Genomic DNA, 57,671 nt, shown 5'->3' with positions numbered 1-57,671 from the left:
CTAAGTTTTTACCGATATCGTGAACATCGCCTTTAACCGTGGCTAAAATCACTTTCCCTTTACCAGAATCGTTTTCTGATGCTTCCATATGCGGTTCTAAAAAGGCAACGGATGCTTTCATAACTTCCGCACTTTGGAGAACTTCGGCGACGATTAGCTGGTTATCATTAAATAAGCGCCCAACTTCTGCCATTCCATTCATTAATGGACCGTTAATAATATCCAATGGGTCATTATATTTGGTAAGCGCTTCTTGGAGGTCTGGTAGCAGTCCTTCTTTTGTTCCTTCTACAATATACATAGCTAAACGTTCTTCAAGGTTTAAATTTGATACTTCGATTTTTGATTCTTTCTTTTTATCACGATAAAAGTCTGTAAACATGCTTAGCGTCTCATCATTAGTCGTAAACAGGAGCGCATCTGCTAACTTAATTTCTGCTTCAGGAATAGACGCATAGCGCTCTAACTTTTCTGTGTTAACAATGGCATAGTCAAGGCCAGCTTGCGTACAGTGATAAAGGTATACAGCATTTAGCACTTCACGTCCAACAGGCGGCAAGCCAAACGATACGTTACTCACACCGAGAATGGTTTGACAGTCAGGCAATGCTTCTTTTATCATTTTAATTCCTTTTACCGTTTCTTCTGCAGAGCCAATATACTGTTCATCACCTGTACCAACAGGGAAAACAAGAGGATCGAAAATAATATCTTTAGGGTTGAATCCGTGTTTTTGAACTAGTAAATCGTGTGAGCGCTTTGCGATTTCAAGCTTTCGTTCAGCGGTAACTGCCATACCTTCTTCATCAATTGTACCCACGACAAGAGCAGCACCAAATTTTTTCACAAGTGGTAAAATGGCATCAAATCGCTCTTCACCATCTTCTAAGTTAATGGAATTAATAATTGCTTTCCCTTGTGAGTAGGTGAGAGCACGCTCAATTACGGCTTCATCGGTTGAATCGATAACAAGAGGCACTTTGACTTTCTTTACCACCTCTTGGATAAATAGCTCCATATCTTCAATTTCATCGCGATCTGGATCGGCTAAGCAGATATCAATCACGTGTGCACCATTTTTTACTTGAGCACGCGCGATTTCAGAAGCTTCTTCAATCTTTCCTTCTGCAATGAGACGTTTAAATTTACGTGAGCCAATAACGTTTGTACGTTCACCTACAAATAAAGGGCGCATCGAGTCGTCATAAATTAATGACTCAATTCCAGAAACTGCGTGGTTATGCTCAGTTCGGTCTAATGGACGAGGAGCGACGTCTTTCACCGCATCAGCTAACGCTTTAATGTGAGCAGGCGTAGTACCACAACAACCACCAACAAAATTTAGCCAACCTTTATCCGCAAAGCTTTTAATTTTTTGAGCAAGAAGTTCAGGTGATTCATGATAGTTACCTTCTTCATCTGGAAGACCAGCGTTTGGGTAGCAGCTAACAGCAGATGTTGCTAATTCAGATAAAGAGCGAATATGATCAGTCATAAATTCAGGACCTGTAGCACAGTTTAAGCCAACAGATAGGGGCTTGATATGCTCTAAAGATAGATAGAAAGATTCAATATCTTGGCCTGCCAGCGTTGTTCCCATTGGTTCGATTGTTCCTGAAATCATAATAGGCAGCTCTTTGTTTGCTGCTTCAAATGCAGCTGTAATTCCTAAGAAAGCTGCTTTTACGTTTAGCATATCCTGACATGTTTCCACAAGAAGGAGGTCAACGCCACCGTCTAGCAATCCACGAACCTGCTCTTCGTACGACTCAACGAGTTCTTGAAAAGTAATTCCACCCGTTACGGAAAGTGTTTTCGTTGTTGGGCCAATAGCTCCAGCTACAAACCTTGGCCATTCAGGCGTTGAAAACTTATCCCTTGCTGCAACGGCTAGTTTTACCGCTTCGATGTTTAGTTCGTAGGCAAGGTGGCCTAAATCGTACTCATCTAACACAATAGAAGTAGAACCAAACGTATTGGTCTCAATAATATCAGCACCTGCAGCGAAATATTCTTCATGAATACGCTGAATAACGTGAGGAGCTGTTCGTGTTAAATATTCATTACAACCATCGTATTCTTCGCCACCGAAATCATCAGCTGTTAAATTGGCGTCTTGAATCATTGTTCCCATTGCACCATCAATGACTAATATTCGCTTCTGTAATTGTTCTTGAATTAGTGAGGTCATTTAGTTCTTCCTTTCTGTCGTTACAAGTTGTTTATCGTTAATATAACGAGTTAAAATCTCAGTCATTTCGTAGCGCATAAATGGTGTAATCAAATAGATACCGTTAAATAATTCATATGCAGTATCGATTAAGTTTTTTGCGATTGCTAATCCTTCAATTTCACCTTTAATTCGATCTTCTCCAGTAGCATCCATGCGTGCTAAAATATCTTCCGACAATTTGATTCCCGGTACTTCATGATGAATAAAGCGAGCATTACGAGCACTTGTGAGAGGCATGATGCCGATATAAATTGGAGCATCTAAGTGCTTTGTTGCTTCGTAAACTTCTTCAATTTGTTTTGTTGAGTAAAGCGGCTGCGTAATAAAATAATGAGCACCGCATGAAATTTTCTTTTCAAGTCTGACAACTGCACGATCTAAATGTCGGACGTTTGGGTTAAATGCCGCTGCAATTGAAAAATTAGTTTTTTGTCCAAGCGGCTTTCCTGAATAAGATAACCCTTCATTAAATTGGGCAATTAAGCTAATTAAATCGAATGAAGAGACGTCATAAACGGACGTAGCTCCTGGGAAATCTCCAATCTTTGATGGATCTCCTGTAATGGCTAATACTTGATTAATGCCAAGCGTATGAAGCCCCATTAAGTGAGATTGAAGTCCAATTAAGTTACGATCACGACAAGTAATATGAACAAGTGGTCGAGCATCCGTTTGTTGCTGCATAAGGGATGCCATTGCTAAGTTGCTGACTCGAGGTGATGCAAGAGAATTATCTGCAAGTGTAACCGCATCAACACCAGCCTTATGAAGAGCTTTTGCACCCTCTAGAAATTTTGTTGGTCCAAGCTGCTTGGGTGGATCAAGCTCAACGATAATTGAGCGTCGCTCTTTCACAAGATCATGCAGGTGTGGTTCTTTTGTTTGCTCTTGCTCTTTGATTTCTACAAGTGGTCTAATCTTTACTGTTTTTTGCGTAATAGGCTTTTCATGCTTTAATGCTTGTGACATCGCTTGAACATGAGCCGGCGTAGTGCCGCAACAACCACCCACTAAACGAACGCCTTGATTGCGAAAAGCTTTTGCACTTTCAACGAAATAATCTTCGTTTGTAGCATACTCTACTTTTCCTTCTACGTAAGCTGGTAAGCTTGCGTTTGGATAAGCTGATAAGAAAGCACGATTTAAAAGCGGCACTTCTTCAAGGGATTGAATCATATGGGAAGGACCTAATCGACAGTTCAGGCCCACAACATCTGCACCTAAAGATTCTAATTCTTGAAATGCATCATAAAGGGATGCACCGTTTTGTAATACACCAATATCATGAAGTGAAACATGTGTAATAATCGGTTTTGATGTTTCTTTTCTAGCCAAAGATAATACGGTTTTTAACTCTTCAAAATCGTAGTATGTTTCAAATAACAATCCATCAACGCCTTCATTTAACAACCAAAAAAGCTGTTCGCGTATACTTCTCTTTACTTCTTCTGTTGAGATGGCGTTTTTTTGAAATGAGCGAATACCTCCTAATGTACCGACCACGTATGCGTCTTTCTTCGCAGCTTGCTTGGCAATCTGAACAGCTGCAACGTTAATATCTTTGACAGCGTCTTCTAAACCATATCGTGCAAGCTTTTGATAGTTAGCAGCATATGTGTTGGTTTGAATGACATCTGCACCCGCTTCTACATATGCACGATGAATGCGATGAATTTCTTCTTTCTTTGTGATGTTTAACTCTTCAAAGCAACTATCAATTCCATGTGAATACAGAAGGGTACCAGTTGCACCATCTCCTATTAAAATGCGTGATTGTAAATCTTCAAGTAACCCCATTTGAAAACCTCCTTAAACGTTCTATTTCATCTGTTATCAGTTGTATTCAAATAAAAAATGAATAAACAAGAAAAAGCCTTCTGTAAGAAGAAGGCTTGACTGCTTCTTCTTATCTTCCAAGCGATTTGCTTGCTGGATTTAGCACCATGTCATTTCGACTGGTTGCTGAGGTTTCAAAGGGCCAGTCCCTCCACCTCTCGTGATAAGAATCCATATATGAGTACTATTTTAGTTCATCATAATTAGTACAGAGTTGTATTTGTTCAAAAAACGAACGATAAAGATGAAATTTAATCTTATTATCTAATTTATCTGATTTTTTTATATTATACAAGACAATTTCGAAAATTTCATTAATAAATCATAAAAATCCCCACTTCAACTTGTAAGAAGTGGGGAAGGATACATTGAATTAATTTGTTAAGGTCTCCATGTTAAAAAAGAAGCTAGTATTAATCAACAGGTCGTCCTTTAGAAGCTTCTAAAATTTGGAACCACTGCATGCGGTTCATTTCTAAATCCAACGCGTCAATTGCAGCGTCAATTCGATTCATCTTTCCAGAGCCCACAATCGGCATAATAGTAGCTGGATGAGCCAGTAGCCAAGCATAGGCAACTTGATCTAATGATTTTGCACCAATTTCTTCGCCGATTTCGATTAGCTTGTTTCGTACGCGAATAGAGCGCTCATCTTCAGCGGTGAAGATGGATCCACCGCCTAGTGGTGACCAAGCCATCGGTGCTATCTTATGTTGCTGACATTGTTCAATTGTGCCTTCTTCAAAATGATTTAAATAAGTAGGCGAGATTTCAATTTGATTCGTAATGAGTGGAAAAGGTAAAAATGACTGGAGTAAGTCAAACTGTGAACGTTTAAAGTTGGATACTCCAAAGTAACGAACTTTTCCTTCTTCTTTAAGCTGGATAAACGCATCCGCAACTTCTTGTGGATTCATAAAAGGATCTGGACGGTGGATGAGTAAAACATCTACATAATCCGTATTTAAATTTTTGAGCGACTGATTGGCGCTGTTAATAATATGTTGTTTGCTTGTATCATAAAAATTAATTTTACGCTCTGGATATTTATCAGACGTTAGTTTAATGCCACATTTTGTAACAAGCTGCATGGATTCACGTAAAGAAGGTTTTTGCGCTAACGCTTGCCCAAATAAACCTTCACAGCTGTAGTCACCATAAATATCTGCGTGATCAAATGTAGTGATACCTTTCTCTAAGCATTGTTCAATGAGAGTTTGCGTATCGCTTGTTGATAAATTCCAATCGGCTAAACGCCATAACCCATGAATAATTCTTGAGAATTTTAAGTCTTCGGCTAATTGTACGTACTGCATATATTCACCCTTTTCAAAATGACTAGATAGTAAATTCGCTTTGATTATAACAGATAGATAAAGCGATTACATCTTTAAAGACTCGTCTTTTTTACTTTGTCCTCTCATATAGTTTAGTACAAGCTACTTTTCTGCGCGATAAAATCCGTTGGTATAAACAATAAAAGTGGTGGATTCAAAGAAAATGAGGTGGAGGACTTGACGAAATGGAAGCTGACGCTGCAAGTAGCTGCTACCTATATTGGCACTGTAGTAGGAGCAGGCTTTGCAACAGGGAAAGAAATTGTGCAATTTTTTACTCAATATGGCTCAATCGGTTTATTTGGGATTTTAATTAGTGGGCTGTTCTTTATTTGGTTAGGAGCAAAAATGATGCTCATTGCACAATCAATTGATGCAACGTCTTATCAAGCATTAAATACGCATTTATTCGGTTCGTTTATGGGGAAACTTATCAATGGCTTTACCGTTATTATTCTATTTGGAGTCACATCGGTTATGCTAGCAAGTACGGGAGCGATTGGAGCTGAGCAGCTTGGGCTTTGGCCTCAAGTAGGAATGCTCCTGACAATTGGGCTAGCATACATATCCGTTTCAAAAGGAATAAATGGTCTACTGCTTGTTAATTCGCTTGTAGTGCCCATGATGCTTGCTTTTTCAATCTTAATCTTTATTCCACACTTCCCACACTTTTCATTTTTACAAGTATCAACGGCTCATTTTCAAGGGGAGTGGAACTGGCTGATTAGCCCTTTTTTGTATGTAGCCCTTAATTTAGCACTAGCACAAGCTGTTCTTGTTCCTTTGGGGAGTGAAGTCAAAGATCGAAAAGTCATTAAAAACGGTGCAGTTTTAGGTGGTATCGGATTAACTTTTATGATGGTGGCTACGCATTTAGCTCTTTCGAACTTGCCATATGCATACCACTTGGATATTCCAATGAGTGAAGTCGTAAAACATATTGGTGTCTTCGTTAATTGGCTCTTTTTACTAGTAGTTTTTGGTGAGATTTTTACCACACTAATTGGAAATGTATTTGGAATTGCTAGACAAATCCAATCCATATTGCCAATTTCAAATCAGCGAGCATTTGTCTTTATCTTTGCGCTGTGTTTTCTCGTTGCACAGGTTGGATATGGAGAATTGTTGAAGGTTCTTTATCCAATATTTGGTTATATTGGATTAGGGCTTTTGGTTATGCTTTGTATTAAAAAAGAAAAAAGGTGACTCTGCAGGTAAATGAAAATGTGTTAAAAAGTGTGACAACTCTTGAAGCCTCTGTTATAATAAGGACAAATTCGACAGATAGTGTCGACATAAATATCCTTCGGGGTCGGGTGTAAGTCCCAACCGGCGGTGATAAGGCAATGCCTTTAAGCCCGTGACCCGTTTTCGAATTTTTCGATAACGGTGGATCTAGTTAAAATCTAGAGCCGACAGTAAAAGTCTGGATGGGAGAAGGATCAGGAGCACAGTGGATGTGTAGCGATTACATAAGCGTAATGGCTTTTTTAGAAAACCGTTATATCCAACTGCTTATTTAGCATGTCGCAAAGTGAGATGGCTATTAGTGCTATCTTATTTGTGGATGCTTTGTATACACTGATTCTAAAACAACCCCCTTGGACATTTGTTGAAGGGGGCTTTTTGCGTACATTGTATGGGGAAAGAAGGTGAAAGAATGTTTACAGGAATTATTGAAGAAATTGGTCAAGTGAAACAAATTAACAAAGGAAAAGAAGCAATTGTATTAACTATTGACGCAGGTGTTGTCTTACAGGACGTTTCGCTGGGAGACAGTATTGCAGTCAATGGTGTATGTCTGACAGTAACGTCATTCTCAGCTAATCGATTTACAGTTGATGTGATGCCAGAAACGATTAAAGCGAGTACGCTGCACTTGTTGACAGTGGGATCAAAGGTTAACTTAGAGCGAGCGATGAGTGCAAATGGACGGTTTGGTGGTCATTTTGTGAGCGGTCATGTTGATGGTATTGGCACAATTGTGAGTAAAGAGCGCAGAGGCAATGCGGTATATTACGAAATTAAGGTAGACCCTAGTCTTCGTCACTATATGATGTTAAAAGGCTCTGTTACTGTTGATGGGACAAGCTTAACGATATTTAACGTTACGGATCATTCTTTTACAATCTCTTTAATTCCACATACTGCTAAAGAAACGATTATTGGAAGAAAAGAACGAGGAGATGTTGTGAACATTGAATGTGATATGTTAGCAAAATATATTAAAGAAATGATGATGAAGCCTTCATCTGCTCCTGCACCGAAACCTTCCAGTATGCAAAGTTTACTTGAAAAGCATGGCTTTACAAATTAAAAGAGAGGTGAGAAACGTGTTTCATACAGTAGAAGAAGCAATTGATGATTTGAAAAAAGGTAAAGTTGTCATCGTATGTGACGATGAAGATCGAGAAAACGAAGGAGATTTTATTTCACTAGCTGAAACAGCGACTCCCGAAGTTGTTAACTTCATGGCAACGCATGGTCGAGGCTTGATTTGTACACCAATCACGGAAGAAGTAGCTGCTAAACTAGAGCTTAATCCTATGGTAACAACAAATACAGATATGCACGGTACCGCTTTTACTGTCAGTGTTGATCATGTATCAACGACAACAGGAATTAGTGCTCATGAGCGTTCTGCAACCATTCAAGCGTTAATTGATGATACAGCTAAGGCTGCAGATTTTCGTAGACCAGGTCACGTTTTTCCTTTAATTGCGAAAAAAGGAGGAGTGTTACGACGTGCAGGTCATACAGAAGCTGCCGTTGACTTGGCGCTTCTTGCTGGAGGTAAGCCAGCAGGTGTTATTTGTGAAATCATGAAAGAAGATGGCACTATGGCACGCGTAGCGGATCTTGCCGTTATTGCAGAGCAATTTGACTTAAAGATGATTACGATTAAAGATCTCATTGCATATCGTCGAAAGCATGATGAGCTTGTAAAACGCGAGGTGGCAATTCAATTACCAACTGCTTTTGGTAACTTTAAAGCAATTGGATATACAAATAAAATTGATAATAAAGAACATGTAGCTATTGTTAAAGGTGACATTAACCCTGAAGAACCTGTTCTTGTTCGCGTTCATTCTGAATGTTTAACTGGCGATATTTTTGGGTCAAAGCGATGCGATTGTGGACCTCAGCTTCATGCCGCACTGTCAAAAATTGAAGAAGAACAATCAGGAATTCTTCTGTATATGCGTCAAGAAGGAAGAGGAATTGGATTAATAAATAAATTAAAAGCATATGAACTGCAAGAGCAAGGATATGACACGGTTGAAGCTAATGAAAAACTAGGGTTTGCTGATGATCTTCGTGAATACGGAATCGGTGCGCAAATCTTAAAGGATTTAGGTGTGAAAAAGATGAGGCTTTTAACCAATAATCCGCGTAAAATTACCGGTTTAAAAGGTTATGACCTTGAGGTAGTTGAACGTCTTCCAATTGAAATGCCAAAGGAAGCAGAAAATGAGAAGTATTTAAATACAAAAGCCAAGAAACTTGGTCACTTACTACATTTTTAATTGTTTACACATAAAAACATAAAAAACCTAGGAGGAATAGAAAATGAGTCATGTATTTGAGGGGAATTTAGTTGGTACTGGATTAAAAGTTGCAATTGTAGTGGGGCGTTTTAATGAATTTATTACAAGCCGATTGTTAGGTGGAGCACAAGACGCGCTAAAACGTCATGGAGTAGCAGAAGAAGATGTGGATATTGCTTGGGTACCTGGCGCATATGAAATTCCACTAATTGCAAAAAAATTCGCAGAATCTAAAAAATATGATGCGGTAATTACGTTAGGAACAGTTATTCGCGGTGCAACACCACACTTTGATTATGTTTGTAACGAAGTGGCAAAAGGCGTTGCTTCACAAAGTTTACAAACGGGTGTACCAATTATCTTTGGTGTGCTAACGACAGAAACAATTGAACAAGCGATTGAACGTGCAGGAACAAAAGCTGGTAACAAAGGGTGGGAAGCAGCGGCTTCTGCTATCGAAATGGCGAATTTGTCTCGTTTGATTGAAGGGTAATAAAAGCGCTTGTTGCAGTCTAGAACTGTAACAAGCGTTTTTTTAACTATTTACAAATGTATAATTTACAGGAAAAGTTTTACCCTATATAGTAACTAGTTTACGTTAAGGGAGACTTTCATGCCTCATTATATACCGTTTTTAGTTTTGATTATCGCAAGTGTCCTGATCTTTGTGTTTACTCTATGGAATACAAAGGATAAAAAACTATTCATCTTGTTGTTCTTTATGATTGGTTTAGCGTACGTGTTGGAGTACTTTATTCTTGTACTATTTAAAAGCTATCAATATAATCCAAATTTTGTACATGAAACAGACCTTGATAATATTTTAGGGTCGTTGGTATCACAAGCCTTTGCATTTCCCGTTATCGCTGTTTTAATAGGAGCATACCAGCTCAAGTTTCGATATATTGTACTTATATCTTTTATCTTTATGGGAATTGAAGAGTTATTTCTCTCTTTAGGTGTTTATAAGCATTATTGGTGGAAAACGATTTACACAGGCATTTTTATGACAATTGGGTTTGTCATTGCAAAAACATGGTACGCGTGGCTGTCTAACCGATTTGAACGATGGATTCATATAGTAACCTTATTCTTTAGCTTATTAGCGATTAATACGACGCTCATGCTACTTTTAATCGCCATGTTTAAAACTCACTCTATACATGTGGGTTGGTTTAAATCTGAAACACGAGATGTACTTAGTTTTAACACGCTTTATGTATGGATTTTAACGGCTCTATATTCTTGGGGAGTTTTGAAGCGTTCTGTTATCATGCTCATCTGCTTTTTGCTTACTTTTCGAATAATTGATGTCGTTTTACTATACACAGGTATACTTATATTACCTGAATGGAATTCGTTATGGTTCTTTGTTCTATTAGATATAGTGGTTATTTTATTTACAGCTAAATATAACCAATTTATTATCCATGCATGTTATGGAACTGATTCAAAAAAATTCATTGCGTTTATAAGAAATAAGAACTAAGATAGTACGTACAATAAATTATTTTGAAGTTAGTATAAAAAAATGTAAGCTTTTGCTTATTAAACATTTAATGAAGGAAAAAATTTACTTTTTGTAAAGGAGGCTCTTTCGTTAAGCTATAAATGTCAAATGAAACAAAACAAAAGATTTGACGTTCTTTTGCCTGTTTTCGTACAATAAAACAACGTGTAATTGAAGTCAAGTAGGGGAGTGAAGGATTCGTGAGAGAGTCCTTTTTTGTAAAAAAGGTACTGAATAACAATGTTTTAATTGCTACACACAATGCATATAAAGAGGTTGTTCTAATTGGCAAAGGCATCGGTTTTAATAAAAAGAAAAGCGATGAAATAGATGCGGATGCTGTAGAAAAGATGTTTTTACTTAAAAGCGAAGAAGAGCAGGAACAATATAAGCAGCTTTTGTTACAAGTTGACGAAAATGTAATTGAGATGATGAATGATATTATTACGCATATTCAAGCTCGTGTATCTAAACCTTTAAATGAGCACATTCACATTGGACTGACAGATCATATTGCATTTGCTGTAAAGCGTTTTCAACAAGGCCTTGATTTGAAAAATCCTTTTTTAATTGAAACAAAAGCTCTTTATCCAAAAGAATTTGAAATTGCTGAAGAAGTTGTAGCAATGATTTATGAAAAAGTTGGAGTAAAGTTGCCAATAGGAGAAGTAGGATTTATTGCATTGCATATTCACAGCGCGTTAACAGAAAAAAACATCTTAGAAGTAAATCAAGATTCGCAGCTTATTCAAACGATTATTAACGTCATTGAAGAGTCGTTAAATCTAGACGTCAACAAAGAATCTGTTCATTATATGAGGCTAATTCGCCACTTGCATTTTGCAATTGATAGGGTGAAGACAGGTGAAGTCATCGAAGAACCAAAAAAAATTGCTTTACTATTGAAAGAGGAATATCCTCTATGTTACAATGTCTCATGGAAAGTGATTAAAATTATGCAACAAGCTCTACACTTACCAGTTTATGAAGCAGAAGCCGTTTATTTAACGATGCATCTGCAGCGACTTATGACAAAATCTGATTTATAAAATCATTTCATACGTGTTACTGATACGATCAGGCATGAGTGAGAAATGAAACGCATGAACAGGGATAGGTTTATCCTTTTGTTAGTGTTTCAATTTTCACCATGCCTTTTTTGTTGTAAGAAAGCGTAATCATGAACAAACTAATGAAATACTCAGTTGTTTTCAAGCAGCATCTTTTAGTTGAAAAGAAAGCGTTTGAACTGAATGTGTATCAAAACATTATCTTGTTGCACAATACAAATATAAAAAGGGGGTAAAACGCCATGTTTAAAAAGCTTTTTGGCGTCTTACAAAAAGTCGGAAAAGCACTTATGCTACCGGTTGCGATTTTACCGGCAGCAGGTATCTTACTTGGATTTGGTACTGCTTTTCAAAATGAAACATTACTTGAAAGATTACCGGCTTTAAATGCTGACTGGTTCCAGATGATTGCTCATGTTATGTCCAACGCTGGAGACATTATTTTTGGTAACTTACCTTTACTATTTGCTGTAGGGGTAGCAATTGGATTAGCTGGAGGGGAAGGCGTAGCCGGACTTGCAGCGATTGTTGGTTATTTAATTATGAACGTAACAATGGGTACAGTAAAAGGGCTGGATGGTTTAAAGCCAGTTGAATTTGCTAAGTTGTTAGAAGATCCGGCATATGCAAGTGTGTTAGGAATTCCAACGTTACAAACAGGTGTGTTTGGTGGTATTATAATTGGGGTGCTAGCAGCTGCTATGTACAACCGTTTCTTTAACATCGAACTGCCTCCATATTTAGGTTTCTTTGCTGGTAAGCGCTTTGTACCAATTGCAACAGCGGTATCATCAATTGTCATTGGTTTAATCATGGTAGCAGTATGGCCAATCATTCAAAATGCACTGAATGCATTCTCAAACAATATGATTGATGCGAACTTAACGCTATCAGCATTTATCTTCGGGGTTATTGAACGTTCACTAATTCCGTTTGGCTTACACCATATTTTCTATTCACCATTCTGGTATGAGTTTGGCTCTTATGTCAACCAAGCTGGTGAAGTATTCCGTGGAGACCAACGTATCTTCATGGCACAATTAGCAGATGGTGCTGAATTAACAGCAGGTACATTCCAAGTTGGTAAATATCCGTTCATGATGTTCGGTTTACCAGCAGCAGCGCTTGCTATTTATCACGAAGCTCGTCCTGAAAATAAGAAGTATGTAGCTGGTATCATGGGTTCGGCAGCATTAACATCATTCTTAACAGGTATTACAGAACCACTTGAGTTCTCATTCTTATTCGTAGCGCCAATTTTGTTTGCAATTCACGCAGTGTTTGCAGGTCTATCGTTTATGATCATGGAAATTTTAAATGTTAAAATTGGTATGACATTCTCCGGTGGGGTTATTGACTACATCCTATTCGGTGTGTTACAAAATAGAACAGATTGGTGGTTAGTAATCCCAGTTGGTCTTGTTCTAGCAGTTATTTACTACTTTGGTTTCCGTTTTGCGATTCGTAAGTTTAATTTAAACACACCAGGTCGTGAAGAAAAAGCGGACGATGCAGATGGTGATAAAGTTGAAGCGGGCGAATTACCACGCAATATCCTAGAAGCATTAGGTGGTCAACCAAATATTACGCACTTAGATGCATGTATTACTCGTTTACGTGTATCAGTTGACGATGTTAAGAGCGTTGATAAAGAGCGTTTGAAAAAACTAGGAGCTTCTGGTGTCCTAGAAGTAGGTAACAATATTCAAGCAATCTTTGGTCCTAAGTCTGATACGTTAAAGAGTCAGATTAAAGACATTATGGATGGAAAAACGCCTGTTGCACCAAAAGAACAGCCAAAAGCTGTAGAAGAAGCACCGAAAGCTGCGGTAAGCACAAACGGTGGAGACATTGTTTCACCAATTGAAGGAGAATTAGTTCCGCTATCAGAGGTACCGGACCAAGTATTCTCACAAAAATTAATGGGTGATGGTTTTGCGATTATTCCGAAAACGGGCACAGTAGTTGCGCCAGTGGATGGAAAGGTAGTAAACTTATTCCCGACGAAGCATGCTTTAGGAATTGAATCAACGACTGGGCAAGAAATTCTAATTCACTTTGGAATTGACACGGTTAACTTAAAAGGTGAAGGGTTTGATGCACTTGTTGCTCAAGGTGACGAAGTGAAGCAAGGCCAACCATTATTACAAGTTGACTTAGATTTTGTAAAATCAAATGCACCATCTACGATTACACCTGTCATCTTTACAAACTTACAAGCAGATGAGAAGGTAGAAATCTTAAAGCAAGGCGAAGTTTCACTGCAAGAACAAAATATTATTACTATTTCAAAGTAAAAAGGAGATTGATTTAACATGGCACAAAAAACATTTACAGTAACAGCAGACTCAGGAATTCACGCACGTCCAGCAACAACTTTAGTACAAGCAGCTAGCAAATTCGATTCTGATATCAACTTAGAGTTCAACGGTAAAACTGTAAACCTAAAATCAATCATGGGCGTTATGTCTTTAGGTATCCAAAAAGGAGCTACAATCACAATTTCTGCTGAAGGTTCAGACGAAGCTGATGCACTTGCAGCTCTTGAAGATACAATGAAAAAAGAAGGATTAGGCGAATAATGACAGTGGAAATTCAAGGCATTGCCGCTTCTAGCGGCATTGCTATTGCTAAAGCATTTCGTCTAGAAAATCCAGAATTAACCGTTGAAAAGAAATCCGTTTCAGACGTTGAAGCTGAAGTAGCTCGCTTAGAAGCAGCGCTTGCAACATCTCGATCAGAGCTTGAAGCGATTAAAGAACATGCGCGTAAAGAGCTTGGCGAAGATAAAGCTGAAATCTTTGCAGCACATTTATTAGTGTTAAGCGATCCGGAATTAATCAATCCGATTAAAGATAAAATTACAGGTGAAAGCGTGAATGCTGAAGTCGCACTAGACGAAGTTGCAGCGATGTTCATCAACATGTTTGAGTCAATGGACAATGAGTACATGAAAGAGCGTGCAGCAGATATTCGTGACGTAACAAAACGTGTACTAGCACATCTTTTAGGTGTAAACGTTTCAAACCCAAGCATGATTTCTGAGGAAGTTGTTATTATTGCAGAAGATTTAACGCCATCTGATACGGCTCAGTTAAATCGTAAATTTGTAAAAGGGTTTACAACTGACATTGGAGGCCGTACGTCTCACTCTGCAATCATGGCACGTTCAATGGAAATTCCAGCTGTTGTTGGAACAAAAACAGTTATGGAAGACATTGAAAACGGTACACTTGTAATCGTTGATGGTCTTGATGGAAACGTTATTGTTAACCCATCAGAAGAAACGGTTAAAGCGTATGAGAAAAAGGCAGAAGAATATGCAGCACAAAAAGCTGAGTGGGCAAAGCTTGTAAATGAAAAAACAGTTTCAGCTGATAACCACCACGTAGAACTTGCTGCTAATATTGGAACGCCTGAAGATGTTAAAGGTGTATTAGAAAACGGTGGTGAAGGCGTTGGTCTTTACCGTACGGAGTTCTTATACATGGGGCGTGAAGAGCTTCCAACAGAGGAAGAACAATTCACATCATACAAAACGGTATTAGAGCGTATGGAAGGCAAGCCTGTTGTTGTTCGTACTTTAGATATCGGTGGAGATAAAGAGCTTCCTTATCTGAACCTACCTAAAGAAATGAACCCATTCCTAGGTTTCCGTGCAATCCGTCTATGCTTAGAAATGCAAGATATGTTCCGCACGCAGCTTCGTGCGTTATTACGTGCTAGCGTATATGGAAACTTAAAAATCATGTTCCCAATGATTGCAACAGTTGACGAGTTCCGCCAAGCAAAAGCAATTCTATTAGAAGAAAAAGCAAAGCTTGAAGCAGAGGGCGTTAGCGTTTCTGATAGCATTGAAGTAGGTATGATGGTTGAAATTCCTTCTTCAGCAGTTATCGCAGATTTATTTGCAAAAGAAGTAGACTTCTTCTCAATTGGAACAAATGATTTAATTCAATACACGCTTGCTGCTGACCGCATGAATGAGCGCGTATCTTACTTATATCAACCTTATAACCCAGCAATCTTACGCTTAGTAAACATGGTTATTAAAGCGGCTCATAAAGAAGGCAAGTGGGTTGGTATGTGTGGAGAAATGGCTGGAGATGAAATCGCAATTCCAATTCTTTTAGGCTTAGGCTTAGATGAGTTCTCAATGAGCGCAACATCTATTTTAAAAGCACGTTCTCAAATCCGTCAGTTATCAAAAGCGGATATTGAACCACACTTAGATGAGATTTTATCAATGTCTTCTACTGAAGAAGTAATTGAATTTGTAAAATCAAAATTCCATATCTAAAAAAAAGATGCTCTAGTCACTAGAGCATCTTTTTTTAGATTAACAATGAATAACCAGGGGGGAAATACCTCAATGCTTCCTTCTCAAAAACAAATCATAACTTCTTCAACAGTATTAGGTGGTCAGAGTAAGTTTGTTCCATTACGCCACAGACACTCCTTCATTCCACTGTTTCTCTAAAAGTATCTTACAAACTAACAAAAATATCCGAGGAATCGACAGTTTTTAACGCGCGATGCCTCGGATAAATCATTGAGTGAAATACTTATGTTCCTTCTTTTTCTCAGAAGAGGAGTGGTAAGAAGATATTTGCAAACACAATCGTTAAAAGCGCTGCTACAATCATTCCTAAGCTGGAGAATGTACCTTCAATCTTACCAAACTCGAATGCACGAGCCGTGCCTGTACCGTGAGACGCAACTCCTAAAAGTAAGCCTTTAGCTAGTGAAGAATGAAGGGCAAGGTGTTTGATAAGGGTAGGCGCAATAAACGTTCCAATAATGCCTGACAGCACAACGAATAAAATTGTAATATTCGGATCTCCTCCAAGCGTTTCTGATACGTTAATAGCAATAGGAATAGTCACAGAACGTGGAATAATACTTTGAACAAGCGTAGCTTGCATATGAAAGAGGCCTGCTAAAACCATGGAAGATATCATTGCTACAAGAGTTCCAGTTGCTACGCTTACCGCAATTTCTATACGATGCTTTTTTAGAAGATGAAAATACTTATACATCGGCACAGCAAATGCTACCGTAGCGGGACCGAGCATGTAGCTAATAAAATCTGCTCCTTGCTTATACTGATCGTATGAACCATGTGAGAGTAATAAAAATAGGATGAGCAAGCAGGGAGCTAGTAAAATAGGCGAAACCAAAATGGTTTTATATTTCTTATAAAGCCATTTCGAAAGCGTGTAGACAACGAGCGTAAGTGGAAATGCTAAAGCTGTTAACCAAGTCATTCGTTTGACACCTCCTTGCGTTTAGAAATAGATTCAGCCATCATTCCAGTAAGCGCCATAACTACAATGGTACTTATCGTAATAATAATTAAAATTTGAAGTCCAAATGATTTAAGTACATCTCCATAATTCATTAGACCGACAACAGCTGGAATAAAGAAAAGTAATAGTTCACCGACAAGCAAATTACCTGCGCGCTCTACCCAATTTAATTTAATGATTTTTAAATGAAGCAACAGAAACAGCAATCCAAATCCAACAATGCTTCCTGGAATCGGAAGGTTTAACCATTGAGAAATCTGTTGACCAACAAAAAAGATTAATATGAAAAAAAGAACTTGAACAAATAATGTTAAAACCTTCACTATGATGTTCCTCCTTTAGCTTGTTCATAATAATAGAGCCGCCTAATTGGCGACTCTATTGAGGGGAAAAAGAAAGTATTTTTGGCTTATACCGATGAGGTATAAATTGAGAAGATGAATGCTACAAACATATCTTACCTAAATTTAGCTATAACGTGAAATATATAATAACTATAATTACTATGCCTTTTAACTATAGTTAAAGAGCATGAGAAAGCTAATATATGTCTAAACAAGGTGTATGGATGAGAGCGAGGAAATGCATATAAATAAAAAACTGATCTCATTTGATGTCGAGATCAGTTTTTTAAAAGCTGCATAGATTTTTTGAAATACTGGTGAATTTAAAAAATTGGCGACCTTTAATGATGCTATTCGTATTTAGGCCATTTGATTAATCTTTCTAACAGAATAGATATTAGGATACCCATTAATAATCCGTTGCTGATTAGTGGACGAATATAAAAGGGAATGCTTTTAAAAACTTGAGGTGACAAGTTCATCAACGATATCCCTATTAAAGCTGGAAGAGCAATTCGATAGATGGCTTTTGAATTAAATGTATATCCCTGTATACTTCGCAATGCCGTTCCAAAGAGTTGTAAATACGCTACGAATAATACAGCGTTTCCCACTGTTACCGGTAGAGTAGCAAAAAAAGAGCTTAAAGGAGGAATTAGTCCAAGTAAAGCAAAGAACCCTCCGCTGATGATAAATGGCCTCTTACTTAAAAGTTTTGTACTCTCTAAAAAACCAATAGTAGATGTAAAGGGTGCATAAGGAACAAGACCTACCACAGCACCTAGACAAGTAAAGAACCCAGTAATGGTAAAGGAAGAACGATATTGTTTGCTTTGTGCCTTTACTCCATGTAACTTTTCAGATGCTTTGAGTGATGCAATAGTATTAGTGGCGTTCATTATACCAGCTAAACAAGCAGTAATAACTATACCTATCTGTAGCTGAGGCTTTCCCCATGGAAAAAACGAAAAGTGGAATGTTGAAGAGTTAATAGAATAGCTGCTGGGAAATAACCATACATACAATACCCAGCCTACAATCATTCCTATTAAAATTGCAAAGTTACTGATAATTCCTTTTCCTTTAATACTAATGGAGCTTACTAGTATAACCAGTCCTATAGAGAAGAGACTTACAGGTATGTCAAGTGTCCCGTTTGGTTTTAATTCTAGCATTCCTTTAAAAAAGATTAAAATAAGCTGAATAGCTAGTAAAAATAAATATACGTTCATCACCATTGGTGTAAAGATTTTTTGAAGAAGCGGCACAAGATTCAGTGTCCCTATTAATATCGTTATTAAGCCAGCAAGAACAATTCCTAATGCAAGACTACCTCCAAGTTCTGTATATGTCATACCCACTGAAGGAGCAGAAGCACATAAGCTTAAGATAAGTCCCCACCACATACCTGAATGACCTTCTAATAAAGGATATCGGTGACCAATCAATCCTTGTACTATACAAGCAACCCCTGTGAAAAAGAATGAACAGCGGATAGTCATAATTATTTGATCAGAACTTAATTGAAACGCATCTCCAATTGATATTGGAACGACAACTGTATTCGCAAAAATAAAGAAAAACCATTGAACAGAAGCCAATATAGTTGTTGATGAAGATAATTTATTCACGCTTTCTCCTTCTTTCTATCGAACGAATAGGTCATTATCTACTTTATTGTAATTCTTAATTCTATTAATAATTTTAAAAAAAGAGTTACACACTAAGGAGCTTATTTTTTCGATTTTTAGCTTCTATTCGCTCTATAAAACTTAAAAAAACTTAATATAACTTATTATACATTAATTTGTATTGATTAAAAACTTATTATTACTTATAATGATTACTATCATCTACTAACAGATAAGTTTCCTTATCAAATAAAATAATAGGGTTAAAGTTATCTGAATAGTTAGTTTGTATAGAATTTTTTAATTTTTAAATCTTTTTTGATCTTAAGAAAGGGTGGATGCAAGAGTGGAGAAACAAGGCAAAGAATTTTCACGCAGGCGTTTTATTAGTCATGCTTCAAAAATTGGAGGAGCTTCAGCTGTTTTAGGGGTGTCTGGGGCGATGGGACTTTTTATGGACGGTAGCGGCGAATATGTAGAAGCTAAAAAGCCGGATAAAGAAAAGCCGCAGAAGAGTCCCAAAAAAGGTGATACCTTCATGCTATTAAATGTTCGCTTAGAAAGCGGATATGAGTACGAAAATGGATACATAGTAGCGACTCGTTCTGTCATACGTAACTTAGAAATAACAAAAGGAACGATATCAAAAATATTAGATCTTAAAGAATCCTATCGAAAAGACTTAGATTGTTATGATGCCAAAGGTCTTCTTTTACTTCCAGGGTTTAAAGATATGCATATTCACTTGGATAAAACTTTTTATGGAGGGCCATGGCGAGGAGCAGTACGCAGAAAAAATATTTTTGACATTATTGAAGCCGAAAAAACACTGCTTTTAGAGTTGCTGCCAACTGCTCAAGAAAGAGCAGAAAAGCTGATTGAACTGATTGCGGGCTTTGGCTCTACCTATGTTAGAAGTCACTGCAACGTAGACCCAACTGTAGGCCTTCGCAACCTTGAAGAGTTGCAAAAAGCTTTAGCGAATTATTCAGATAAAATTTCACATGAAATCGTTGCTTTTCCACAGCATGGACTTCTTCTTTCAGAATCTGAGTCGCTGATGCGTGAAGCAATGAAGTTAGGCGCTACTCATGTTGGAGGCCTAGATCCTACGCTAGTTGATGGAAATATGGAAAAATCTTTGCAGACAATGGTGCAGATTGCCGTTGATAGCAATGCAGGGATTGACATCCATCTGCATGAAGGTGGAGAAACAGGTATAAAATCAGTAAATCGCCTTGCGGATTTAACGGAAGAAGCAGGGCTTCAAGGAAAAGTAACAATTAGCCATGCTTTTTCACTTGCTTCACTAAGTGAAAGTCAAGCTCACGAAATGGCGAGTCGTTTAGCTTCTTTAGGAATTTCTATTGCTTCAACCATTCCAATCGGAAAAAACACTATGCCTATTCCAATCCTACAGCAACGAAATGTAAACGTAATGCTTGGGAATGACAGCATTATGGACCCATGGTCTTCTCTTGGAATTGGAGACACACTTGAGAAAGTGCATCTTGCCGCTGGTTTATATGGGTGGTCTTATGAAGAGCAGTTATCTCAAGCACTTTCACTTGCAACGGGAGGTATTACACCGTTGAATAAAGAAGGAAAGCAAGTTTGGCCGAAAGTAGGAGATGAAGCTTCAGTAGTGCTTGTTCCTGCAAGCTGTTCAGCAGAGGCTGTAGCACGCTTGCCGAAGCGCGCCGCTGTTCTTCATAAAGGTGTACTATCATCTGGTGAGCTTAGTTATAAAAAGAAATAGAATTGCGCTACGCGTGAGGGAGGGATAATATGCTTCAAAATATCGGAATGCCAGGTTTAGTTATTATTCTAGTTATTGCTCTTATTGTTTTTGGACCTTCAAAACTTCCTGAAATAGGAAAGGCTTTTGGATCAACTCTGCGTGAGTTTAAAAAATCTGCTCGAGATTTAGTAGGGGAAGACAACGAGAAAAAAGAGAAAGAAGTAAAGTAAAACAAAATGAAAGGAAGGTGTAGACGTATTGTCTTACACTTTCTTTTTTTACGGAGTGAGAGGAACATGCTTGAAAAACAAAACATGAGTTTAATTCAACACCTTGAAGAATTAAGAAAGAGAATTATTATTACTGTCATCTTTTTTATCATTTTTGTACTTGGAGCTTTTTTGTATGTTCAAGATATTTATCATCTTTTGGTAAGCGATTTACCTTTTAAGCTTGCTTTGTTAGGACCAACAGATATATTAATGGTTTATCTAACCATCGCTACAGTTGTGGCAATCACAGCTACGCTTCCATTTGCAGCTTACCAGCTATGGCTTTTTGTAAAGCCAGCATTAACAAAGAAAGAAAGAAAAATTGCTTTGGCGTATATACCCGCCTTATGCCTTTTGTTTTTGGGAGGAATTAGCTTCGGGTATTTTATTCTATCTCCCATGGTATTGACATTTTTAATGTCATTATCAGATGAAATGTTTGCGACTTTTTTTACTACGGAGAAATACTTCCGATTTTTGCTTCATATGACATTACCCTTTGGTTTCTTATTTGAATTGCCAGCCGTTATCATGTTTTTGACTAGCATAGGAGTTATTAACCCTCATCGCTTGCAAAAGTTTAGAAAATACGCTTATTTTTTATTGATTGTTGTGTCGATTATTATAACACCACCAGACTTTCTATCTGACATTCTTGTAACAATTCCACTTTTGCTTTTATATGAAGCAAGCATTACATTGTCTAAAATTATATATCGAAAAAAATTGAAAGTAGAAGAAGCGGACGATCACTCTGCACAGCTAGATTAAGGGTGAATTGTCACGCTTTATCCTTCTGTTGTAACAAGTTCAAGTAAAATATATAATTGGACTCATGAGGTGAAGTTATGTTACAAGATGAGCGATTAGAGGCTATTCTTTTGTATTTAGAAAAGCATGAACGAATTACGATAGAAACGATATGTGAAATAAATGCTGTATCGAAAGATACAGCACGCAGGTATTTGATTAAGCTAGAAGAGTTGGGGAAAGTGGTAAGAATAAGAGGAGGAGCTAAAAAACGATCCTACTCTAATGAACTATATGATTACAAAGAAAGGCTAAGTATGTCTTCAACGATTAAAGACAAAATCGGTGAATATGCGGCGTCTTTACTGAATGATGGAGAGAGCTTGATACTGGATGCTTCTACCACTGTACAGTTTGCTGCTAAACATATGAAAACCCATAGCCATACTATAATTACCAATTCGATAAATGTGGTAAACGAATTAGTGGGAAAAGAAAAGATTAAAGTAAATATATTGGGAGGAACCTTAAACTCTCAGCATCAAGCTATCTACGGATCAAAAGCTATTAAAGGTATTCAAGAATATAAGGTAGATAAGTGCATAATTGGTACTTGTGGAATTTCTGAAGAAGGCTTATCAACTTCAATAGAAGAAGAAGGACTTCTTCTTAAAGAAATGATTAGACGCTCTCAGCAAACGATTTTGCTAGCAGATTCAAGTAAATTTAATAAACTATTTTTTCAAAAAGTTTGTGAACTAGAATTAATTGACGTACTGATTACTAATGAAGATCTTCCACTAAATTTACAAAAAGAATTAAACAAATATTCAGTTGAAGTTATTAATGTGAATCAACATTTATAAGCTCTTATGTACCTGTTAATCTAAAAAAATCACTCTTTAAGAGTGATTTTTTTAGGTTAAGGATAAAGGTACCCCACTTTTTGAAATACAGTTTTCGCTATTCTAAATTAGCATGTTTACCGTACATTTTGTGCGTATCTAAGTCTTTCTTTTCCATAAACCTTAGAATAAGCGCATCGTAAAAAAGCAAGAGCGTTTGTTCAAATAGAGATCCCATCGGCTGAACAGTTTGATAGTCACTATTTGTTTGGTCTTTTTTTGCTCCAGGGAGCTTGATGGTAAAGTCAGCTAACATTCCAAGCGTTGATTCGGGAGAAATAGTTACAACGCTGACTTTGCCTCCAATTTCTTTTGCCTTTTCCGCGACTGGAATAAGCGTTTTTGTTTCACCAGAACCAGACCCTAAAATGAGCAGGTCATCTTTAGTAAATGTTGACGTAATGGTTTCACCGATAACATAAGCATCAATGCCCATGTGCATCATTCTCATGGCAAATGATTTTCCCATTAGACCTGAACGGCCGGAACCCGTCACGAAAACGCGCTTTGCTTCAATGATAGAATTAACAAGCTGCTCCGCTTCATTATCTGAAATGTGAACGGTAGTCTGCGTCAACTCGTCTACAATTTGACGTAAATGGCTGTTAATATTCACGGTTCGTGCCTCAGTTTGAAATAAGTTCTTTCATTTTAGCAGCTGTCGCTTTCTTATCATCTTGCCCTGTAATACCACCGCCGACAATAACGAGATCTGGTTGAACTTTCACGACCTCTGGTAACGTTTCTAATTTAATACCACCAGCAATTGCCGTCTTTGCATTTTTTACAACGCTCTTAATCGTTACTAAGTCTTCAAAGGAATTTTGCCCCACGGCTTGTAAATCGTAGCCAGTGTGAACACAAATATAATCAACGCCAAGCTCATCTAGTTCTTGAGCACGACTTTTAATATCTTTAATGCCAATCATATCGACAAGAATTTTTTTGTTTTGTTTTTTCGCTTCTTCCACGGCGCCTTTAATTGACATATCTTCAGCAACACCTAGAATTGTCACAATGTCAGCGCCAGCTTTTGATGCTTGCTGTACTTCGTAACCAGCAGCGTCCATAATTTTAAGATCAGCTAATACTTTTAAATTTGGAAATGCTTCTTTAACTTCTTTCACAGCGCGTAAACCCTCATTAATGACAACAGGTGTCCCGATTTCTACGATATCAATATGATCTTGGACTTCTTTAATAACTTCTTTTGCTTCAGGGATGTTTACCAAGTCTAATGCTAATTGTAATTCCATGCTTTCTCCACTCCTTAGAAATTCTATCTATTCACCGTTGTGTAACAAAGCAACAGGTGTAAAGGTAGTGTACCTGGTTTTATTTGTTGTTAAAAGTACGCACTTTTTACACAAATACTATGGAATTTGATAGTATACGGAAGTATACTTTTGGTGGCAACAATTATGTAACCGCTTTATTTAATTAAAAAAATAGAGATGATACCTAATGCATCATCTCTAACAAATTAGTTTATGACGTTTATTTATTGACTGCTGCACTGTTTTGTTGATTCACTAGTACAGTGTCCCGGTAGTTTTCTCCCCAGCTGTACATAGCTGTCAATATTGGCATCAGGCTTTGACCATGCTCAGTTAACGAATATTCAACCTTTGGAGGAACGACAGGGTATACCTCTCGATGGACGATTACATCGTCTTCTAGCTCTCGCAGCTGATTTGCCAGCATACGAGGGGTGATATCAGGAATTAAGGCTTTTAATTCACCAAACCGCTTTGTCCCTTCATGACCTAAGTGCCATAAAATGAGCATTTTCCACTTTCCGCCGATGATAGCAAGCGTTAATTCTTTTTCACAATTAAATTCTTTATTCAGCTGGCTCAATTGGTTCACCTCGTTTTTGATCCATTACGTAGTACCTTTTATTATACTTCTTGTATTTCTATTTTTTCAAAAATTTAGCTTACGGAACATGAGGTTATACGGTTTGTTTAATATGATCGATAAAAGCTTGAGTTGCGTATGAAATATAGCGATCTTGTTTTGTAATAAGAGCTAGTTCCCAAGGAATTCCGTTTTCTAATTCAATAACTTTAAGCTGTTCCAAATCAATTTTCTCACACAAAGAATACGGGAACAGCGCAATTCCTAAGTTAGCAGCAACCATCTCGCTAATAAAATCCCACTGTGAGCTTTTATAACCAATGGTAGGCTCAAAGCCGCTTTTTAAACATTCATTATAAACCATTTCATGCATAGTAAAGTCTTCGTGAAATGAAATAAAGGTTTCGTTTTTTAATTCTTGTAATGAAATGCTTTTATGGCGAGCAAGTGAGTGGTTTTTATGAACAATGAGCTGCAAAGTTTCTTTTGCTAAAGGGGTAAAAGAAAACATGTCCTCGTTTACTGGGAGTAGCACAACTCCCACGTCCACGTCCCCTTGTTCTACGATTTTCTCCATCTTTTTTGCTCCATACTCAATCATTTGAATTTGGACGTCAGGGTATTGCTCTCGAAATGATTTAATAATAGGTGGAAAGAACAATGTGCCAATAATAGGGGGGATGCCAATTTTTATGGTTCCTCGCTTTAAGTGCATTAAGTCATACAAAGAGTTTGATAAGTCACGTAGAGAAGCAATAATACTTTCAGCCTGTTCATACACAATTGTTCCGGCATCGGTTAATTCTACTTTTTTAAAGGAACGATCTAACAATGGGGTTCCAAGTTCTTCTTCTAAAGATTTCACCATCTTACTTAGTGAAGGTTGTGAGATATGTAAAGCTTCTGAAGCACGCGTGAAATTTTTATGCTTAGCAACCTCAGTAAAATAATGTAGATGACGTACATCCATGAAAGCATTCACTCCAATTAAAATTTGTTTTTAGGCTATGGAATATTGTAGCATCATATGCAGAAATTTTTAATGAGTAAAGTGGAAAATTCTCAGAAAAATTACTGCATATATATATTTACACCTTCTTTATTTTAGAGATATAATAAATGAATTGAAGGAACATATTTACTCTTTGAAATGAATTGGTAAGGTGGTTAGTAAGGTTGAGTAAAGCAGAAGGAATGAAAGATGTCGTTTATATAAATGGAAATGTAAATGAGAAGTGCTTTGTCACGCATGGCATTACGTTTAAAGAGTTCTATCAGTCATTACGTAGTCCTCTCACGAACCTTTTGTTATTAAAACATCAATTTGAAGATAGCGATTACCATTATTCTACTCATATGGACTATCTTGAAGAGGAACAGGTTTCTTTATTAGTCGACGACGATGTATCGGATTACGGTGATTTTTGTTGGATAGATGTAGATGATGTGTCTTCACTTGATTTATTGGAGCCACAAGATGTTGCTTCTCTCTTATATTTAGGGCATATGAAACAACCGTTACATTCACCCTTTATGAATAAATTAAGCAACCAGTTTGTTTATTTAGCTGGCGAAGATGGTTACTATAATAAAACGTATTACCGAGATATATATGATATCAAGCATATGATAAGCCGCGTTATTCCTTTGAAAGCATCTTCTTTGAAGCAAAAAGGTTTTGGGTTTCGACGAAAAAAATCTGAATATCCTGCTTTACCACTTGTATTAGCTAATACGCTTTTAATGTTGACGCAAGACGGATTGCTTTTTGATTTTGAACAGCAAGCTCAGTCACGTAAAGATTTGCATATTCCAGTCTATACAATTGGTCGATTCACGGATATGGAGGATATGTACAACGAGCGTTTTAATAATCAAGAAGAGAGTAAATTAAGGGCTTATTTGATTTTTAATAAAAAAGAAGCAGAATGGACGCTAGAAGAGGTACAGTAAAAGAGCATCGTAGAGGTGCTCTTTTTTGGGTTGAAATATTTGAGCAACCTCCAAATTTTATGATACTATTAAAAAGATTCAGATAGTTAATAGAAGGTGGGCGGTGTCAAAGTGGAATTACATTTAAAAGAGAAAACAGCCTTAGTTTTTGCAGCGAGTCAAGGTCTTGGTAAAGCGATCGCAACACAGCTTGCTAAAGAAGGTGCGAACGTTGTAATTGCGAGTCGTTCTGAAGACAAGCTTCAAAGCGTAGTAGATGAATTAAAGAAAATAGAATTACATAATGTGCAATACATCAAAGCGGACGTAGCGAGTTTACAGGATATTGAACAAGCCGTTCGGTTTACAAAAGAAACGTTCGGCACAATTGATATTTTAGTAAACAATGCGGGCGGACCTAAGGCAGGAAGCTTTTTAGAAATGACCGATGAAGACTGGTACACGGCCTTTGAAAATAATTTAATGAGCTTTATTCGAATGACTCGAACGGTAGTTCCTGTTATGAAGAAAAGCGGTGGGAAAATAATTAATATCGCTTCGTCTTCCATTAAAGAGCCAATACCTGGTCTTGTTTTGTCAAATACGTTTCGAACAGGAATTGTTGGTTTAACTAAAACGCTCGCTGAAGAGTTAGCAGCTTATGGTATTTTAATTAATACAGTTGCTCCAGGAAGGATTGCAACGGATCGAGTGGGAGAATTGGATTCAATTCGGGCTAACAAGTTAGGGATAACGAAAGAGGAAGTACAAACAAAAATGGAAAGTCAAATTGCTCTTGGGCGCTATGGGAACCCTGAGGAATTTGCCAAAGTCGTGACGTTTATTGCTTCAGGCGCAAATTCTTATATGACAGGGCAATCCTTTTTAGTAGATGGTGGGTTAGTGAAGTCCATTTAATAGAAAACACGCAAACGATGTGTTTGCGTGTTTTCTATTATTTATTAAATCCATGTTGTCACTTGGTCTAATGGTAAACGATCACTAGCATGAGCAGGTTTTGCAGCTTTACCAACAGAGATTAACATTACTGGGATGTAGCGGTCTTCAATTTTAAATTCTTCAACGAATTTTTGAGCATTAAAGCCTCCCATTGAGCATGTATCATAACCTTTTGCTTTTGCAGCTAGCATGAAAGTCATCGCAGCTAAAGAAGCGTTTGTGAATGCTGCATCACGTGCAAACGTTGCATTTTTATAAGCGCCATTAATTTGACCAGCTAAAATGTCTTTTACTTCCGCAGTCATATGACCAGCGTCAACTAATGGGTTATATACAGCGTCTGTGTTTTTGTTGGCTTCTAAATCACCTAAGACTGCAATAACTGCACCTGCTTCAACAATTTGCTTTTGATTGTATGCAATTGGAAGCAAGCGCTCTCTTGCAGCTTCGTCTGTAATAACAACAAAGTGCCAGTGCTGTAAGTTCCATGCAGAAGGGGATTTAACTGTTGTGTCTAGTAACTCGGTTAACTCTTCTTTACTTAATTTTACAGATGTATCATAGTGGCGAATCGATGTACGCTCGCTTACAACATCAAAAAAACCTTTAGACATATTAAAAACCTCCAATAAAATAAATATGAAAACAATGGAATCGATGCACATTCTATCCTGTTTATAGGATGTACGTCAAGATATATGCTTTAGTATGCCTAACGGGTTGTCATCACAAACATTGAACTTGAAAAGAAAAGAGGAGACGTTATGAAAATTGGATTTATTGGTAGTGGTGTTATGGGAAGCAGCATGATTGTACATTTACTAGAGGCAGGCTATCCGGTAAACGTATATACGCGTACAAAAGAAAAAGCAAAAGAGGTTATTGCTAAAGGAGCTGTGTGGAATGAAAGCCCAGCGGTCGTGGCGGCTGACTCGGACATCATTATTACCATGGTAGGTTATCCGGCTGATGTGAGAGAAATTTATTTTGGCAAAGAAGGAATTTTACATAACGCCAAAGCTGATTCATATGTTATTGATATGACCACTTCGGAACCAAGCTTAGCTATTGAAATATACCAACAAGCGAAAGAACAAAAGATTCATGCGTTAGATGCGCCTGTATCTGGTGGGGATGTTGGGGCTAAAAACGGAACATTAACGATTATGGTCGGAGGAGACAAGGAAGCGTTTGAAGCGTGTAAAGATATCTTTTCGCTTTTGGGAACAAACGTTATTTTACAAGGTGATGCAGGAGCAGGTCAGCATACAAAAATGTGTAACCAAATTACCATCGCTTCCAATATGATGGGCGTTGCGGAAGCGCTTGTTTATGCTGAAAAAGCAGGGCTTGATCCAGAGCACGTATTAAGCTCAATTTCTGCAGGAGCAGCGGGCAGCTGGTCTTTGAGCAATTTAGCTCCGCGTATGATAAAAGGAGATTTTGAACCGGGGTTTTACATTAAGCATTTTATAAAAGACATGCAGATTGCTTTAAAAGAAGCAAACGAGCTGGGAATGGAAACACCAGGGTTAGCTCTTGCAAATCAACTCTATGAACAGCTAGCTGCACAAGGGGAACAAAACAGCGGAACGCAGGCTTTATATAAGCTATATAAAAAATAAGCGCTCTCTTTGAGCACTGAATATAAAACGACATGAAAAAACAGCGTTCTAAGACGCTGTTTTTTGTTAGATAGAGACATGTGAAAAATCATTTGAGAATAAATTGGGAGGTGAAAAGCAGCTGGAGTATGCAGGGGTAAAGTTTACAGAGGCGTTAAAAGAAGAAATTAAACAGACTCTCTCATAAAGGGGAGGGAGTCTGTTTATATTGTGAGTTTTTAAGTTGTGTTTATCATACACGATGGGGTAGTGAAATAGTTACTTTTTTGTTTGCAAATAAGTTTCCATACGGTCCATTGCTTCAACCAATGTCTCCATTGAATAAGCGTAAGAAAGTCTAACATAACCTTCACCTAGGTCTGAAAATGCACTACCAGGAACAAGAGCTACGCCTGCTTCTTTTACTAATTCAAGAGCAAAGTCAAACGACGACATGTTAAGAGCTTGAATAGATGGGAAAATATAAAAAGCACCGTTAGGTTTTTCTACGTCAAATCCCATTTTAACAAGGCGCTCGTATACATAATTCAATCGTCTTTCATATTCTTTTTTCATATCTACAGCGTCATTTTTACCAACTGTTAAAGCGTTAAGAGCAGCAGCTTGTGAAATGGATGATGCGCAACTTACGTTGTATTGGTGCACTTTTAAGATGTGCTTCGTTAAGTATGCAGGCGCAAATAATAATCCAATTCGCCAACCTGTCATCGAATGAGACTTAGATACACCATTTACCACAATGGTTTTATCACGCATAGCAGGGATTGCTGCAATGGAATGATGATTACCTTCAAATACAAGTTCACTATAAATTTCGTCCGATAAGACAAAAATATCTTTATCTTTTAACAAAGCAGCGATTTCTTGAAGCTCTTCTTTAGACAGTGTTACTCCGGTTGGGTTTGAAGGGTAAGGCAAAATAATACATCTTGTTTTATCTGTTAAGTGTTGTTCAATTAAATCGGCAGTTAGACGAAAGCCAGTTTGCGTTGTATCAATATGTACGGGAATAGCACCGTTTAATTTAATGAGAGGTTCGTATCCTGGGTAGACAGGTCCCGGTAAAATTACCTCTGAATCTTCTTCTAAAATCGTTCGCATCGCAATGTCAATGGCTTGACTTGCTCCAATTGTCACAATAACCTCAGATGCTGGATCGTAGGATAATTGATATTTTGTATGTACAAATTCAGCGGCTGCTTTTCTTAACTCAATTGTTCCTGCATTATGCGTATAAGACGTTGCGTTTTCATCAATGGCTGCTTTAGCCGCTTCTTTTACATGAGGGGGGGTTAAAAAATCAGGTTGTCCAATGGTTAATGACAATACGTTATCATATTGAGCTACCATATTATAAAATTTACGAATCCCCGACAGTTCAATGCCTTTAACTCGCTTGCTAATTAAATGTTCCATACTAATCGTTTCATCCTTCCACAGTGTTTCACTCATTTTATCATAATGTATACATGTAAAAAACCACAATCTTCTCAGTACAGATTGAGAAGATTGTAGTTTTAATCTTTCACTTTATAAAAGGTGAGAATAGCGAGCTGTTAATTTGTAAAAAAGCTTCTCATCCTTTTTATCAAGCGCTTCATCGATTAATTCTTTTACATGCTTTTTGTTAAAATCAGTAGATAACTTTTTTAACAAGTGACTTGCTTCTTTTGAATAGTATGTTTGGACAGGTCTAAATGAAGTAGATGTGGCGAAATTTTTATTTTTTCGATAATCGTTCATCACTCAACAACCCCTTTTATTATACTTACTAATCTATACCCTCTTATGCCTCATGTAACCCTCTGTTTTCTAAAAATTATAAATGGTTGGTGTATTTTAAGTAGATTTTATTGCTGGATGGGAAAGCATTTTGCCCACATGTATGTATTTAGTTGAGATGCAATGAGAGGTAATCTACTTAAAACTATTATGTATGTAAAAGCTTCGTAAGGGTGGTGAAAATCACGTCAATCCAACATCAGAAGCTAGTGTTAGTTCCTCTCATAGCTACAAACAAAAAAGGCTTAACAACAAAAGTTGTAAGCCTTTCAAAGCAATTATGCATTATGTTTATATTTATTTAGAGTCAGTCAGTGTGTATGTTTCCTTCGCGCCAGTACACAGGAGATACATGACCAAAATCTACCGTTTGGTCATCTAGTGTCACGATACAGTGATCTGTGCCAGCTTGCTCTTTGATGTTTTCGTAAATCTCTTCTTCTACATCTTCAATAATTGTCATTTGATTTTCATCATTAAAAAGAATGACAGAACCTTTCATTAAACATACACCTTCTTTAAGTAATTGTGGTTTATCATGTGTAGTATAAAGGGTTTCAGCACAATCGTCCACAGGTATTATAAAGATTTTCGTTAACATTTTGTGAACGGGTTATGTCCTAAAAGATAAGAATTTGTTATTAAACCTCTCGAGTCTTCAACCGATAAATACTAATACAGAGATGAAAACGTTTTATGTCAAAAACATTTATTTTTTTAGGTGGTTTTACTTTACGATTATAAAGTTTCATTACTATAATAAAGGACGACCACTACATTAGTATATTTTACTATGGAAGGGCGAAAATTTATGCAGCATGATAAAGGAATCCTATTAGAAAGCGGAACAAATGAGCTAGAAATTGTTGAATTCTCAGTCGGTACTATTCGTTTTGGTATTAATGTGATTAAAGTTCGAGAAATTATTAATCCAGTAACCATTACACCGGTTCCTAATTCTCATTCTTATATAGAAGGAATTATTGAGTTGAGAGGAGAAGTTCTGCCTGTTGTTGACGTTGCGAAGGCGTTAAAGCGTCCAGCATCGAATCAGCCTGCGAAGGATAAATTTATTGTCACAGAGTTCAATCAACAAAAAATTGTTTTTCACGTTCATCAAGTCACACAAATTCATCGAATATCGTGGATGGAAATTGAAAAGCCTTCAGATTTATACCAAGGCTTAGAAACTCAAATCACCGGTGTGGTAAAAGATGAAAGCGACATGATTTTATTACTGGATTTTGAAAAACTTGTCACTGACGTCAATCCTGAAGCTGGAATTAATCAAGCTGAAATTAAGCGATTAGGTCAGCGTCAACGGTCAAGCAAGCGATTAGTAGTTGCTGAAGACTCACCGTTACTACGCAAAATGATTTCAGATACATTGGAAACAGCAGGCTATGCCAATACAGAGTTTTTTGAAAACGGGTATGATGCGCTGCTTTATCTACAATCACTTGTAGAGTCAGGTCATGCCATTGAAGATGAGGTACAACTAGTTATTACAGATATTGAAATGCCACAAATGGATGGTCATCATCTTACGAAGAAGATAAAAGAAGATGACCGTTTATCTACACTCCCTGTTATTATTTTTTCATCTCTAATCACAGAAGATTTACGTCATAAAGGAAAAATGGTTGGTGCACAAGGCCAAGTAAGTAAACCACAAATTGGTGAATTAGTGCAAATGATTGATGAATTTATTTTATAAAGTAGTTGTGAGCAATATCAAGTTAATAAAAAAAGTGCCTCAAGTGTTTCTTTGAGGCACTTTTTTATTTACTCACCAATAGCTTTTACCTAATGGCTTAAAAACAGGCGCCTGTCGTTTACGAACATTAGAAGGTTGAACAGGGTTAGGTGCTGATAATATAAAGCCGGTATATTTGGATAGTAATCGTTTTGCATAAGATAATGACATTGTCGTTTTGGGATTTCGATACTGATGGTTTAAGTGACCGAGGTGTGTTAGTTCTTTGAAGTCCTCTTTCTTAGGAGGCATATGGAAAAAGTAATCTCCAACGGATACCAGCACATCTGATTTTTGCTGACTTTTACCTGGATTAGGTGAAAAATGAAGTCCTTCTTTTTTCGCTTTTCCTTCTGAAATCAGTTGCTCAAGCGCAAGCTTTTTTAAGGTATAGAGCTGTTTCGGATCAGGGGCTGCTTTAGCGTGCCTGTTTACTGTAAAAATAGCTTGTGCAATCTCAGCAGTGGATGGATTGAACGTTTCTTGGTTGGTTGAATGAGGCATAAATAAATTCACTCCCTTTCATTAGTCGCTTCATGAAGCAGGTGTCGCTCTATGAGGCTTAGTTCTTTCATTATAGCGCGTCTTGTCCAATTTGAAAATAATTACACCGAGATTGGATAATTTCAAAAATAATTTTCTTTTAGGTTTCGTTTAAAAATGAGAGGTTATACAAATAATACAACAAAAGTTTGAAAGCATAAGAAGGTGTTGAAAGAAGTGGATATTTTAATTGCATTAATTCCCGCTGTCATGTGGGGGAGTATTTTACTTGTAAGTTCAAAATTAGGAGGCAAAGCTTATAGCCAAACAATTGGTTTAACTGGAGGAGCGCTTTTATTCTCAATCGTAGCGTTCTTTATTGTTTCACCTGAACTTACATGGAAAATCTTTATCGTAGGCTTTGTTTCAGGTTTATTCTGGTCAGTTGGTCAAATGAACCAATTCTCAGCTGTTGAATATTTAGGTGTATCAAAAACACAGCCTATTTCTACAGGTATGCAGCTAGTCGGAACATCGTTATTTGGTGTGTTACTGTTCGGTGAATGGTCAACGCAAACAAAGCTACTAATTGGAATTGCTGCTCTTGCGTTTATTATTGTTGGGGTAGTCTTTACGTCGTTAAACGATAAAAATAACAAAGAAGCTGATGGGAAAAGTCAATTTGGTAAAGGGATGTTTACACTTTTCATCTCAACATTAGGTTACATAGGTTATTTTATCGTCGTTCAGTGGTTTGGAGTGGAAGGTTGGTCTGCAATTTTACCGCAGTCTTTAGGTATGTTAGCAGGTGCATTGCTTCTTACGTTTCGTCATAAGCCATTTAACAAATACGCTACACGCAACATCTTAACTGGGTTTGTTTGGGCAACAGGTAATATTGGTTTATTAGTAGCAGCTCCTCGTGTTGGAGTAGCCACGAGTTTTTCATTCTCACAAATGGGAATTATTATCTCAACATTAGGTGGTATTTTCCTACTTGGTGAAAAGAAATCGAAAAAACAAATTACGTTTGTCATCATCGGCTGTATTCTAATTATCGTCGGTGGAGTACTGCTTGGATTTACGAAAAAATAAATAAAACTCTCATAAAAAACGAAACCAGAAAGAAAAGGAGCGATTACTGTGTATAAAGATTTAGAAGGAAAAGTAGCAATCGTGACAGGAGCAGCAACTGGGCTTGGAAAATCAATTGCAATAAGGTTTGGACAAGAAAAAATGAAAGTGGTTGTGAACTATCGTTCAAAAAGTGAAAGTGCTTTAAAAGTAGTGGAAGAAATTAAACAAAATGGTGGAGAAGCAATTGCTGTACAAGCTGACGTTTCTAAAGAAGAAGATATGAAGCGTTTGATTGAATCAGCTCATACGACATTTGGATCTTTAGATGTAATGATGAACAATGCCGGTGTTCAAAAAGAAATTCCATCTCATGAAATGTCACTTGAAGAATGGAACAAAGTCATTTCTGTTAACCTATCAGGAACGTTTATGGGATGTAGAGAAGCAATTAATTATATGCTTGAGCATAATATCAAAGGCACGGTCATCAACATGTCAAGCGTACATGATATTATTCCGTGGCCACATTTTGTTCATTATGCATCAAGTAAAGGTGGCATTAAAATGATGACAGAAACGTTAGCATTGGAATATGCCCCAAGAGGAATTCGCGTAAATGCAATTGGTCCAGGTGCCATTAACACGCCAATCAATGCTGAAAAATTTTCGGATCCAACTGCGAAAGCAGATGTAGAAAAGTTGATTCCAATGGCTAAGATTGGAGAGCCAGAAGAAATTGCAAGCGTAGCAGCTTGGTTAGCATCTAATGAAGCAAGATATGTTACGGGCATTACGCTGTATGCGGATGGTGGAATGACCTTGTACCCAAGTTTTCAAGCAGGAAAAGGTTAATTCATTCTTCTAGAAGGACGAATATAGACACCGGTACCATTTGGCACAATCGAAGCAAGTTCGTTTACTTGTTCGTTTCTCATTCGAATGCATCCTTTTGAAACAGCTTTTCCTATTGAACTAGGGTCATTCGTTCCGTGAATACCATAGGATTGTTTTGAGAGGCTTAACCACATTGTACCGAATGGTCCACCAGGATTCGGATGTCTATTTACAATAACGAAATCTCCAACAGGTGTTGTGCTAAGCATCTTTCCAACAGCGATTGGATAAGTTGCTTTCACAACATTATTTTCTCTTAGCTCCAACTCTCTCTCCGCGATAAAGACGTGAATTGAATATGGAATGGTATTTTTATCCGGCAAATTAGGAATAATAATTACCTGGCCTGGCACGATAATATTTGGGTTTAAACCTGGATTAGCCGCAAGGATCATGTTGGAAGGCCTTCGATAATCGAGCGAAATTTGATACAATGTTTCACCTTGTTTTACAATATGTTGCATGACTTTCCCTCCTTAATCATATATCTCTTTAAAATTAACAGAATTTTTCGATATTATATAAGTCTATAGCATTATTTGTTACTATATGAACAGGATGATGAGAAAGTGAGTGACAGGTTAAAGGTTTCATATATCCAAAAATAAAAGGTGTTGAGCCCAAATGAAGATGAAGCATGGAATGATTGATATTGGATCGAATACAATGCGACTAGTCATTTATGAGAATAGAGCAGGAAAAGGGTTTAAGCAAATTGAAAACCTGAAAGTGGTAGCCAGATTACGTAATTATTTAGATAATGACAGTCTATTAAACGAAGAAGGAATTCATGTTTTGCTTCAAACGCTACAAACGTTTCAAATTATTACGCGCCATCACGAATTAGCGCATGTTAGCTGCGTAGCGACTGCTACGGTTAGACAAGCTAAAAATAAAGAGTATATTGTCCAACTTGTTAAAGAAAACACGGACTTTTCAATGAAAATTTTATCGGAATATGAAGAGGCTTTTTATGGTTTTTTTGCCGTTATCAATTCAACTTCAGTAGAAGAAGGTGTAACCATTGATATAGGGGGAGGAAGCACAGAAATCACGTACTTTCGAAATCGAGAGCTTGTTGAATATCATAGCTTTCCTTTTGGTGCGCTCTCTTTACGTTTGCAGTATGTAAAAGACAATGTACCTACTGATGAAGAAAGAGAAAGAATCCGTAATTTTGTACGAAGCGAATTTCAAACGCTCTCTTGGCTTCATAAACGCTGTGTACCAATTGTAGCAATCGGTGGAAGCGCGAGAAACCTTGTTCAGCTCCACCAAAGTTTTATTCAGTATCCGCTTGCCGGAGTACATCAATATAAAATGTCTCCGAGGGATATTGCGCAAGTAAAAACGATTATAGCTCCTTACTCCTATAGTGAACTTCAAAAATTAGAAGGACTATCCAAAGATCGAGCAGATACGATTATTCCTGCTATAGAAGTGTTCCAAGGGTTGTGTGAAATAGTAAATGCTTCTTCATTTATCCTCAGCCGTAAAGGACTTAGAGAAGGAGTGTTATATAAAGAAGCCCATGAACAAAGTCAGGGAACAATGTATCCGAACGTAGTGGAACGTAGCTTTCAAGAGCTGGTTGATGATTTTGAAATTAATCTAATTTACGTTCAACAAGTAACGCGGACTGCTACTATGCTGTTTCAGCATCTACGAGTGGATGCTTTACCCACCTTAACAGATGACGATCTCGAACTGTTGAGAAAAGGGGCTCAAGTGTTTCATTTGGGAGAATATATTGATTCAGAATCCAGCAGTCAGCATACGTTTTATTTGTTAGCAAATCGCACAATTGACGGTTTAACGCATTTAGAACGCCTAAAGCTAGCATTAGTTGCTTCTTATAAGGGGAAGTCCACGTTTAGGCAATATATTGAGCCTTTTCGTGAATGGATTTCAAAAGAAGAACAGAGAAAACTTTTATTAATAGGAGCATTATTAAAGTTAGCAACAAGTTTAAATGCAACTAAGCGTAATGTGGTAACACATATAGAAGTCAAGATTACGGATGCAATGTTAACTTTTACACTCGTATGTAACGGCAATTACAAAGCCGAAGAATACCAAGCTGAAAAACAAAAAAAGCATTTAGAAAAAGTATTGAAAAAACCGATTGCGTTGAACTTTAAATACATTACAAATTAAAAGGTGATACTATTCCTGTACAAAATATAAAAGATACATGTCGTTCATCTTATCTTTATAACTAGTTAATAATTAGATGTTAATTTTAAAAAAGGAGAGCATTTAGGGGGAAATGTAAATGGTGAATGTGGAAAAGCTAGACAGGATGGATAAAGAAAATGAACTGACAAACCCTGCTTATTATAATAACCGGGAGCTGAGCTGGTTGGCATTTAACCAGCGCGTATTAGAAGAAGCAATTGATAAGCGAAATGCTCTTTTAGAACGATTAAAATTTCTAGCGATTTTCAGCTCTAACTTAGATGAATTTTTCATGGTACGAGTAGCGGGAATAAAAGATCAGGTAAAAGCCAGCTTTAATAAGCGTGAGAACAAAGCGGGGCTGACTCCCAAACAGCAGCTTTCAGCAATCGCAATTAAAAATCATGAGCTTATTAAAGTTCAGTCTGAAACCTATATGCATACTTTATTGCCTTTGTTAAAAAAAGAACAAATCAACTTTATTTCAATAAAGGAATTAACGACGCATCAACATGAGTTTTTAGAATCTTATTTTATAGATCAAGTTTTTCCTGTATTAACTCCAATGGCAGTCGATGCGTACCGGCCGTTTCCGATTCTTCTTAATAAAAGTTTAAATTTGGCTGTTGTATTAAAGGAAGATAGAGAAGAGCAGCAAGTTACAGGGATAAAAGGAAGGCTTGCAATTGTTCAGGTACCTGCGGTTTTAGAGCGGTATATAGAATTACCAACAAATTCATTAGAACGCTCATTTGTGTTACTAGAAGAAGTAATTGCGCACTTTATTCAACAATTGTTTAGTGGTTATGAGGTAGCATCTGTGACGCAGTTTCGCATTACGCGAAATGCAGATATGACTATTCATGAAGAAGGAGCTCGGGATCTTTTAAAAGAAATTGAGAAAGAGCTAAAAAAACGAAAATGGGGCGCTGCTGTTCGCTTAGAAGTAAAAGCATCCTATTATGATGAACAGGTTCTAGCCTATTTAAAGCAGGTATTAGATATTCATACGAAAGATGTGTACGTAGTTGACTCCCCTCTTGATTTAACCATGCTGTTTTCATTTTGCGACAAAATCAAAGTAACTCATGAACATTTAGGTGTTGAAATGTTTATCCCACAGCCGCCGCAAGATCTAGCATCGGATGAAGATATCTTTGAGAAATTGTTAGAGCAGGATTTATTATTTCATCATCCCTACGAGTCGTTTGAACCGGTTGTTGATTTTGTAGCCGATGCGGCCGAAGATTCCGACGTATTAGCCATCAAACAAACTTTATATCGTGTAAGCGGAGATTCCCCCGTAATAAAAGCGTTGCAAAGAGCCGCGGAAAACGGGAAACAGGTCACCGTATTGGTTGAATTAAAAGCACGGTTTGATGAAGAAAAGAACGTTCAATGGGCAAAAGAATTAGAAAAAGCAGGTTGTCACGTCATCTATGGAATGACACACTTAAAAACACATAGCAAAATTACACTAGTGGTAAGGAAACGCAACAACCGAATTGAGAGATTTGTTCATCTTGGTACAGGCAATTATAATGACGCAACGGCTAAAATTTATACAGATATCAGTTACTTAACATCAAAGCGCCAGTTTGGTGTTGATGCAACCAATTTCTTTAATTACCTAAGCGGGTATACCCAAAAGCCAGCTTATCATCACTTATCAGTTGCGCCGTTTGATATTCGAGATGATTTCCTTGCGCTAATTGACAAAGAAATAGTATGTCATCAAAAACACGGCAATGGCCGAATTATTGCTAAAATGAATTCATTAACGGACAAGGTATTAATTATGAAGTTATATGAGGCTTCACAGGCTGGTGTGTCCGTTGATTTAATTGTCCGCGGCACATGCTGTTTGCGCCCGAAAATAAAAGGAGTTAGCGAAAATATTCGAGTAAGGAGTATTATCGGAAGGTTTTTAGAGCATAGCCGCATTTACACGTTTCATCACAATGGAGAAAAAAAGGTGTATTTTTCATCCGCTGATATGATGACGAGAAATATGGTAAAGCGCGTTGAAATTTTATTTCCAATTCTCGAAGAACCGTTAAAAAACAGAACGTTAAAATGGTTAGATCTTATGCTTGAAGATAACATAAAAGCTAGAGAGCAGGATGCAAATGGAAATTACTATTATCTGCAGCAGGGGAGGCAAGAGGCTGTTGATAGTCAAAAAGTTTTTCGGCAATTAGCATATCAAGTCATGGAAGATGAAGAGTAAACAAAAAAGCCGATGGAAATCGGCTTTTACATTTGTTATCGGGGAACAGGGCCAAACCCTGGTGTACCTGGAGCGCCGTAGAAAGTGTTGTAAATAGGTGGACCTGCAGGACCTCCATAGTATGGAGTAGGTGGATATGGGTAAAACGGAGGGCAACAACCAGGGCGTCCACCGAATCCGCCCACTGCTAGTCCTCCAAGTAAGCCACCAGCTAGGCCAGCTACGAATGGAAAAGCAAAAAAGCGCTGTTCACCGTTAGGAGCGGTACGATATACGCCATACGGATAATATTGATGATACATAATTCAACCTCCTTCAATGTTGTCTATGTAGTGTATGGTGGTAGGTTTCATTATGAGTCTGTCTTACTATATGTTTCCTGTATAATCGCAAAAAAACGTCTAAATAGACGTTTTTTTTAATGTGAATAATGTAATTTCAGGTGTAGCTAAAAACCTAAAGGGAATGCGCGTTGTGCCGATACCGCGGTTCACATACAGCTGCATGTCGCTTTCTCCCACTTTATAAAATCCTTCGGGATAAACCGTACCGAAAGGAGGCGTAATTAACGGTCCGAAAAATGGAAGTTGAATCTGTCCTCCATGACTATGCCCTGATAGCTGTAAATCAACTGGGAATGCTGCCGCTTTAACTGCTACATCAGGTTCATGAATCATAGCAATTGCAAACGTAGAGGACTCTAGTTGACCAAGTGTTTGTTCATATTGAGGGTCTCCCAACAGCACATCATCTAACCCGCAAATATGGATATATTCTCCGTTATCAAGTGTTATTGTTCGTGCTTCATTCACTAGAAGTTGGAAGTTTGATTCCTGGATTATATCTTGATAAAGCGTCGTACCGTACCCTCCATGATCATGGTTTCCATAAATCGCATACTTTCCAAGAGGCGAGTTTAATCGCTGTAAAATAGGCGGAATTCGATGCGGGTAAGCATATTCATTCGGTGCATCCATTAAATCGCCTGTAAACAAAATGAGATCAGGTTTGAGGCTGTTAATCTTATTAACCAGTTCTTCTAGCTGCTGAAGGTTATAAGAAAGCCCGAGGTGAGTATCACTAAATTGTAAAATAGTTCGATTGTGAAAGCCTGTTGGAATATTGTTTGAAAAGATGCTCTTACGCGTTATCTGCAGTCGCCTCGGCTCAATATACTTCGCATATGTATAACCAAAGGAAGTCGTTAATACAGTCCCTAGCGATAAAGAAAGTAAACCTTTTAAAAAAGAGCGTCGTGTATACGTCTTTTTCATTTTAAAATCAACCTATTCTCTTTCATATTTCCATTGACATTACTCATAATGGCTAAAGATTAATTATAGCATCTCTGAAAAAAGGATAAAACTTAAAACTCTGATTTACTTAAACAAGTAGTAAAAAAACGTATTTTCGAGAGAAATGAATAACTATTCATTTCTCTTTTAGATAAAAAAAGGTAGAATAAAAGAGTAAGAGCTTTAATAAAAAAGGGGGATAACGGAATGAAGGAGAAAGTAGTGGTAGTAACAGGTGGTTCAAGTGGGATGGGCAAACATATGGCGAAGCGCTTTGCTAGCGACGGAGCGTATGTCGTAATTACTGGAAGATCTCTAGAACGCCTAGAAGAAACGAAGGCAGAAATTGAAACATTTGAAAATCAAGTGTTACCTGTGCAGATGGATGTACGAAATCCTGAAGATGCAAAACGGATGGTGAGTGAAACTCATAAGCAGTTTGGTCGAATCGATTATCTTATTAACAATGCTGCAGGAAATTTTATATGTCCCGCAGAAGAGCTTTCAGTAAACGGTTGGAAAAGCGTCATTGACATTGTGTTAAACGGTACGTTCTATTGTAGTTCTGAGGTAGGGAAGTACTGGATTGAACACAATATTAAAGGAGCCATTACAAATATCGTAGCTACATATGCATGGAATGCAGGTGCTGGAGTTATTCATTCAGCTTCAGCTAAGGCTGGGGTGTTAACAATGACAAGAACATTAGCTGTTGAATGGGGAAGTAAATACGGTATTCGAGTAAACGCAATCGCTCCTGGACCAATTGAGCGTACTGGTGGAGCAGATAAATTATTTCAATCTGAAAAGATGAAAGCGCGTACACTTAATTCGGTACCACTTAGACGCTTTGGTACACCAGAAGAAATTGCAGGACTAGCTGCATTTTTATTTTCGGATGAAGCATCATACATTAATGGTGAATGCATTACAATGGATGGAGGCCAATGGTTAAACCAATATCCTTTTTAAATAAAGGAAAAAGCAGACAGCGGAATGTCTGCTTTTTTGTATTTTCTTCAAGCGTTACTTCACTTCAAAGACTAGCAAAAACAGGATTTTCATATTATACTTACTAAAAATGTATATATAGTAATTGAGCACATTGAATGCTACAAAAAGCTTGAATATTCATTGCGCTTCAGTAAACCGATGAAAGTAGATCAAAAGGTCTAGTAAGAGGATTGAATTGAATCTATATGATAAGGGGGGAACGTCATGGATCCTTTAGATGTGTTAACAAACATAGAGAACACCCTTCCATATTATCAAGCAATTTTTAGTGCGGATGAACACAAGATTGTTGGGTATGAAGTGTTAGCAAGGATTAAACAAGATGACGAGATTGAAAGTTTAGGAGCTTTTTTTCACGATGATGCGATTCCGGATGAATATCGAATTGAAGTGGATTATGCGGTTTTAACAAAAGCATTGAATCACATTTTAGAGCAGAAAGAAGAGTTTTTAATCTTTATTAATCAAAATCCCAATTTATTAATGAATGACCATGGAGAATCTCTGTTAGAACTGTTGCAGTATTTTGAGACAAAGGGGCTATCTCTGAATCGAGTTGTTTTAGAAATTACCGAGCACAATTTTAATGGTGATATTGAATCTCTTCAGCATTTATTGAAATATTATCAAACGTATGGCATTAAGGTGGCAATTGATAATATTGGTAAAGAAAGCAGTAACTTAGATCGTATTGGTTTGCTTTCACCAGATATTTTAAAAGTAGACCTGCACATTTTACGACAAACGGCTATGACACAATCTTATCAAGACGTTTTGTATTCGTTATCATTGCTAGCACGTAAAATGGGAGCTACCCTGCTGTATGAAGATATTGAAGCTTCTTATCAACTGCAATATGCATGGCGTAACGGCGGTAGGTACTTTCAAGGTTACTATTTACATAAGCCATCAGCTGAATTGGTTGATCCTTTTCTGTTAAAGGATAAGCTGAAAAATCAATTTGAAATGTTTATAGCTCACGAGAAGAAAAAATTACAGGCTATCTATGAATTAACGGAGAGCTTCCAGGTGAAAATGCAGCAGGTAATGAGTCAATGCCGCAAGATGGAAGAGTATGACGAGATGCTTCAGTATATTGCGAATGAGCTTTCAATCGCATGCTTCCGAGTGTATGTATGCGACGAGAATGGGTTTCAACGCTCATCAAACTTTTTAAAGAAAGAACATGAATGGATTGCCGAGCCAGAGTACCTTCACAAAAATTGGAGCTGGCGTCCGTATTTTCTTGAGAATATTATTCGAATGACCCATGAACAGCGTGGGATTTTATCAGACTTATATAACGATATTGAAACAGGAGAGAATATACGAACTTTTTCGTATCCAATTGAAAACGGTCATTATTTATTTATCGATATTTCATATGCCTTTTTATATGAGAAAGACGCATTATAAAAAAGCATGCCTCACTAACCCTGAGGCATGCTTTTTTTCATTTCTAAAAATGAAAGAATATGGGGTCAAAAAGAAGGAAAGCTATTACTAATTAAAACGAAAGGGATGATCGTTTATGAAAAAAGTAGTAGGATCGATAATAATTTTTTTATGTGTAACATGTTTGTATACGCCTGCTCAGGCTGAAGTTGATGGAGATACCCGCAACGAAATCTTTACTGCTCTACATGAAGCCTTTCAAGCTCAGCTTCGTTTAACGAATGAGCATTATTCAAAGGAAAAGGCAATCAGCACGCTTCTTCCATACTTTGAGAAAAGCTACGCGGAAAAATTTCTAGATGATAATATGGTTCAAGAAGCCCAGGGGTATACTGTATACGGTTCTGATTTTGCTCTTCATTATATTCCCTATTTTTCATACGACGAACAAACAAAGGTAGCGGTTCATCCATCCATGGAAAAAGCTTATGTCTTTGAATATTTTCCAGCTGTAAAAGATGGCCCCGTATCTTATGTGGGGCATTATGAGATGTTGACGTTGACTCGCCATGAGGGAAAATGGAAAGTATCAGGATTTACATATAGTAACCAAAAGCCCAGTTAATCCTCTCGCATAAGGTATTTAACTTAAGCAAGATCTAAAAGCTTTTCTAGTGTTTGTAAATCAAAGCCTTTTACCACATCATCATTAACTTTAACCGTTGGTGTTGAATATGACTGAAATACTTCAATCATACGATTTCTGGCTTTTACATCTTTTGAGACGTCATATTCTTTATATGAAATATTATTGTGTTTTAAAAACTGTTTAACAATTTCACACGGTGGACAAGATGGTTGTGTATATAATTCTACGTTTTTCATGTTAAAACTCCTTATTGTATAATATGATATTATAATCAAAAACGACAAACTACGCCATAATAAGCCAATTTCTTACGAAAATTCATGTAAAGTACTTGTGTTTTTTCTGTATGTGGCATATAGTGAAATGGTGTCTTTTATGCATGAAGATTCATGCTGAAGAAATGAGAATGAATAAACAAGCCTTAAATAGGGTAAGTAATGATGTAATCGTTGAAAGGAGAGATTATATGTCACAATTACAAGGTATTTTAACTCGTCTTGTGAATCTCCGTGAGCAAGCAAGTGGAAGTGAAGCACCACAACGCTTCTTCGAAGTAGATGGAAAACGAATTTGTAGCGTGAAATATCATGCGAAAACTGAAACGTTTGAACTTGAAGTATATCAAGATGGCGAGAAGCCAAGCGTTTATCAATTTGATAATATTGACATGATTGCAATTGAGATTTTTGAATTAATTCATTAATGAAGCCATTAATCAACTTAGATCTGTGAATTGTCGATGATTCGAATGAAAGCCTTGGATGCACATTTACGTGTATCCAAGGCTTTTTATATGTCAAGAATAACTGACGTACTAGCAGGCCTCCATATTATATAAAAAGTTAAAAAGAATCTTGACAATAACTAACTTTTGTCTATCTTTCTGAAGCATTTTTTTATATGATTAGAAGGTGAAAAAGTAAAACAATGTGTTGAGAGGAATAGCAAAATGCAATTAGTAGAATGTCGCATGCTTGTCGTATTAGCCCAAGAATTAAATATGAGAAAAGCAGCTGAGCGCTTATTTGTATCGCAGCCAGCTCTATCGCAGCGCCTGCAAACAATTGAACGGGCATGGGATACTCAAATTTTTATCCGTTCCCAAAAAGGTCTTTCTTTAACACCAGCTGGTGAAAAGATTGTGCAGTTTGCAAAGGAAGTTGTTGAAAAAGAAGACCAAGTAAAGGAAGATCTACATCATTTAGACACGGAAGTATACGGGACGTTAAAGCTCGCTGTAGCCTCTATTATTGGCCAGCATTGGTTGCCAGCGGTTTTAAAAAAGTATATGGATAAATATCCTCATGCAAAAATTTCCCTTGTAACGGGTTGGAGCAGTGAAATGCTTCGCTATATTTATGAAGATGAAGTACATATTGGAATTATTCGGGGAAACCCAGAATGGAAAGGTGTAAAGGAACACCTGTTTACGGACCCTTTGTATTTAGTAGATACTGAAATTGAAGATGCTTCTGAGGTGCCGAATAATGATCGACCGTTTATTCAATTTAAAAGTGATTCTACTTACTATCAAGAAATACTCGATTGGTGGCATAGAGAGTTTCATACAACTCCAAAACGAACCATTGTTGTAGACCAAATTGAGACGTGTAAGCAAATGGCTCTAAATGGTCTTGGTTTTGCCATTTTACCGTCAATTGCTGTGAAAGATGCCCAGCATTTACATCGGATTCCACTATTAAAAGAAAATAAAGAACCAATCACTAGAGATACTTGGCTAGTAGGATATGAGTCAGCGTTTAAGCTGAAACAAGTGCGTGCATTTATGGAAATTGTCAAAGAGTATATTAAAGAACAGCAAGAAAAAGAGCTATCATAATGCATCTGCGCATTACGTGAAGAAATGAGAAAATTACGTGACTTCTAACTTGTCATGTGGAACTCATTTTGTTACATTAGTAAAATGAAGCAAATGCTAACTTAGGAGGAATACATAATATGAAAATGATGGATGCAAACGAAATTATTTCATTTATTCAAAACAGCACAAAATCAACACCTGTAAAAGTATATGTGAAAGGTGATTTAGAAGGAATCGACTTCGGCGCTTCTTCTAAAACATTCGTAACTGGTAATACAGGTGTTGTATTCGGTGAGTGGAAAGACATTCAAGCAGCAATTCAAGCAAACGAAGGAAAAGTAGAAGACTACGTTATCGAAAACGATCGTCGTAATTCTGCAATTCCACTTTTAGATATGAAAAATATCAAAGCGCGCATTGAGCCAGGTGCAATCATTCGCGACCAAGTCGAGATTGGAGACAACGCTGTTATTATGATGGGTGCTTCAATCAACATCGGTTCTGTAATCGGTGAAGGTACAATGATTGATATGAACGTTGTAATGGGTGGACGTGCAACAGTAGGTAAAAACTGTCATATCGGTGCGGGTTCAGTGTTAGCTGGCGTAATTGAGCCACCTTCTGCAAAGCCAGTTGTTGTTGAAGATGACGTTGTGATTGGTGCAAACGCAGTTGTTCTAGAAGGCGTAACAGTGGGTAAAGGTGCAGTTGTTGCTGCTGGCGCAATCGTAGTTGAAGACGTACCTCCATATACGGTAGTAGCGGGTACACCAGCTCGCGTTATTAAAGAAATTGACGAAAAAACAAAATCAAAAACTGAAATTAAACAAGAGCTTCGTCAACTAAACGACTAATAAGCGAAAGACACAGAAAGCGTGGGCAACCACGCTTTCTTAACTATAAGGAGGATTCATGGCACGTGGACATTTCTCAATTTGCTGCTTTGCGCAGAGAATTACATAAAATACCTGAGTTAGGATTTCAAGAATTGAAAACACAAGCGTTTTTATTGCGCTATATTGAAAGTCTTCCTCAAGAACATCTTGAAATTAAAACGTGGAAAACCGGTATCTTTGTAAAGGTCAAAGGGAAAAAACCAACAAAAACAATCGGCTACCGAGCTGATATTGATGGCCTCCCAATTACGGAAGAAACCGAGTATGAGTTTTCGTCCACTCATGAAGGTTTAATGCATGCATGTGGTCATGATTTTCACATGAGTATTGGTTTAGGAATCTTAACACACTTTGCAAGTTACCCAATTGATGATCATTTGCTGTTTATCTTTCAACCTGCAGAAGAGGGTCCAGGTGGGGCTCAGCCAATGCTTGAAAGCGAGATTATGAAAGAGTGGAAGCCTGACCAAATTGTGGCGCTACACATTGCTCCTGAATATCCAGTAGGATCAATTGCAGTAAAAGAAGGTCTTTTATTTGCGAACACATCTGAACTGTTTATTGATTTAAAAGGAAAAGGGGGACATGCAGCATACCCTCATAATACAAATGATATGGTAGTCGCTGCTTGTCAATTGGTTTCTCAACTGCAAACGATAGTGGCTAGAAACGTTGATCCATTAGATAGTGCCGTAATTACCGTTGGAAAAATTACTGCTGGAACGGTTCAAAATATTATTGCTGAGCGTGCTCGCATTGAAGGGACCATTCGTACTTTATCTCCTGAGTCAATGGCACGTGTAAAAGAGCGAATTGAGGCTATTGTAAAAGGTGTGGAAGTAGGTTATCAGTGCGAGACAGTCATTGATTATGGGTGCATGTATCATCAAGTCTACAATGATCATGACATGACAAAGGAATTTATGACATTTGCGAGAGCCCAAGAAGAAGTAGAGGTTATTGAGTGTCAAAAAGCGATGACGGGAGAAGATTTCGGTTATATGCTAAAAGAGATTCCAGGCTTTATGTTTTGGCTTGGGGTAAATTCTCCGTATGGCCTTCATCATTCAAAGCTTCAGCCAGATGAAAAAGCAATTGAGGTGGCCATCTCTCTTATCACTCGCTACTTTGAAATGAAAGGCAACGCATAAGAAAACCCCGGAAGCTTCCGGGGTTTTTTATTATCCGTTATCTTTAGCAAGCTGTGGTGATTCGCCATTCGACTTTTCAACGTATACTTGGTGCGGGAATGGGATTTCAATTCCATGCGTGTCAAAAGCTTCTTTAAACGCTTTACGAAGCTTACGTTCTACGCCCCACTGTTCGCCGTTTTTCGTTTTTCCAACAACTCGTAACACAACGTCCGATGCACCTAGGCCTTGAACGCCAAGGACGTTTGGTCCATCTACAATGTTCTCATCTTCTTGTGCAATACGATCACACACTTCTTGTAATATAGAAGCTGCGCGATCAATATCGTCATCATATGAGATGCCGATGTCCACAAGTGCTCGCATATTTCCACGAGAGTGATTGCTTAGGCTTGTAATCTCACGATTTGGCACGTAGTGCAATGTGCCATCAAATCCGCGGATTTGAGTTGTACGAAGTCCTACAGATTCAACAATACCTGAAAAACTCCCTGTTGTTACATAGTCGTCTACATCGATTTGTTTTTCCAGCAGTAAGAAAAATCCTGTAACGATGTCGCTCACAAGTCCTTGAGCGCCAAAACCGATTGCTAACCCCACTACTCCAGCACCGGCAAGAAGTGCGGTCGCTTGTACGCCAACAGTTTCAAGTAACATCACAACAACAATAAAGATAAGAACGTATGAAAACACATTTACCATTAAGCTTTTAAGCGTAAGTGCTCGACCTTTTGATACAGTATCACGTTCCATCATACGGTTGAAAGAACGGTCAATAATACGCGTTCCAATGGAACGTACGATTAAGAAACCAATTAAGATGAGGACAAGCTTTAACACAACTAATCCTGCAACCGTCAGAAGCTGTTCCCAATTGACTTCTGAAAAATTTAACATAAAAAATTCATCCTTTCTAAACATAAAACACGTAACTGGAAATAAATAAAAAAGATAACCATATGTAATGTAAAAACTTGCTTAGTTTCTGGCTCTTTCAGTACATTATTTTATTCCCGCTATTAGACATGCTAAACTTAATTTGTCCCTTTTTGCAAGTCATTAATGCTATTTTTTCTAGAAGTGAACAAAAAAAGTTCGTTTATCTTAGATAAAAATAGGGCATACCATGTATGTCGTCCTATTTCATGTAGTTTATAACTAATTAATAGGTATAATTTACTATATTTAAATGAAAAGCAGAATAAACATGAGCTTATTATTATGTTGGAGGGATGATTCATGCCAGAACGCATGGTAGCCAAGCAGGCCCCACGCTTTGAAATGGAAGCAGTACTGCCGAATAAAGAGTTTGGAAAAGTAAGCTTAGAAGAGAATATGAAACAAGAGAAATGGACAGTTCTTTTCTTTTACCCTATGGATTTTACAGCAGTATGTCCAACTGAAATTACGGCTTTGTCAGATCGCTACGATGAATTTAAAAAGCTAGAGGCAGAAGTAATTGGTGTTTCAACAGATACTATTCATACGCATTTAGCTTGGATTAAAGCAGATCGACGAGATAACGGACTAGGCCCAGTTAATTATCCTTTAGCCGCAGATACAAATCATATTGTTTCACGTGAATATGGCGTTTTAATTGAAGAGAAAGGCGTAGCTTTACGCGGGTTATTTATCATTAGTCCTCAAGGAGAACTGATGTATGCTGTTGTCAACCATAATAATATCGGCCGAGATGTAGATGAAACGCTGCGAGTGTTACACGCTTTACAAACTGGTGAGCTTTGTCCCGCAAATTGGAGACCAGGACAAGCAACGTTATAAAATCACGAAAAGCGTATGCTAAACATGAACATAAGAGATTTCTTACAGCTAAGTTCAGCTGTAGAGTTAGGTAAAACCAAGTGAAAATACATAAATGCTGATGTTTCTGAAAAGTAGACATCAGTGTTTTTTATGTTTTGTTTGTTCAGAAAGTGGAAAATACGTTTGAAGATGCCAAATTTATATCATACTAACGATAATTTAGTATTGAAGGAGGAATTTAGGTGCAAATTGGAATGATTGGTTTAGGAAAAATGGGAGCTAACCTTTCTTTAAACTTGATGGAACACAACCATGCAGTTGTAGCATTTGACGTGAATAAAGAAGCAGTTACAACGTTGGAAGAACAAGGAGCTGTAGGAGCTCACTCAGTAGAAGAATTAGTTAAAAAGTTAGAAAAGCCTAAAGTAGCTTGGGTCATGGTACCAGCAGGAGATCTTACAGAAAAGGTAATCAATGAACTTCACGACTTGCTTGATGAAGGAGATATTATTATAGATGGTGGAAATTCAAAATACCAAGATTCTGTTCGTCGTGCTGAAAAAGCTCATCAAAAAGGGATTCACTTTTTTGATGTCGGAACCAGCGGCGGGATGGAAGGAGCACGAAATGGAGCTTGCATGATGATCGGTGGAGACAAGGAAGCTTTCGCACACATTGAACCTATTTTTAAAGATATCAATGTAGACAAAGGCTATCTATATGCAGGAGATGCAGGAAGCGGCCATTTCTTAAAAATGGTACATAATGGAATTGAATATGGCATGATGCAAGCAATTGCAGAAGGGTTTGATGTATTGGAAAAAAGTCAGTTTGATTATGACTATGAAGCAGTTGCAAGAGTATGGAATAATGGCTCTGTTATCCGCTCATGGTTAATTGAACTGATGGAACGTGCCTTTTCAAAAGATCCTCGTTTGGATGATATCCGAGGCGTGATGCACTCTTCTGGAGAAGGAAAGTGGACCGTTGAATCAGCTTTAGATTTGCAAGTTCCAACACCAGTTATTGCACTTTCACTAATGATGCGCTATCGTTCATTAGAAGATGATACCTTTACAGGAAAAGTTGTGGCTGCGCTTCGGAATGAATTTGGTGGTCATGCTGTAGAGAAGAAGTAAAGGAAAGTCTAAAAGCTGTGGAAATCCGCAGCTTTTTTTCTGCAAGCTGCTATGTACAAAGGAAAGAAACCTTACATTATGGTAAAATAAAGTAGTATATGGACTTCACTTGTTACTTTATGGAGGATTTTTCATGAAAAAGGAATTTGCAGTAATTGGATTAGGGAGATTTGGCGGTAGCATTTGTAAAACACTAAGTGATCAAGGCATGGAAGTACTGGCAATTGATACGGATGAAGAGAAAGTAAATGAGTATGCGAGTATTGCTTCACATGCTGTAGTAGGAGATTCTACGGATGAAGGTGTATTAAAAAGTTTAGGTATTCGCAACTTTGATCATGTCATAGTAGCAATTGGTGATAATATTCAAGCAAGTATCTTAACCACGCTGATTTTAAAAGAGCTAGGCGTAAAGAAAATTACGGTAAAAGCGCAAAACGATTATCATGCTAAGGTACTATCAAAAATTGGAGCTAACTTTATTGTGCATCCAGAGCGTGATATGGGTAGAAGAATTGCCAATAGTATGATTTCCAATAGCGTACTTGACTATTTAGAGCTATCGGATGAACATAGTATTGTTGAGTTAGTTGCTAGTAAAAGAATGGCGGGAAATACGCTTATTGATTTAGATATCCGTGCCAAATATGGTATCAATATTGTGGCAATTAAGAGGAACCAAGATATTATTGTCTCTCCGCAAGCATCAGAGTCAATCAAGCAGGGTGACATTTTAATTGTTATTGGTGCAGATGTAAATATTAATCGATTTGAAAATAAATTCGCAGATATGTAATGAAAACCTGCTTTCATCAATGGAAGCAGGTTTTTTACTATGTATTTATAGAAAATATGGATTTTATTGGTGTTTTGCTAGTACAATAGTAATCGGAGGAATGAAAGGTGAAAAAATTTTTAATACAAACCACTATTTTTTTAGCAATATGGATTACGCTTTTTATTTCAGTGTATGAAAGCGTAAATACTCTTGAATTACTTTTTTTAAATTTCCTCTCAATGCTTATTTATTTTACAAAACCGCTGTGGAAGCAGAAGTTTGGAAATCAAATGTGTCAGGTATTGGTACTATCAACCTTAGGGTTCTTTCTATCGTTCTCTCCACTTTTAATTGCACTTTTTCTATATGTTAGTGTTGAGACAGCTAGTGAAGTGAATGGGGGTTATTTTCGAATCTATGCTGTATGTACAATGGTTGCTTTTTTACTCTTAAGCTGGATTAAGCTAGAAGTGCCATTACTGCCAACAGTTATCATAACTGTACTAATTGGCGTCGTCTTGTATCAATTATGTATAAGCAGGGAAGATACGCAACAAAAACAGCTTTTATATGATGAGCTAAGAGGGGAATACCGTTCTCTCAAACGAATGAGTTTGGAGGCAGAGAAAGCTGCTCGAAATGAAGAAAGAACAAGAATTGCTCGAGATATTCACGATTCTGTCGGTCATAAATTAACGGCTTTATTATTAAATATTCAGGTGTTAAAGATGAGTCAAGAGTTAGAAAGTGTACAGTTGGACCAATTAAAACATTTGGCGGAAGAAAGCTTAGCGGAAACACGTCATGCTGTAAAAGAGTTGGATAAATCAACTTTACAAGGAGTAGCATCTGTTGTTCATTTAATTAGAAAGTTAGAATCAGAGAGTCATATGAACGTGTCGTTTACAGTGAAGCAACGAGTATTATCGCTGGCGTTGTCTAATATTCAAAGCGTTGCGTTGTATCGCGCTATTCAAGAGGGGTTTACAAACGCCATGCGTCATGGTAGTTCAAGAGAGTTAGCAATCACTTTAATGCTATCACCAGTAGGTGATTTATCTTTCCAGATAAAGAATAGCATTGCCACTGATACACCGCCTTTTCGAGAAGGGTTTGGGTTAAAATCACTAAAGCAACGGATTGAAAGTATCGATGGGCAAGTAAGTTACTTTCAAACACCTGAACATTTTTTTATAGAAGGCATTATTAAACTAGATTAATGAACGTGAAGAAGGTGAATTACTTGATTCATATTTTACTTGTAGAAGACCAAAGTATTGTTCGATCAGGAATTAAAATGATGATTGAACAGGATGTTTCGCTTTGCGTGCGAGCAGAAGCGAGTAATGGCAAAGAAGCGCTAGAGCAGTTGGAACGCCATTTGATTGATCTTGTAATCATGGACGTATCAATGCCAATTATGAACGGAATTGAATCGACACAGAGAATAAAAGCGCAGTGGCCGACAATACGCGTGCTAATGTTAACGACCTTTAATGATGAGGAGTATGCCATGCAGGCTCTTCAATATGGAGCAAATGGGTTTATGCTAAAAACCGCTGACCCTGAGCATCTCATTCAATCCATTCATAGCTGTATGAACGGTGGTTTAAGTATTCACGATCATGTAACAGCTAAAATTATGCCAAGGCTATTAAGGCAAGAGTCAACAGAGCCTATACAAGTTGAACTTACAAAAAGAGAACGAGAATTAGTCAAGCTTGTGGGGGAAGGAAAGACGAACAAAGAAATTGCAACAGAGCTTTATTTATCAATTGGAACGGTTAAGAATCATCTTACACAAATTTTACATAAGTTTGAGCTACGTGATCGCACTCAGTTAGCTATTTATGCTGTAAAAAATCACTTAGCGTGAAGAAATCTTCTGACAATCGATCAGAAGATTTTTTGTCATGTGACGGAGGTCATAGTTTGGGGAAGAAGAAGTGACGGAGGTAAGTGGTGAAGAAAGTGTTGAATTTATAAGATGAAGTAAGAAAGAAAATAAGGGAGTGAAGCCTCATGCTAGAAGTTGTCGAACTAAATAAAGTATACAAAAAAACGAAAGTAGTAAATAATGTTAGCTTATTTTTGGAACGCGGCGAAACAATTGGATTATTAGGGCCAAACGGTGCAGGAAAGTCAACAACCATTTCTTTGATTTCGTCTCTTATTAAACCGTCAAGCGGTGACATACGTATCAATGGGAAAAGCAGCATAGGTAATCCAAGTCATATGAGAAAAGTACTGGGCGTTGTACCTCAAGAACTAGCTTTATATGATGAATTAACCGCAAGAGAAAACCTAGACTTTTTTGGAAGAACTCAAAGGATGAAAGGAAAACACTTGGCTGAAAAAGTAGATGAAATTTTAAATATGATTAGCTTAACAAATCGCCAGCATGATCGTGTCAAAATCTTTTCTGGAGGAATGAAAAGACGACTTAATATTGGTATCGCTCTTCTTCATAGTCCAAAGCTTTTAATTATGGATGAACCAACCGTTGGAATTGATCCGCAGTCTAGGTTTCATATTTTAGAGTCAGTTAAGCATTTAAATCAGCACTATGGTATTAGCGTAATCTATACAAGCCACTATATGGAAGAAGTGGAACAGCTTTGCCATCGCATTTACATTATGGATAAAGGAAATATTATTGCTTCTGGTACAAAAGAAGAGCTTCGAAGTATTTTATCTTCTGAACAAGTTATTCATTTTAAGGCCGATTGGATTAAAGAAGGACTTATTCATAAGCTACAGTCTCACCCAGCTGTTTCAAAGTTAACGCATACGGATGGATCTGTTCAGTTCTCTGTTCCCAAAAATGTGAATATACTAGCCGATTTATTTAAGTTTGCTGAGGAACAAGAGATGATGATTTCTTCTGTTCAGATTGAAGCACCTACGCTTGAAGATGTGTTTTTACATTTGACTGGTCGAACGTTAAGAGATTAATGAGGGGGAATCAGGATGTTTTTTGCGCTTTTAAAAAAGCAGTTCATACAGTTTGTTAGACGCCCTCAAGAACTTATTATTTTATTATTAATGCCATTTGTTTTAATTGTAATCTTAGGGTTTTCTCTCGGAAGTATTATGTCTGATAAGCCTGGTTTTGAAGCTACTATTGGGATAGTTGTTAAAGGAGATGAAGAACAAGAAATAGAGAACTTTAAGGAAGAATTAGCCCAACAAGCGTTACCTGAGGAAGCGAAGAAGCAGATGCTTGCGACTGTTAATCACATGAAGCCAATAGAGTTTTTGCTGCAAAATACGTTTCAACACAAAGAAGTCATGCAGTTTATTAAGGTCAAACACCTTTCAAATAAAGAACTTGAAAAAGCTAAGCGAAGCAATGAGTATAACGTAATTATAGTATTTCCTAAAGGTTTCTCATATGAAGTGTTACAAAAGCAGTTTTTTAATAAAGATTTTGAAAATCCACCGCTAACCATTATTCGAAATGAAGATAAATCGATTGGGGCAGATACAGCAACTAGTATAATGGAAGCTTATCAGCAAAGGTTATCTCTATACACATATGCTAGTCAAGTAAATCCTGAAAAAGCAAGTAATATCGAGATAGCAGGTTCTTTAGGAGAAAAAGAAACGGCGAACAAAGAAAAGCCAATCTCAGCTCTTGCTTACTATGCTATAGGAATGAGCATGATGTTTGTTCTCTATATTGCTCCTAGCTTAGCTACGAACGCTTATGTAGAAAAAGAAGCGCATAGCTTGTCACGAATCATTCTTGCTAACGTATCTCCAACTCTTTATTATTTTAGTATTTTCTGTACGGGTTTCTTGCTAGCTCTATGTCAATTGCTTATTTTATATAGTCTCGTGGCGATATGCTTTGGGGTTATCTGGTCGAACTTACTAGGTTTTATTATCATTACTGTTTCTGTGAGTATGGCTGTAGGTGGAATTAGCGCATGTCTATCCTCTGTTGTTCATCGCTTGAATTCAGAAGATATGGTTTCAATTTTTCGAAATGTTGTAGTTACGATATTAGCATTTTTAGGAGGAAGCTTTTTTCCGACTGAACAGCTTTCAAGCCAGCTTGCAACAATTGGAGGAATCGTTCCAAACGGAGCTGGTACGCAAGCTTACTTGCGCGTATTGCAAGGAGAATCCATTCAAAACATTAGAGGAGAACTCTTTACGTTGTTTGTGACGACTGTCGTCATGTTTAGTACTGTCTGGTTGTTTGGAAGGAAGGGGTGGAAAAGGTGAATACGATTTTAATCGGTCGATTTAAGCAGCTGCGTAGAAATCCATGGGCGGTGTTGGTGTCCCTCTTTTTAGTTATTGTATTCGCGTACTTAATGGGAAAAGTTGATCAAACGAGCACTACGATTCTTGTGTATAGTAATGATCAACAAGAAAATATTACATCCCTTGTTCAGGACTTAAACCAAACCAAGCATTTACTATTTAAAGAAAGCAATGAAAAAGAAGCGAGAGAGCAAGTGAAAGAAGGTAAAGCAGAAGTAGCTTTAGAAGCAGGAATAAATGATTTTAAGTTGATTTTAACATCCGAAACAACACTTACAGAAAAAGTACATCAGCATGTGAAAACATATTACGAAAAGCGCATGCAAACCAAAGCACTTGCTCGAGAGTTTACAGCTAAAGAAGCAGAAATAATTAACAAACAAATTAAAGAGGCTCCTGTCTTTGAAATTAATATAGAAAGTATGCAAAAAACAGAAGGAATTATGCTTCAAGAGAATATGCAGGCCCTCTTTGGCTTTACACTATTTTTTATCATATATACCATTGGATTTAGCGTGCTCAAAATTTTGCAGGACCGTAAAATTGGAGTTTGGGACCGCCTTCTTATTTCAAGACTTTCAAGAGTGGACCTTTACTCAGGAAACTTGGTATATGCATTTTTAATTGCCTATATAGAAGTCATTGTTATTTTTAGTATCTTTCATTTTGGCCTGGGAATAGACTTTAACGGTCGATTTGCACTTAGCTTAATCGTTGTGATTCCTTACTTATTGGCAACTGTTGCTCTATGTATGTTCTTAGCAGGAGTAGTCAAAAGCATTGCTCAGTATCACGTGCTGATTCCGCTATTAGCGGTGAGTATGGCAATGATAGGAGGGGCATATTGGCCTCTTGAGATTGTCACATCTCCAGTTATGCTCACACTTTCAAAGTTTGTACCATTAACATATGGAATGGACCTTTTAAAGCAAGTTGTGCTCTATAATCATGCATGGCAAACAATTATGTATTCAAGCCTCTTATTATGCATTATTACAGTGGTATTAATGGCTCTTGGAATTAATATTTTAGAAAAGAAACATACGTAAAAAGGATTCGCGTGAGCGAATCCTTTTTCTTATACTTCCATAATGATTGGTAAAATCATTGGACGACGTTTTGTCTTTTCGTAGAGGAATGGAGCTAATGTATCTGTAATTTCATTTTTAATTTCAGACCATTGAGACGTACGGCGCTCCATTACTTTGTTTAAGTGCTTTGTAATTAATGATTGTGCATCGTTAATTAGGTCACCAGACTCGCGCATGTAAACAAATCCACGTGAGATAATATCTGGACCCGCTGCAATTTTAAAGTCTTTCATATTGATGCTAACAACAACGATTACAAGGCCTTCTTCGGATAGAATACGGCGATCTCGCAGTACGATATTACCAATATCACCAATGCCACTTCCATCAATATAAACAGAACCAGATGGGATTTTACCAGCTACAGATGCCTCATTTTCGCTTAGTGCTAATACTTCACCGTTATCCATAATGAAACAGTTCTCTTCTTGCACACCGCAGTCAGTTGCTAGCTTGATATGCATTTTTTGCATGCGATACTCACCGTGAATTGGCATAAAGTACTTTGGTTTCATTAAGCGAAGCATTAATTTTTGTTCTTCTTGTCCACCGTGACCTGACGTATGAATATCATTCAGTTTACCATGAATAACTTCAGCACCAGCACGGAATAACATATCAATTGTTTTGCTTACGCTTACTGTATTACCTGGGATTGGTGATGAAGAGAAAACAACTGTATCTCCAGGAATAATTTGAATTTGACGGTGTGTACCGTTTGCAATACGTGATAAAGCAGCCATTGGTTCACCTTGACTACCCGTACATAAAATTGTTACGCGGTTAGCAGGAATACGATTAATTTGAGATGGTTCAATAAACGTATCTTTTGGACAAGAGATATAGCCAAGCTCCTGGCCAATATCGATTGCGGCTTCCATGCTACGACCAAAAACAGCAATTTTACGGTTGTTTAATACAGCGGCTTCAACAACTTGTTGCAAACGATGAATGTTAGATGCAAACGTTGCAAAAATAATGCGTCCTTCAACTTTACGGAAAATGTCATGAATGCTGTCACCAACGCGACGCTCAGACATTGTAAAGTTAGGGATTTCACTGTTTGTACTATCTGATAGTAGACATAATACGCCGTCTTTACCGATTTCAGCCATCTTTGTTAAGTTCGCTGGCTCTCC

Annotated in this window: 57 protein-coding genes and 2 riboswitches (2 of these 59 only partly in view); of the genes, 36 read left to right on the top strand and 21 right to left on the bottom strand. The window is 37.4% G+C overall.

Annotated features, from left to right (window positions below):
• The 3 genes from metH to EPL02_RS03610 all read right to left on the bottom strand — a co-directional run.
• Nucleotides 1-2,191, bottom strand: the 5' portion of a protein-coding gene (gene metH, locus EPL02_RS03620; protein WP_094911598.1) for a methionine synthase. 1,253 nt of this gene lie to the left of the window's left edge; 2,191 of the gene's 3,444 nt are visible here — the first part of the coding sequence; it begins with the start codon at nucleotides 2,189-2,191; the stop codon falls past the left edge of the window.
• Nucleotides 2,192-4,030 carry a bifunctional homocysteine S-methyltransferase/methylenetetrahydrofolate reductase gene (locus EPL02_RS03615; RefSeq protein ID WP_131886977.1) on the bottom strand — a complete coding sequence of 613 codons (1,839 nt, stop codon included), beginning with the start codon at nucleotides 4,028-4,030 and terminating at the stop codon, nucleotides 2,192-2,194.
• A gap of 106 nt (nucleotides 4,031-4,136) precedes the next feature.
• Nucleotides 4,137-4,239: riboswitch (SAM riboswitch) on the bottom strand.
• A 243-nt stretch (nucleotides 4,240-4,482) separates the two neighbouring features.
• Nucleotides 4,483-5,385 carry an aldo/keto reductase gene (locus EPL02_RS03610; RefSeq protein ID WP_131886976.1) on the bottom strand — a complete coding sequence of 301 codons (903 nt, stop codon included), beginning with the start codon at nucleotides 5,383-5,385 and terminating at the stop codon, nucleotides 4,483-4,485.
• A 198-nt stretch (nucleotides 5,386-5,583) separates the two neighbouring features.
• Between EPL02_RS03610 and EPL02_RS03605 the strand changes: the two genes are divergently transcribed.
• The 9 genes from EPL02_RS03605 to ptsP all read left to right on the top strand — a co-directional run bounded on the left by EPL02_RS03605 (nucleotide 5,584) and on the right by ptsP (nucleotide 15,834).
• Nucleotides 5,584-6,612, top strand: coding sequence for a YkvI family membrane protein (locus tag EPL02_RS03605; RefSeq protein WP_094911595.1), 1,029 nt, complete (start codon nucleotides 5,584-5,586; stop codon nucleotides 6,610-6,612).
• A gap of 92 nt (nucleotides 6,613-6,704) precedes the next feature.
• Nucleotides 6,705-6,852, top strand: a riboswitch (FMN riboswitch).
• A gap of 214 nt (nucleotides 6,853-7,066) precedes the next feature.
• Nucleotides 7,067-7,723, top strand: coding sequence for a riboflavin synthase (ribE, locus tag EPL02_RS03600; RefSeq protein WP_131886975.1), 657 nt, complete (start codon nucleotides 7,067-7,069; stop codon nucleotides 7,721-7,723).
• 16 nt (nucleotides 7,724-7,739) lie between these two features.
• Entirely contained in the window at nucleotides 7,740-8,933 is a 1,194-nt protein-coding gene (locus EPL02_RS03595) for a bifunctional 3,4-dihydroxy-2-butanone-4-phosphate synthase/GTP cyclohydrolase II (protein ID WP_094911594.1), read from the top strand.
• Between the two features lie 43 nt (nucleotides 8,934-8,976).
• The gene (gene ribH / locus EPL02_RS03590; RefSeq protein ID WP_094911593.1) at nucleotides 8,977-9,447 is read left to right on the top strand and encodes a 6,7-dimethyl-8-ribityllumazine synthase; all 471 of its coding nucleotides are present in this window, start codon (nucleotides 8,977-8,979) and stop codon (nucleotides 9,445-9,447) included.
• Between the two features lie 120 nt (nucleotides 9,448-9,567).
• Nucleotides 9,568-10,443 carry a hypothetical protein gene (locus tag EPL02_RS03585; RefSeq protein WP_094911592.1) on the top strand — a complete coding sequence of 292 codons (876 nt, stop codon included), beginning with the start codon at nucleotides 9,568-9,570 and terminating at the stop codon, nucleotides 10,441-10,443.
• A gap of 221 nt (nucleotides 10,444-10,664) precedes the next feature.
• Complete coding sequence (glcT, locus tag EPL02_RS03580; RefSeq protein ID WP_094911591.1) at nucleotides 10,665-11,513, top strand: glucose PTS transporter transcription antiterminator GlcT; 849 nt, start codon at nucleotides 10,665-10,667, stop codon at nucleotides 11,511-11,513.
• A gap of 263 nt (nucleotides 11,514-11,776) precedes the next feature.
• Nucleotides 11,777-13,831, top strand: coding sequence for a glucose-specific PTS transporter subunit IIBC (ptsG, locus tag EPL02_RS03575; protein WP_094911590.1), 2,055 nt, complete (start codon nucleotides 11,777-11,779; stop codon nucleotides 13,829-13,831).
• A gap of 18 nt (nucleotides 13,832-13,849) precedes the next feature.
• A complete protein-coding gene (locus tag EPL02_RS03570) occupies nucleotides 13,850-14,116 on the top strand; it encodes a phosphocarrier protein HPr (protein ID WP_094911589.1) in 267 nt (88 codons plus the stop codon).
• Nucleotides 14,116-15,834 (top strand): phosphoenolpyruvate--protein phosphotransferase, encoded by a 1,719-nt coding sequence (gene ptsP, locus EPL02_RS03565; RefSeq protein WP_094911588.1) that lies wholly within the window; start codon nucleotides 14,116-14,118, stop codon nucleotides 15,832-15,834. Before EPL02_RS03570 ends, ptsP begins: the two co-directional genes overlap by 1 nt.
• A 283-nt stretch (nucleotides 15,835-16,117) precedes the next feature.
• Here ptsP and EPL02_RS03560 read toward each other — a convergent pair whose 3' ends face one another.
• The 3 genes from EPL02_RS03560 to EPL02_RS03550 all read right to left on the bottom strand — a co-directional run bounded on the left by EPL02_RS03560 (nucleotide 16,118) and on the right by EPL02_RS03550 (nucleotide 18,818).
• Entirely contained in the window at nucleotides 16,118-16,801 is a 684-nt protein-coding gene (locus EPL02_RS03560) for an LrgB family protein (RefSeq protein WP_094911587.1), read from the bottom strand.
• Complete coding sequence (locus tag EPL02_RS03555) at nucleotides 16,798-17,166, bottom strand: CidA/LrgA family protein (RefSeq protein ID WP_094911586.1); 369 nt, start codon at nucleotides 17,164-17,166, stop codon at nucleotides 16,798-16,800. The genes EPL02_RS03560 and EPL02_RS03555 overlap by 4 nt, the downstream gene beginning before the upstream one ends.
• Nucleotides 17,167-17,537: 371 nt before the next feature.
• Complete coding sequence (locus tag EPL02_RS03550) at nucleotides 17,538-18,818, bottom strand: uracil/xanthine transporter (protein ID WP_131886974.1); 1,281 nt, start codon at nucleotides 18,816-18,818, stop codon at nucleotides 17,538-17,540.
• Between the two features lie 346 nt (nucleotides 18,819-19,164).
• Here EPL02_RS03550 and EPL02_RS03545 point away from each other — a divergent pair, with 346 nt between their 5' ends.
• From EPL02_RS03545 to EPL02_RS03530, 4 genes are all read left to right on the top strand, one after another.
• The gene (locus EPL02_RS03545) at nucleotides 19,165-20,577 is read left to right on the top strand and encodes an amidohydrolase family protein (protein ID WP_094911584.1); all 1,413 of its coding nucleotides are present in this window, start codon (nucleotides 19,165-19,167) and stop codon (nucleotides 20,575-20,577) included.
• Nucleotides 20,578-20,606: 29 nt separating this feature from the next.
• A complete protein-coding gene (locus tag EPL02_RS03540; RefSeq protein WP_094911583.1) occupies nucleotides 20,607-20,789 on the top strand; it encodes a twin-arginine translocase TatA/TatE family subunit in 183 nt (60 codons plus the stop codon).
• A gap of 66 nt (nucleotides 20,790-20,855) precedes the next feature.
• Nucleotides 20,856-21,602, top strand: coding sequence for a twin-arginine translocase subunit TatC (tatC, locus tag EPL02_RS03535; protein WP_094911582.1), 747 nt, complete (start codon nucleotides 20,856-20,858; stop codon nucleotides 21,600-21,602).
• A gap of 77 nt (nucleotides 21,603-21,679) precedes the next feature.
• Nucleotides 21,680-22,447, top strand: coding sequence for a DeoR/GlpR family DNA-binding transcription regulator (locus tag EPL02_RS03530; RefSeq protein WP_094911581.1), 768 nt, complete (start codon nucleotides 21,680-21,682; stop codon nucleotides 22,445-22,447).
• A 97-nt stretch (nucleotides 22,448-22,544) separates the two neighbouring features.
• Here the strand turns inward: EPL02_RS03530 and hxlB are convergent, their stop codons facing one another.
• From hxlB to EPL02_RS03510, 4 genes are all read right to left on the bottom strand, one after another.
• The gene (gene hxlB, locus EPL02_RS03525) at nucleotides 22,545-23,102 is read right to left on the bottom strand and encodes a 6-phospho-3-hexuloisomerase (protein ID WP_094911580.1); all 558 of its coding nucleotides are present in this window, start codon (nucleotides 23,100-23,102) and stop codon (nucleotides 22,545-22,547) included.
• 10 nt (nucleotides 23,103-23,112) lie between these two features.
• Nucleotides 23,113-23,742 carry a 3-hexulose-6-phosphate synthase gene (hxlA, locus tag EPL02_RS03520; RefSeq protein ID WP_094911579.1) on the bottom strand — a complete coding sequence of 210 codons (630 nt, stop codon included), beginning with the start codon at nucleotides 23,740-23,742 and terminating at the stop codon, nucleotides 23,113-23,115.
• A 241-nt stretch (nucleotides 23,743-23,983) separates the two neighbouring features.
• Entirely contained in the window at nucleotides 23,984-24,346 is a 363-nt protein-coding gene (gene hxlR, locus EPL02_RS03515) for a transcriptional activator HxlR (RefSeq protein ID WP_094911578.1), read from the bottom strand.
• A gap of 94 nt (nucleotides 24,347-24,440) precedes the next feature.
• A complete protein-coding gene (locus EPL02_RS03510) occupies nucleotides 24,441-25,316 on the bottom strand; it encodes a LysR substrate-binding domain-containing protein (RefSeq protein ID WP_094911577.1) in 876 nt (291 codons plus the stop codon).
• 206 nt (nucleotides 25,317-25,522) lie between these two features.
• Between EPL02_RS03510 and EPL02_RS03505 the strand changes: the two genes are divergently transcribed.
• Nucleotides 25,523-26,299 (top strand): peptide ABC transporter permease, encoded by a 777-nt coding sequence (locus EPL02_RS03505; protein WP_094911576.1) that lies wholly within the window; start codon nucleotides 25,523-25,525, stop codon nucleotides 26,297-26,299.
• Between the two features lie 111 nt (nucleotides 26,300-26,410).
• Complete coding sequence (locus tag EPL02_RS03500; protein WP_094911575.1) at nucleotides 26,411-27,196, top strand: SDR family oxidoreductase; 786 nt, start codon at nucleotides 26,411-26,413, stop codon at nucleotides 27,194-27,196.
• Nucleotides 27,197-27,240: 44 nt separating this feature from the next.
• Here EPL02_RS03500 and EPL02_RS03495 read toward each other — a convergent pair whose 3' ends face one another.
• Nucleotides 27,241-27,852 carry a nitroreductase family protein gene (locus tag EPL02_RS03495; RefSeq protein WP_094911574.1) on the bottom strand — a complete coding sequence of 204 codons (612 nt, stop codon included), beginning with the start codon at nucleotides 27,850-27,852 and terminating at the stop codon, nucleotides 27,241-27,243.
• A gap of 150 nt (nucleotides 27,853-28,002) precedes the next feature.
• Here EPL02_RS03495 and EPL02_RS03490 point away from each other — a divergent pair, with 150 nt between their 5' ends.
• Nucleotides 28,003-28,863, top strand: coding sequence for an NAD(P)-dependent oxidoreductase (locus tag EPL02_RS03490; RefSeq protein ID WP_094911573.1), 861 nt, complete (start codon nucleotides 28,003-28,005; stop codon nucleotides 28,861-28,863).
• Between the two features lie 258 nt (nucleotides 28,864-29,121).
• On the opposite strand, the gene EPL02_RS03485 is transcribed toward EPL02_RS03490, so the two are convergent.
• The 3 genes from EPL02_RS03485 to EPL02_RS03475 all read right to left on the bottom strand — a co-directional run bounded on the left by EPL02_RS03485 (nucleotide 29,122) and on the right by EPL02_RS03475 (nucleotide 31,147).
• Nucleotides 29,122-30,279 (bottom strand): aminotransferase A, encoded by a 1,158-nt coding sequence (locus EPL02_RS03485; protein WP_131886973.1) that lies wholly within the window; start codon nucleotides 30,277-30,279, stop codon nucleotides 29,122-29,124.
• Between the two features lie 114 nt (nucleotides 30,280-30,393).
• Entirely contained in the window at nucleotides 30,394-30,606 is a 213-nt protein-coding gene (locus tag EPL02_RS03480; RefSeq protein ID WP_094911572.1) for an IDEAL domain-containing protein, read from the bottom strand.
• A 346-nt stretch (nucleotides 30,607-30,952) separates the two neighbouring features.
• Nucleotides 30,953-31,147 (bottom strand): hypothetical protein, encoded by a 195-nt coding sequence (locus EPL02_RS03475; protein WP_094911571.1) that lies wholly within the window; start codon nucleotides 31,145-31,147, stop codon nucleotides 30,953-30,955.
• A 309-nt stretch (nucleotides 31,148-31,456) separates the two neighbouring features.
• Here EPL02_RS03475 and EPL02_RS03470 point away from each other — a divergent pair, with 309 nt between their 5' ends.
• The gene (locus EPL02_RS03470) at nucleotides 31,457-32,362 is read left to right on the top strand and encodes a chemotaxis protein (protein ID WP_094911570.1); all 906 of its coding nucleotides are present in this window, start codon (nucleotides 31,457-31,459) and stop codon (nucleotides 32,360-32,362) included.
• 72 nt (nucleotides 32,363-32,434) lie between these two features.
• Here EPL02_RS03470 and EPL02_RS03465 read toward each other — a convergent pair whose 3' ends face one another.
• Nucleotides 32,435-32,905 carry a YkyB family protein gene (locus EPL02_RS03465; protein ID WP_094911569.1) on the bottom strand — a complete coding sequence of 157 codons (471 nt, stop codon included), beginning with the start codon at nucleotides 32,903-32,905 and terminating at the stop codon, nucleotides 32,435-32,437.
• Between the two features lie 216 nt (nucleotides 32,906-33,121).
• On the opposite strand from EPL02_RS03465, the gene EPL02_RS03460 reads away from it, so the two are divergent.
• Both EPL02_RS03460 and EPL02_RS03455 read left to right on the top strand, forming a co-directional pair.
• Nucleotides 33,122-33,979: a GRP family sugar transporter gene (locus EPL02_RS03460; protein ID WP_061784982.1), complete on the top strand. Its 858-nt coding sequence runs from the start codon at nucleotides 33,122-33,124 to the stop codon at nucleotides 33,977-33,979.
• 48 nt (nucleotides 33,980-34,027) lie between these two features.
• Nucleotides 34,028-34,813, top strand: a complete 786-nt coding sequence (locus EPL02_RS03455) for a glucose-1-dehydrogenase (protein ID WP_094911568.1) — start codon at nucleotides 34,028-34,030, stop codon at nucleotides 34,811-34,813.
• On the opposite strand, the gene EPL02_RS03450 is transcribed toward EPL02_RS03455, so the two are convergent.
• Nucleotides 34,810-35,319 (bottom strand): L,D-transpeptidase family protein, encoded by a 510-nt coding sequence (locus tag EPL02_RS03450; protein ID WP_131886972.1) that lies wholly within the window; start codon nucleotides 35,317-35,319, stop codon nucleotides 34,810-34,812. The genes EPL02_RS03455 and EPL02_RS03450 overlap by 4 nt on opposite strands.
• Before the next feature lie 160 nt (nucleotides 35,320-35,479).
• Between EPL02_RS03450 and EPL02_RS03445 the strand changes: the two genes are divergently transcribed.
• Nucleotides 35,480-37,012: a Ppx/GppA family phosphatase gene (locus EPL02_RS03445; protein ID WP_131886971.1), complete on the top strand. Its 1,533-nt coding sequence runs from the start codon at nucleotides 35,480-35,482 to the stop codon at nucleotides 37,010-37,012.
• Between the two features lie 118 nt (nucleotides 37,013-37,130).
• Complete coding sequence (locus EPL02_RS03440; protein WP_131886970.1) at nucleotides 37,131-39,263, top strand: RNA degradosome polyphosphate kinase; 2,133 nt, start codon at nucleotides 37,131-37,133, stop codon at nucleotides 39,261-39,263.
• Nucleotides 39,264-39,298: 35 nt separating this feature from the next.
• Here EPL02_RS03440 and EPL02_RS03435 read toward each other — a convergent pair whose 3' ends face one another.
• Together EPL02_RS03435 and EPL02_RS03430 are read right to left on the bottom strand one after the other, a co-directional pair.
• The gene (locus EPL02_RS03435; protein WP_094911566.1) at nucleotides 39,299-39,565 is read right to left on the bottom strand and encodes a hypothetical protein; all 267 of its coding nucleotides are present in this window, start codon (nucleotides 39,563-39,565) and stop codon (nucleotides 39,299-39,301) included.
• A gap of 99 nt (nucleotides 39,566-39,664) precedes the next feature.
• Entirely contained in the window at nucleotides 39,665-40,537 is an 873-nt protein-coding gene (locus EPL02_RS03430) for a metallophosphoesterase (protein ID WP_094911565.1), read from the bottom strand.
• Between the two features lie 228 nt (nucleotides 40,538-40,765).
• Here EPL02_RS03430 and fadH point away from each other — a divergent pair, with 228 nt between their 5' ends.
• The 3 genes from fadH to EPL02_RS03415 all read left to right on the top strand — a co-directional run bounded on the left by fadH (nucleotide 40,766) and on the right by EPL02_RS03415 (nucleotide 43,592).
• A complete protein-coding gene (gene fadH, locus EPL02_RS03425) occupies nucleotides 40,766-41,530 on the top strand; it encodes a 2,4-dienoyl-CoA reductase (protein WP_094911564.1) in 765 nt (254 codons plus the stop codon).
• 246 nt (nucleotides 41,531-41,776) lie between these two features.
• Complete coding sequence (locus EPL02_RS03420) at nucleotides 41,777-42,988, top strand: EAL domain-containing protein (RefSeq protein ID WP_094911563.1); 1,212 nt, start codon at nucleotides 41,777-41,779, stop codon at nucleotides 42,986-42,988.
• A gap of 115 nt (nucleotides 42,989-43,103) precedes the next feature.
• Nucleotides 43,104-43,592: a DUF3993 domain-containing protein gene (locus EPL02_RS03415; RefSeq protein ID WP_094911562.1), complete on the top strand. Its 489-nt coding sequence runs from the start codon at nucleotides 43,104-43,106 to the stop codon at nucleotides 43,590-43,592.
• Nucleotides 43,593-43,615: 23 nt separating this feature from the next.
• Here the strand turns inward: EPL02_RS03415 and EPL02_RS03410 are convergent, their stop codons facing one another.
• Entirely contained in the window at nucleotides 43,616-43,852 is a 237-nt protein-coding gene (locus EPL02_RS03410) for a glutaredoxin domain-containing protein (protein ID WP_094911561.1), read from the bottom strand.
• A gap of 230 nt (nucleotides 43,853-44,082) precedes the next feature.
• On the opposite strand from EPL02_RS03410, the gene EPL02_RS03405 reads away from it, so the two are divergent.
• From EPL02_RS03405 to EPL02_RS03390, 4 genes are all read left to right on the top strand, one after another.
• Entirely contained in the window at nucleotides 44,083-44,319 is a 237-nt protein-coding gene (locus tag EPL02_RS03405) for a YkuJ family protein (RefSeq protein WP_025909146.1), read from the top strand.
• Between the two features lie 246 nt (nucleotides 44,320-44,565).
• Entirely contained in the window at nucleotides 44,566-45,456 is an 891-nt protein-coding gene (locus EPL02_RS03400) for a transcriptional regulator CcpC (protein WP_025909145.1), read from the top strand.
• Between the two features lie 119 nt (nucleotides 45,457-45,575).
• Nucleotides 45,576-46,292, top strand: a complete 717-nt coding sequence (gene dapD, locus EPL02_RS03395; protein ID WP_094911560.1) for a 2,3,4,5-tetrahydropyridine-2,6-dicarboxylate N-acetyltransferase — start codon at nucleotides 45,576-45,578, stop codon at nucleotides 46,290-46,292.
• Nucleotides 46,293-46,357: 65 nt separating this feature from the next.
• On the top strand, nucleotides 46,358-47,485 hold the full coding sequence (locus tag EPL02_RS03390; RefSeq protein ID WP_131886969.1) for an N-acetyldiaminopimelate deacetylase: 1,128 nt from the start codon (nucleotides 46,358-46,360) through the stop codon (nucleotides 47,483-47,485).
• 30 nt (nucleotides 47,486-47,515) lie between these two features.
• On the opposite strand, the gene EPL02_RS03385 is transcribed toward EPL02_RS03390, so the two are convergent.
• Nucleotides 47,516-48,382 (bottom strand): mechanosensitive ion channel family protein, encoded by an 867-nt coding sequence (locus EPL02_RS03385; protein ID WP_131886968.1) that lies wholly within the window; start codon nucleotides 48,380-48,382, stop codon nucleotides 47,516-47,518.
• 342 nt (nucleotides 48,383-48,724) lie between these two features.
• Between EPL02_RS03385 and EPL02_RS03380 the strand changes: the two genes are divergently transcribed.
• From EPL02_RS03380 to EPL02_RS03345, 8 genes are all read left to right on the top strand, one after another.
• On the top strand, nucleotides 48,725-49,267 hold the full coding sequence (locus EPL02_RS03380) for a peroxiredoxin (RefSeq protein ID WP_094911557.1): 543 nt from the start codon (nucleotides 48,725-48,727) through the stop codon (nucleotides 49,265-49,267).
• A gap of 224 nt (nucleotides 49,268-49,491) precedes the next feature.
• A complete protein-coding gene (gnd, locus tag EPL02_RS03375; RefSeq protein ID WP_131886967.1) occupies nucleotides 49,492-50,388 on the top strand; it encodes a phosphogluconate dehydrogenase (NAD(+)-dependent, decarboxylating) in 897 nt (298 codons plus the stop codon).
• A gap of 133 nt (nucleotides 50,389-50,521) precedes the next feature.
• On the top strand, nucleotides 50,522-51,184 hold the full coding sequence (locus EPL02_RS03370; RefSeq protein WP_094911555.1) for a potassium channel family protein: 663 nt from the start codon (nucleotides 50,522-50,524) through the stop codon (nucleotides 51,182-51,184).
• Between the two features lie 107 nt (nucleotides 51,185-51,291).
• Nucleotides 51,292-52,386: a sensor histidine kinase gene (locus tag EPL02_RS03365; protein ID WP_094911554.1), complete on the top strand. Its 1,095-nt coding sequence runs from the start codon at nucleotides 51,292-51,294 to the stop codon at nucleotides 52,384-52,386.
• A gap of 23 nt (nucleotides 52,387-52,409) precedes the next feature.
• Nucleotides 52,410-53,042: a response regulator gene (locus tag EPL02_RS03360; RefSeq protein ID WP_094911553.1), complete on the top strand. Its 633-nt coding sequence runs from the start codon at nucleotides 52,410-52,412 to the stop codon at nucleotides 53,040-53,042.
• Nucleotides 53,043-53,188: 146 nt separating this feature from the next.
• Entirely contained in the window at nucleotides 53,189-54,121 is a 933-nt protein-coding gene (locus EPL02_RS03355) for an ABC transporter ATP-binding protein (protein ID WP_094911552.1), read from the top strand.
• A 15-nt stretch (nucleotides 54,122-54,136) separates the two neighbouring features.
• On the top strand, nucleotides 54,137-55,399 hold the full coding sequence (locus EPL02_RS03350; protein WP_094911551.1) for an ABC transporter permease: 1,263 nt from the start codon (nucleotides 54,137-54,139) through the stop codon (nucleotides 55,397-55,399).
• On the top strand, nucleotides 55,396-56,490 hold the full coding sequence (locus EPL02_RS03345) for an ABC transporter permease (RefSeq protein WP_094911550.1): 1,095 nt from the start codon (nucleotides 55,396-55,398) through the stop codon (nucleotides 56,488-56,490). The genes EPL02_RS03350 and EPL02_RS03345 overlap by 4 nt, the downstream gene beginning before the upstream one ends.
• A 29-nt stretch (nucleotides 56,491-56,519) precedes the next feature.
• On the opposite strand, the gene rnjA is transcribed toward EPL02_RS03345, so the two are convergent.
• A protein-coding gene (gene rnjA / locus EPL02_RS03340; RefSeq protein WP_094911549.1) for a ribonuclease J1 crosses the window boundary here: on the bottom strand, nucleotides 56,520-57,671 show its 3' portion. It continues 516 nt past the right edge of the window; only the last 1,152 of its 1,668 coding nucleotides appear in the window; its start codon lies beyond the right edge, outside the window; its stop codon occupies nucleotides 56,520-56,522.

Origin of the sequence: Bacillus sp. CBEL-1, assembly GCF_004348885.1 — a bacterium.
In the GTDB taxonomy this organism is placed as follows: domain Bacteria; phylum Bacillota; class Bacilli; order Bacillales; family Bacillaceae_H; genus Priestia; species Priestia aryabhattai_A.
Note: the sequence above shows the minus strand (reverse complement) of the source record. Positions and strands in the feature narration are given on the sequence as shown.

Coding starts and splice junctions, on each gene's coding strand:
- ribH (WP_094911593.1), top strand. CDS start 8,977: ATGAGTCATGTATTTGAGGGGAATTTAGTTGGTACTGGATTAAAAGTT.
- EPL02_RS03485 (WP_131886973.1), bottom strand. CDS start 30,279: ATGGAACATTTAATTAGCAAGCGAGTTAAAGGCATTGAACTGTCGGGG.
- EPL02_RS03610 (WP_131886976.1), bottom strand. CDS start 5,385: ATGCAGTACGTACAATTAGCCGAAGACTTAAAATTCTCAAGAATTATT.
- EPL02_RS03490 (WP_094911573.1), top strand. CDS start 28,003: ATGAAAATTGGATTTATTGGTAGTGGTGTTATGGGAAGCAGCATGATT.
- EPL02_RS03560 (WP_094911587.1), bottom strand. CDS start 16,801: ATGACTTGGTTAACAGCTTTAGCATTTCCACTTACGCTCGTTGTCTAC.
- EPL02_RS03475 (WP_094911571.1), bottom strand. CDS start 31,147: ATGAAAGGTTCTGTCATTCTTTTTAATGATGAAAATCAAATGACAATT.
- EPL02_RS03530 (WP_094911581.1), top strand. CDS start 21,680: ATGTTACAAGATGAGCGATTAGAGGCTATTCTTTTGTATTTAGAAAAG.
- EPL02_RS03540 (WP_094911583.1), top strand. CDS start 20,607: ATGCTTCAAAATATCGGAATGCCAGGTTTAGTTATTATTCTAGTTATT.
- EPL02_RS03370 (WP_094911555.1), top strand. CDS start 50,522: ATGAAAAAGGAATTTGCAGTAATTGGATTAGGGAGATTTGGCGGTAGC.
- EPL02_RS03465 (WP_094911569.1), bottom strand. CDS start 32,905: ATGCCTCATTCAACCAACCAAGAAACGTTCAATCCATCCACTGCTGAG.
- EPL02_RS03470 (WP_094911570.1), top strand. CDS start 31,457: ATGCAGCATGATAAAGGAATCCTATTAGAAAGCGGAACAAATGAGCTA.
- ptsG (WP_094911590.1), top strand. CDS start 11,777: ATGTTTAAAAAGCTTTTTGGCGTCTTACAAAAAGTCGGAAAAGCACTT.
- EPL02_RS03450 (WP_131886972.1), bottom strand. CDS start 35,319: ATGCAACATATTGTAAAACAAGGTGAAACATTGTATCAAATTTCGCTC.
- EPL02_RS03480 (WP_094911572.1), bottom strand. CDS start 30,606: ATGAACGATTATCGAAAAAATAAAAATTTCGCCACATCTACTTCATTT.
- EPL02_RS03510 (WP_094911577.1), bottom strand. CDS start 25,316: ATGGATGTACGTCATCTACATTATTTTACTGAGGTTGCTAAGCATAAA.
- dapD (WP_094911560.1), top strand. CDS start 45,576: ATGAAAATGATGGATGCAAACGAAATTATTTCATTTATTCAAAACAGC.
- EPL02_RS03445 (WP_131886971.1), top strand. CDS start 35,480: ATGAAGATGAAGCATGGAATGATTGATATTGGATCGAATACAATGCGA.
- EPL02_RS03410 (WP_094911561.1), bottom strand. CDS start 43,852: ATGAAAAACGTAGAATTATATACACAACCATCTTGTCCACCGTGTGAA.
- EPL02_RS03570 (WP_094911589.1), top strand. CDS start 13,850: ATGGCACAAAAAACATTTACAGTAACAGCAGACTCAGGAATTCACGCA.
- EPL02_RS03415 (WP_094911562.1), top strand. CDS start 43,104: ATGAAAAAAGTAGTAGGATCGATAATAATTTTTTTATGTGTAACATGT.
- EPL02_RS03405 (WP_025909146.1), top strand. CDS start 44,083: ATGTCACAATTACAAGGTATTTTAACTCGTCTTGTGAATCTCCGTGAG.
- EPL02_RS03430 (WP_094911565.1), bottom strand. CDS start 40,537: ATGAAAAAGACGTATACACGACGCTCTTTTTTAAAAGGTTTACTTTCT.
- EPL02_RS03400 (WP_025909145.1), top strand. CDS start 44,566: ATGCAATTAGTAGAATGTCGCATGCTTGTCGTATTAGCCCAAGAATTA.
- hxlA (WP_094911579.1), bottom strand. CDS start 23,742: ATGGAATTACAATTAGCATTAGACTTGGTAAACATCCCTGAAGCAAAA.
- EPL02_RS03585 (WP_094911592.1), top strand. CDS start 9,568: ATGCCTCATTATATACCGTTTTTAGTTTTGATTATCGCAAGTGTCCTG.
- EPL02_RS03615 (WP_131886977.1), bottom strand. CDS start 4,030: ATGGGGTTACTTGAAGATTTACAATCACGCATTTTAATAGGAGATGGT.
- EPL02_RS03380 (WP_094911557.1), top strand. CDS start 48,725: ATGCCAGAACGCATGGTAGCCAAGCAGGCCCCACGCTTTGAAATGGAA.
- EPL02_RS03495 (WP_094911574.1), bottom strand. CDS start 27,852: ATGTCTAAAGGTTTTTTTGATGTTGTAAGCGAGCGTACATCGATTCGC.
- tatC (WP_094911582.1), top strand. CDS start 20,856: ATGCTTGAAAAACAAAACATGAGTTTAATTCAACACCTTGAAGAATTA.
- ribE (WP_131886975.1), top strand. CDS start 7,067: ATGTTTACAGGAATTATTGAAGAAATTGGTCAAGTGAAACAAATTAAC.
- ptsP (WP_094911588.1), top strand. CDS start 14,116: ATGACAGTGGAAATTCAAGGCATTGCCGCTTCTAGCGGCATTGCTATT.
- EPL02_RS03385 (WP_131886968.1), bottom strand. CDS start 48,382: ATGTTAAATTTTTCAGAAGTCAATTGGGAACAGCTTCTGACGGTTGCA.
- EPL02_RS03420 (WP_094911563.1), top strand. CDS start 41,777: ATGGATCCTTTAGATGTGTTAACAAACATAGAGAACACCCTTCCATAT.
- EPL02_RS03350 (WP_094911551.1), top strand. CDS start 54,137: ATGTTTTTTGCGCTTTTAAAAAAGCAGTTCATACAGTTTGTTAGACGC.
- EPL02_RS03435 (WP_094911566.1), bottom strand. CDS start 39,565: ATGTATCATCAATATTATCCGTATGGCGTATATCGTACCGCTCCTAAC.
- EPL02_RS03355 (WP_094911552.1), top strand. CDS start 53,189: ATGCTAGAAGTTGTCGAACTAAATAAAGTATACAAAAAAACGAAAGTA.
- fadH (WP_094911564.1), top strand. CDS start 40,766: ATGAAGGAGAAAGTAGTGGTAGTAACAGGTGGTTCAAGTGGGATGGGC.
- EPL02_RS03440 (WP_131886970.1), top strand. CDS start 37,131: ATGGTGAATGTGGAAAAGCTAGACAGGATGGATAAAGAAAATGAACTG.